This is a genomic window from Posidoniimonas corsicana (assembly GCF_007859765.1).
Classification (GTDB): Bacteria; Planctomycetota; Planctomycetia; order Pirellulales; family Lacipirellulaceae; genus Posidoniimonas; species Posidoniimonas corsicana.
The window spans coordinates 4,001,343-4,058,453 of record NZ_SIHJ01000001.1 but is presented as its reverse complement, the minus strand read 5'-3'; the positions used below and the strand labels follow the sequence as shown (position 1 = coordinate 4,058,453).

Sequence of the window (57,111 nt, the reverse complement as noted above, 5' to 3'; positions counted from 1 at the left end):
GCTGCTTCTGGTATGACGACCTTCCCGTGCCCTGGACCCGCTTGCTGCCAAGCGACCCGAGCCTGCTGGGGAGGGCGTGCGGGTACGCCGGTGGGCCCGCACCGGTTGCCGCCCAGTAACGCGGTTTACTGCCCGCGGGCGGCGGGCGCTACCAGCGTCGCGATGAGCGCTCGGTGATCCGACGCGACCGCTTCGTTCAGCACTTCAAAGCGTTCCACCCGCCAGCCGCTTGCCTTGGGCAGCAGCACGTAATCGATCTGCTTGGTCGGTTCGTCGACGGGGAACGTGAGGGCAGGGGAGTCGTTCGCAGAACGCCAGTGCTTCTTGAGCTCATCCAAGGTCGGGCTATCGGGCGTCGCGTTGAGGTCGCCGACCAGCAGCGTCAGTTCGTCGCCTCCGCCGGTCAGCATCCGGTTGGTCATCCTGGCCGATTCGACGCGCTCCTTACTGCCCGGGCGGTAGTCGAAGTGCGTGGCGAGCAGCCGGACCTGTGGGAATCCCTTGGGAGTCTGGGGCCAGACCTCCAGCACGCCGCGCTGCTCGCCGTCGTAGTGGCTGGGCAGTTTGTGGTTCTCGTGCCGCGCCACCGGCCACCGCGACAGCACCGCGTTGCCGTACCGACCGCCCTGGTACGGGATGTTGTCGCCGAAGATGGCGTGCATACCGGTGAGGCGGGCGAGCGTCTTCGGCTGGTCGACACGGTCGGTCCGCGCGGCGCCTGCGTCGACCTCCTGCAGCGCGACCAGGTCGGGCGACGCGGCACGGATCACTGCGGCGATCCGCTCCAAGTCCAACCGGCCATCGACGCCCACGCCGTGGTGGATGTTGAAGCTCATCACCCGCAGCGTCGGCCCGTCTGCCGAGGCGGTTGTCGCCCAGGCCAACAGGCACAGCCACCAGGGAAGCACAGGGAGGAGTCGATAAGCCATCATCGGCAGCGCGGCAGGCGGGAAAGCGGGGTGGAAGCGGGAGTATAGTCGCGCCGCCGGGCGGCGGCAAAGTTCGCCGTCGGCGGTCGATGGCGGCCGCGGGCCTGGTGCGGGCACCCGACGCTGCAGGGTGACTGTGCGCTCCAAGCGCACTGCGGAAACAGGGTTTGCGCAAAGTTGGCGCCACGCGTGCGCGACGCTTTCGTTGCCCGGCGCCCGGGTTTTGAATAGCCTCAAAGAGTCGCTCCTGCTGCTACTCCCTCCCTCCCCGAGCGGCCTGTCTCGGAAGCCGCATGCCCCTGCCCGTGTCAAAATACGTAAGCCGCGTCGCCCTACTGAGCCTTGCGGCCACCCTCTTGTCGCCTCTGCCCCAGGCACACGCCCAGCAGCGCTCGCTGGGGCTGGATGTCTCGTCGTGGCAGACGGAGATCTCGGCCAACTCGTGGAGCGAGATCCACAACACCAACAACCGCGACTTCGTCTTCATCCGTTCGAGCCGCGGCGGGACCACCGGCTTCTACAACCAGAACGACCCCGGCAACAACCTGAACCGCAACACGCAGTCGCAGCGGTACGACGACCCCTACTTTGTGCAGAACATCACCCGCGCTACCAACGCCGGGCTGCTGGCAGGGCCGTACCACTTCGCCCGGCCGGACATCATAGAGAGCACGCAGAACTCGGGCGGCGTCGCGAACACGGGCGTGGATGAGGCGGACCACTTCATCGAGATGGCCGGCGCGTGGATGCGGCCGGGCTACCTGCTGCCCGTGTTCGACCTCGAGGCGGGGCAGGCGCAGCACACCCGCGACGAGCTGGCGCAGTTCTCGATCGACTTCTCCGATCGGGTCTACGAGGTGATGGGGGTCCGCCCGGTTATCTACACCAACGGCAACTACGCCAACTACCTGCAGGGCGCCTCGCCGGCCCTGCAGGACGAGGTGGTCGCGGCCTACCCCGTTCTGTGGGCCGCGCGGTGGCCCAACCAGGACAACCCCGACGCCATCCCGGTGCAGACCGGTCACCCGGCCGACACCTACGGCCCGATCTACGGACCGTGGGACGACGCGCCCAACCCGGAGCACCCGTGGGGCTTCTGGCAGTACGCCAGCACCGGCCGGTTGAGCGGGTACAACAACGGCAACAGCAACCTCGACCTGAACGTGGCTCAGGGCGGTATCGAGTTCCTGAAGGACCAGCTCGTGCCCGCGCTGTGGACCGGCGGCGAGACCGGCGAGTGGACCACGCTCGATAACTGGAACAGCGGCCAGGCGCCGATCGCCCCGGTGCAAGGGCGACGCCAGGACCCGCGCGTCGGTCCGCTGACGCTCCCCGCCGTGCGGCTGCCAGCGGGCGACGACACCGTCGTCATCGACCGCGACGCCGGCGACCTGACGGTGACCCACTCGTCGGGCGCCCACAGCATCCGCAAGCTGGTCGTCCAGCAGACGCTCGACATCACCGGCGGGTCGCTTGCCGTGAACCACACACCGTCGAGCGACTCGCCCGGCCCCAGCGTCGCGGTTACCGGGGCGTTGTCGGTGACCGGCGGGGCGTTAGGCGCTCACACCATCGCCGTCGATGCGGGCCAGCAGCTCACGCTAGCCGGCGAGCTGGCGTTCACCTCGCTGCAGCTCGCCGGCGCACGAAGAACGCCCGGGGAGCTCTCGATCGTGGGCGACATCGTGATCGGCCCGCACGGCAGCCAGGAGGCCGTGATCCAGACCGCCGGTGACGAGACCGCCGACGGCCGGATCGACCTGGGCGGGCAGGACTACCTGTGGGACGTCGCGGACGGGGCGGCCGCCACGGACGTACGGGTGCTGGTCGAGATGATCAACGGCTCGTTCGCCAAGTCCGGGCTGGGCACGCTTGCGCTGGGGCAGGCCACCGCCTACGCCGGCGACCTCGATGTGCAGCAAGGCGAGTTGTTACTCGACGGACTGCGGCTCAACGACGCGGCCAATGTGGCGCTGGCGAGTGGCGCCCTGTTGACGCTTGACTGGACCGGGACGCCCGACGCCATCGGCATGCTGACGCTGGACGGCGCCTCGATGCCCGCGGGCGTGTACGGCGGCGTGGGCTCCGGCGCCCAGTTCGAAACCCCGCTGCTGGCCGGCAGCGGTATGCTTGAGGTCACGGCCGTTCAGCTCGTCGGCGACTACAACGCGGACGGCGTCGTCGACGCGGCCGACTACGCTGTCTGGCGCGACAACCTGGGGTCAGAGTTCATACTTCCCAACCGCGACCCGGCCAGCACCGGCGCCGTCAGCCAACAGGACTACGTCGCCTGGCGCAACAACTTCGGCGCAACTTCGGCGAGCGCGTCGTCGTCGGCGGCCCCAGAGCCTGCCGCCCTGACCGGGCTGGCAGTCATGGCGGCGGGTATCACCATCGCCCGCCGTCGGGCTAGTCGGCCGGCGGCTTTTTGACGCCCATCGCCGCCAGGCGGGAGTTGAGCGTCGTGGGGCGGACGCCCAGCAGCTCCGCGGCGCCGCCCGGCCCGTAGACCTTGCCCCGCGTGGCGGCGAGCGCGCGTTGCAGGTTCTGCTTCTCCATCTCCCGGAACTGCTGATCCGTGAGCACCTCCGGCGCCGCGGCTACGGGCGGGCTGGCGTTGGCGCCACTGGGCTCACCCAGGCTCACCCGCAGCGGGCCCCCCTGGCACAGGATCACCGCCCGCTCGATGACGTGCTGCAGCTCGCGGATGTTGCCCGGCCAGTCGTACTGAGCAAGCTGCCGCGCCAACGCCTTGGTCAAACGCGGCGCGGCGACCCCGATCCTGCGCGCCGAGGCCGCCAGGAAGTGTTCCGCGAGCAGCGGGATGTCCTCGCGCCGATCCCGCAGCGGCGGTAGTTCGATGGGAAACACGCTCAGCCGGTAGAAGAGGTCCTCACGGAACCGGCCGCGTCGCGACTCGTCGCGCAGGTCGCGGTTGGTGGCCGCGATCACGCGGACGTCCACGCGGCGGGTCTGCTCCTCACCCACCCGCTCGATCTCCCCCTCCTGCAGCACGCGGAGCAGCTTGCTCTGCAGGTCGATCGGGACCTCGCCCACCTCGTCCAGGAAAAGCGTGCCGCCGTCGGCCAGCTCGAACCGCCCCACCCGGTCGCGCAGCGCGCCGGTGAACGCCCCCTTGGCGTGGCCGAAGAACTCGCTCTCGAACAGCTCGCGCGGCACCGCCGCGCAGTTCACCTTGATCAACGGCCGCCCCGCCCGGGCGCTGTGCCGGTGCAGCTCACGCGCGACCAGCTCCTTGCCGGCGCCGCTCTCGCCGAGGATCAGCACGGTCGAGTCGGTCTTGGCCACCAGCTCGATCTGCCGGCCCACGTTGCGCAGCGCCGGGCTGGTCCCCAGCATCTCGCCGAAGCCCTGCTCGACCGTGACCTCCTGCTGCAGGTACTCGTTCTCCTCCTCGAGACGCCGCCTGAGCAGCTGCAGCTCGTCCCACGCGTGCGAGTGCGCGATGGACGCGGCGGCGTGGTCCGCTATCATCCTCATCCAGTCCAGGCACTCGTCGCTGATCCGCACGCGGCTGAACACCCCGAGCACGCCCAGCACCATCCCGTGGTGGCTCAGCGGCTGGCCCGCGAAGCCGATGACCCCCTCGGAACGAACCCACTCTGGATCAGCGATCCAGTCGGGCATGTCGGCCAGGTCCGGCGCCTCGATCGGGTCGCCGGTCATAGCGATCCGACCGACCTTCCGCACGCCGACCGGGAACCTGCGAAAGCGGCCGTCCAGCCGGCTCAGGTCCCGGTCCGGATCAACAACGGAGCGGCCGCTGCTCGCTGCTAGGTGCAGGCAACGGGAACGGTCGGGGCATTCTTCTCGGAACAGACAGGCGTCGCAGATGTCGCCCGGCCTGAGCAGCCAGACACGCACCAACGCCACGGTGTCGGAGTCGCCGATCCGGGTGACCAGCAGGTCGAGCAGCGACGGCAGGTCCCGCTGCTGGGCCAGATCGAGCAGCAGCCGCTTCGGATCCTCGAAGACGGGCGTGTGGGCAGGCATGGCGTCCATGCCACGAGTTTAACGAACTTCCGTTGGCGTCCAGCGAGATATCGTTAAAAAACGAAATGTCGTTGATTGTACTGTTGGGCTATTGCGGCTGTAAGTGGTTTCATTTAAACGGCTTAAGGGAATGTTCGGCGACTGGCACGGTTGGTGCAAAGGGGTGCGTCGAGCGAGCGGCTGGCTCGCCGAACCCCTCACTCCTGCACAAGGATCCCACCATGCCCCGCATCTCCACCGTCGCCTTGGACGCCGCCAACCCTCAGCAGACCAAGCTGTTCGCGGCGGTCAAAAACAAGCTCGGCCGCGTGCCCAACCTGCTGCTCAGCCTGGGCAAGTCGCCCGCGGCGTTGAAGGGCTACCTCGACTTCTCCGACGCGTTGGCGTCGGGTGAGGCGCTGACTGCAGAGCAGCGCGAGATCGTCGCGCTGGCCGTGGCCGAGGCCAACGGCTGCGAGTACTGCCTGGCGGCCCACTCGGCGATCGGCAAGTCGGTCGGCCTGTCGGCCGACGCGATCGCCGCCGCCCGCCGGGCCGGAGGAGACGACCCCGCCAACCGCGCTGTCGCGCGTTTCGCTCAGGCGATCGTCCAGACCCGCGGCCGCGTTGACGACGCGTCGCTCGACGCGTTCCGCGCCGCCGGCTTCGACGACGCGGCCGTGGCCGAGGTGGTGGCGCACGTCTCGCTCAACGTGCTGACCAACTACTTCAACAACCTGGCCCACACCGAGGTCGACTTCCCCGCCGCCGAGCCGCTGGACGGCCACGCGTCGGACGGCGCCGCGTGCTCCACCGGCTGCAGCGTCGCCTAGCTGGTCCCTGCCCGGGTCGCCAGCGCCGGCGACCCGGGCTACTTTTTCACCGCCAATTGAGAGCAGAGATGCCGACCTCAACAGCCAGCCCGCAAGTGGGCAAGATCGTCCCGCCGTTCACCCAGCAAACCGCCCTGGCCAAAGTCCGCGCGGCCGAAGACGCGTGGAACTCCCGCGACCCAGAACGCGTCGCGCTGGCCTACAGCGAGGACTCCACCTGGCGCAACCGCGACCAGTTCGTGCAGGGCCGCGCCCAGATCCGCGAGTTCCTCGCCGGCAAGTGGCGGAAGGAACTCGACTACCGGCTGATGAAGGACCTGTGGGCGTTCGAGGCGAACCGGATCGCGGTGCGATTCCAGTACGAGTACCACGACCGCCGGGGCGACTGGTGGCGGGCCTACGGCAACGAGCTGTGGGAGTTCGACGCCGACGGCCTGATGCGCCGCCGCGAGGCGAGCATCAACGACCTGCCGATCACCGAGGAGGAAAGGAAGTTCCGCTGGCCGCTAGGGGCGCCACGGCCCGCCGAGCCGGCGATGGTGCTGTGCGTCAGGTGACGCAGGCTGTTAACCAATCGCTATACGGGAACAGATTGGGCCAAGTCGGGTTGTAGAGGCCTACAGCAGGTGCTTTGAATGAGTTCAATGCCACCCGTCATATAGAGAGCGGTCTGCTGCGACCTTCAGTGAAGCTCTACGGCTTCCACAAAGGAGCATACGAAGCTAAGGTTCTTCACAGCGCAAGAACAAGCCCGTGTCCCCAATGGGGGCACGGGCTTATTGGCTTTGTATGAGCTAATTAGCGGCGTCGGATCGTGGCCAGGCCCACAACTCCGCTGAGTCCGGCCCAGACGATTACGCTGACCGGCTCTGGAACGTCACCCTGCCCGCCGCCAGGAACTACAGGTGGGGGGCGAAACTCCAGCTTGTCGCTACCTGCTCCGTCGTAGTTGGCATCACCGTCCACCTGCTGGAACCTCGTAGCGGCTTGCAGTAGGTATTCCGAATCTAGCGGGTCGAAGAAGGCCGCCTTGAAGTCGGCGGCCATCGATGTAGCGTCGCCCCCAGTGAAGCTAAAGCTCACCGTGTCACTTCCCCCTTCTGGCATCGCCGCGTTCGCGTTGCCGCCGTTGTAATTGGAGTTGTCTGCCGCGGCCAAGTCGAGGGTGCTGAATGGTTGTGCGTCAGCGTTCTCTATTAGAGTGTCGAGGTAGGTCCCTCCGGCGAATGATCCATCAACATAGCTGTACGCCGACACAATATCGAAGCCGAACCCAGTCAGCATGCTAGTGGTCGCTCCCGACCCAAATGGAGTTAGCGTTCCGGTCGTGTTGGTGATGAAGAGGTTCAGTAGGGTGGTGTTAGCGTCAACGAAGACGAACTCAAAGCCCACCGAGGCCGATGCGCCGGTAGCCGGAGTGTTTGAAGAAACCGAGGTTGAATCAAAATTGAGCGTAAACTCAACCGCTCCCTGCCCGACGCTAGCAAAGCTAGTCATGCAAATGACGATCGCACTCAGCCCGACGACGAAAGCTCTAAGTTGCACGTTCATGCCGTCCCTCAATTCATTCTTTAAGCGTCACCAACATGCGACTCCAGTCGGCACCCTGGAATTGGATGCCCGGCGGAGGGATGTGCGACTGCGGACGGCATCATATCGTGCGGCTGGCCGTTGTGTCAATCAAATGCATAGCATTTTCGCCGTCCAAGTCGGACTCAATCGATACAGCCAACCCCCCAAATGGGTGCGTGAAGCCCGCAGAACCCCCGATCTTCCTTGACGCTGCGACCAAAAAAGTCGACGCTCACCCCTCAAATTGACGTACGCTTTCCATTGGGCAGCCTCCGGTGGGAACGTCGATTCCCACACCTTTTCATCGCTCGTTGACCCCCCGTTTAGCGGGGCAGCGGGCAGGTCGGAACTGAGGAGAGAGTCATGCCGCTGCCAAGCAGTCCCAGCTACCGCTCTGCGCGGGCGCTGCGTCCGTCGTTCGAGCCCCTCGAGAACCGCCTGGTTCTGTTCGCCGCCACCGGCTACGAGTGGGCGGACCCCAGCGTCTCGTTCAGCTATATCCCTGAGGGGGCAACCGCTGAAGGCTACACGAACACGCTGTTCAGCAAGCTGGACGGCATCGCGCCGACCGAGGTCTGGCAGCGCGAGTTCGCTCGGGCGCTGCAGACGTGGGCCAATGTTTCGAACCTGAACTTCCACGAGGTGGCCGATAACGGCGACCCGAGCGGCAGCTCGGGCGTGGTGCAGGACAACGGGCGGTTCGGCGACATCCGCCTGGGCGCCCACGCCCTCGACGGCCCGCTGGCCTACGCCTACTACCCGGTCAGCTACAACGACCTGGGCGGCGACATTTTTATCGACCCCAAGTTCAACTACCAGGTTGGCTCCGGGTACGACCTCTACTCCGTGCTGCTCCACGAGGCGGGCCACTCCATCGGCCTGGGGCACTCCGGCGGATCGGTGATGAACTCCTCCTACCAGGGAATCCTCACCGGTCTGACGGCCGACGACATCGCCGGCGTGCAGTCGATCTACGGCGCCCGCAGCGAGGACGCGTTTGATGCCGCCGCTAGCAACAACTCGCGCCAATCGGCTTCGGCGTTGCAGCTCGGCGCGGACGGCTCGCTGTCGGTCGACGCGGACCTGACCTCTATGGCGGACGTGGACTTCTACCAGATCGTCGCGCCCGACGGGGGGGATGGGACCCTCAGCGTGTCGGTCGACGCCAGCGGGTTGAGCCTGCTCGCCCCGCGCGTAAACGTGTACGACGCCAGCGGCGCGCTAGTCGGATCGGCAGACGTGGGCGGCGCCTACGGCACGACCGCCGAACTGGTGATTACTGGCGTGGCGGCGGGCGATGTGTACTACGTGATGGCAGACGGCGCGACGACCGACGAGTTCGGGATGGGCGCCTACCATCTGGCGGTCGACTTCGGCGGAGGCGGTAGCGGCGGAGGCGGTGGGGGCGACCCCACCCCCGATCCCGACCCCACGCCAGACCCGCCCTCGGCGCCATCGGCGGACCGCTACGAGGCGAACGACTCGCTCGCCCAGGCGACCAGCCTCGGCCGCTTCAACAGCAAGACCATCACCGACGCCACGCTGCACTCGACCTCGGACGTCGACTTCTACAGCTTCACCGCCCGCAAGGGTGGCACGTTCCAAGTCACGGCCCAGATGGACAGCGGCGCCGACGTCACCCTCAAGGTGTACGACGCGTCCGGTTCGGTGGTGGCGACTTCGACCAGCGGATCGGTGAGCGTTGACCTTGCGTCCGGCGTAGCGGCGTACGCCAGCGTCGAGAGCCCCAGCGGCGTCCAGGACCAGTACGACTTGGTCTTCGAGAAGATCGGCGGTGGCGGCGGGGGCGGGGGAGGCAAGGGTGGTCCCAAGGGCGGTAAAGGAGGCCCGCTGAAGCCCGACATGTACTTTGCTGACGAGGCATCGCGCGACCTGGTCGAGAAGATTCACCAGCACCACGAGGAAGACGGCCCGGCCGAGCAGATCACCGCCATCGCCGACGCGGCCCTAACGACAGCCACCCAGCAAGGCCCCCACCGCGCGCCGGTGCAAGTGGCCGCCACGCCAGCGCGGGCAAGCCGAGTCGACGCCGCCCTGATGCAACTCCTCGATTCCATCGGCGAGAGATCCTCCGCCGACCCGTGGTTCGACGCGGACGAGGAATTCGGCGTGGAGCCCGATGAGAGCGGGCCTAGCACGGATGAAGCGGAGTTTGAATCCGCGTCCGCGCATCGCTCGGTGCGGTCTGACGCGGCAGTCGGACGCGCGTAGTTGCGTCGCCGACCTGGGGGCGCGCCCGCTTTGCTTGACCGACATTCCGGTCGCCTTTCGGCGAGGACGGTGGGCGCAAAGAAAACGGGCTCGCAAAACGCAAGCCCGTTGAGACAGAGTCGGGGCGACACGATTCGAACGTGCGACCTACTGCTCCCAAAGCAGTCGCGCTACCAGGCTGCGCCACGCCCCGTGGCTGGGGCCGGTGGGCCCTCGCCAGACTCGACATCCTAACCCGGCCGGCGGTTCGCGGCAACGGACCGGCTAGCCGGCGGCCACGAACCCGCCGTCCTGATAGCCGTCGTGCGGCTGCTCGAAACCAGGCTGGATCGCGGCCGGCTCGCCGCCCGCCGGCTGCTCGATCGGCTGCTGGGCGGACTGGCCGGTGAGGTGCTGGCGAAGCCGCTCGAACTCGTCGGCGTCCTTGAACTGGATGGTGATCTTGCCCTTGCCCTTCGCGTTGCGCGAAAGCGAGACCTTCGTCCCCAACGCGGTCTGCAGCTCCTGTTCGAGCGAGGCGAGCTGGTCGTTGCGGGCGGCGCCCGGCTTGCGGCTGACGCCGTCCTCGCCGACGACGCGGAGCTGCTCGTCGTCGCCGCGGTTGGCCTCCTGGATGGCCTGCTCGGTCGCGCGGACCGACAGCCCGTCGCGCTTGATCCGCTTGGCCATGTCGATCTGCTGGTCGAACTCGCCCAGCGGCAGCAGCGCCCGGGCGTGGCCCTGGGTGAGCTCGCCGGCGGTGATCATCTGCTTGACCTGCTCGGGCAGCTCCAGCAGGCGGATCAGGTTGGCGATGGTCGAGCGGTCGATGTGGATCCGCTTGGCCAACTCGTCCTGCGTGCAGTTGTAGTCCTGCAGGTACTTGTGGAAGCTGGCGGCTTTTTCGAGCGGGCCGAGGTCCTTCCGCTGCACGTTTTCGACGATGGCGATCTCCGCCATCTGCTGGTCGGTGACCTCTTTGAGCTGCACCGGCACCCGCTGCCAGCTAGCGGCCTGGGCCGCCCGCAGTCGGCGCTCGCCGGCGATCAGCTCGAAGCGGTCCTCGACGCGGCGCACCACCAGCGGCTGCAGCACGCCGTGCTCGCGGATGCTGTCCGCCAGGTCGGCGATCTCGACCTCGTCGAAGTGCTTGCGCGGCTGGTGCGGGTTGGGCTTGATCACGCCCAGCTCCAGCCACAGCTGGCCGGACTCGTCGCGGTTCATGATGGCCGGGTCCTCGCCCTCGGGCGCGGCGGCGACCGGCGCGGGCGGTTCGGCCGGCGATGGCTGTCCGGATGGCTGCTCGTCGAGCGAGCGTCCCAGCAAGGCTTCCAGTCCCCGACCCAAACGGCGTTGTTGATTAGACACGTCCTAGCACCTCCTGGCATAGCTCTATGTAGGCCCTCGCTCCGCGGGAGCGGGGGGCGTAGTCCATAATGCATTGGCCGTGGCTGGGCGCCTCGGCCAGGGCGACATCGCGGGGCGCCACGGTGTGGAACACGATGTCGCCGAAAAAGTCGCGGACCTCACGCTCAACCTCGCCGGTGAGGTCTAGCGAGTCGTCGTACTTGGTCAGCAAGATCCCGCCGAACTGTAATCGGCTATTCGTTCTCTGCATCACCCGTTTGATGAGATCAATCATTTGAGTCAGCCCCTCCATCGCAAAGTACTCACATTCCAATGGCATGATCACCTCGTCCGCCATGGCGAGGGCAGTCTGGGTGAGAGCGCCGAGCGAAGGGGGGCAATCTACGAGCACCGCGTCGTACACGCTGAGGCTGGCGGTCAGGTGGTCGGCGACCAGCCGGGACTGGCTGTCGTCGGCGTTAGCCAGCGCGTCGGCGTCCTGGAAGCTGCGACTGCCGGGCAGCACCTCGAGGTCGGGGATCTCGGTCGGCGCGACCGAGTCGGCGATGGGCGTTTTCTCGACCAGCGGGTGCCGCGGCGAGGGCGTGCGGCCCAGCGCGCTGGTGGCGTTGCACTGGGGGTCGAGGTCGACCAGCAGCGTGCGGAGCCCGGCCTTGGCGCAGCCGGCCGCCAGGTTGACGGCGGTGGTCGTCTTGCCGACGCCGCCCTTCTGGTTTGCGATGCAGTGGACGCGGCCCATCTCGGTTGGTGGCTGGTGGTTGGTGGTTGGAAGAAGCGGAAGCTTCATCAAGCCCACCCCGCCAGGGGTGGGGCCGCGTTTGGTTCCGGTCTCAACCCCGGCGGCGCGGGCCGATCGGGGGAAGCAGCTGCCGCCGGTTCGTATCGCGCGGCGGGGGATTGTAGAATCGGGGGGCCGGCGGCGGAACGGCAATCGTTCCGGGGTTTTCGGCGTACAGGCGGTGGTGATAGCAATGGATGAACCAGAACCGGCCCCCGCCGAGGCGTCCGACGAGATTGTCGCCCGGTTGGCCCACGTTCGCGCGGAGCGGCCTGAGGGAGACATGGCGCAAAGTTCGCCGACACCGTTTCATCACCCTGAGTGGAACTCGGTGTGGATCGGGGTCGCCGTAGCGGCCAGCGTCTATCCTGGTATTGCCATATTGGTATCGATGGGGATTGGCGCTGCGGTATCAGTCGTTCATGCCGAGCTACCCGCGTCAAGCGAGTTGCTCGAAATGATTCTGGTCGCGGGCACAGTCACCATTGTGGGCGGCGCCAGCGCGGCATGCCTGGCTGCCATCATCTGTGTTCCAGCGATGTTCTTGGTTTGGGGCGCAATCCGTCTGTTGCGTGTCGGGGCGACTTGGACAACAGTCGGAGCGATCTCTGGCGGAGCGGTTGGTTTTGCCGGTTGGCTTCCGGTCAGCTACCACACCTGCCAATTAGTGCTATTGGAGTTAGTGGACGGGACTTGGGCGGATTGGCTCCCACGGCGAATACTTCTTATCCTGCTCGGCCCAGTTCTGGCGACCCTCATCGGGCAGGTCGGCGGCGCTTACGGCGGCTTGGTGCTGCAGCGGGCAGGGTTCAGCTTCTGCCCTCGGGATTTAAATGAACGTCCCGGGCGGGTCTCATTCAGCATCGGCCAGCTGTTCAGCCTTACGCTGGTCCTAAGCCTCGCGCTCACGGCGCTGCGCATGGTGGGGCTGCTGAACGCCGCCATGCTGTTGGCCCTGGCGTGTTGGCTCGGGCTGCAGGTCGCGCTGCGCCGCCCGGCGATCTGGATCGCGGAGCGGGTGATGCGCTTCCTCCGCCGGCCGAAGCCCCGCGGGTACCTGATCGCTTCGGGCAAGCCGGCCGAAAGCGAAGGTGCCGTGCGATGACGTCGGATCAGGAACGCCCCGCTGGCGAGGCCGGAAGCCATGGCGGGCCAGCACCGACGCCAGAGCCCGGTGGGCTGCGTCCAGCGAACCCACCCGACGAGCCGTGGCCGGCGATAGGCGTCGGCATCGCAGTGTCGGCCGGACTGTATCCGTGCGTGGCGTTGGTCCCCGCGATAGGCGTTGCTTCACTTGGGATGCTGATCACCGGCGATGCGCCGGGGTCGCTCGCCCTTCTCGAGCGGCTGGCGGCATCCATCGCGATGACGGTTGTTGTGGGGATGATCCTCATCTTTGTGACGGCCGTGGTTTGTGTTCCCGTGCTATTCGTCATCTGGTCCATGGTCCGGTTGCTGGGCCTGCATTTGACCTGGCCGGCCGCGGGCGCGTTCGGCGGCAGCGCGGTGGCCTTCGCGTACTTCGCTCCGATCTGCTACCTCGGCCTGCAGGATCTGCACTGGCAGCTAGGCGGGATGGTTCAGCCCGTCGAGTTCGTCATGCTGGTTGTCGTCGTGGCGATTGGTCCTCTGCTGGCGGTCTTTGTCGGGCAGGTCGGCGGCGCCTACGGCGGAGTTGGGATCGAGCAGCAGCGCGAGTCCCTCGGGCTGCCGGGCGCCGTGCAGTATGAGGGCCGAATGGCGTTCAGCATCCGGCAGCTGCTGGGGCTGACGGTCGTGGTCAGCCTGCTGCTGGCCGCGCTGCGTCTGGCGGGGCTGCTGAACTCAGCGACGTTCTTCCTCGTCGGTTGCTGGCTGGTGTGGCACGTTGTCTCGCGGCGTTTGGCCATCGCGCTCGCGCGGCGGCTGCGGAGAAACCGGCCGGGCCGTGGGCTGCTCACAATGCCGGCAACGCCCACCAGCGGGGCCCCTGAACCGCCGGTGGCGGGAGGATCCTAGACCGCCATGGGCAGGCTTGCCAAACGATTCATCCGCCCGATTCCGCTCCCGCAGGCCCCGCCTGCCTTAGAGGATGAAGGTGAGCCAGGACCACCCGGCATGCCGGCGCGGCTGGCGTTCTACGCGGACACGCGGCAGGGGCCGTGGACCTACCTAGCCTGCTACCTCGCGCTGGGCGGTGGCGTCTACACAATCCTAGCGGGCGGGTCGGCAGTCGTTTGGCGGACGACCTTGCACGCATGGAACGGTTCTGAGTGGCAGTGGTTGATCGAGCAGGTGTTGATGCAGACCGCCGCGCTGGCGTTTGGCGCCATCCTGGCGGCGGTGGGCGTGGGCCTAGTCTCTCTGGTGGTCCTGTTCTGCCTGTGGAGCGTCGTCCGGTTCTCGCGGTGGCGGATCAACTGGGAGATCCTCGGCTGCTTCGCCGGGGCGTTGGTCGCGCTCGTGCTCAACCTGCCAACTGAGTGGATCGTGTTTCGCGACAGCGACCCCGCTACGATTGCTTGGGCCCTCTGTGGCGGGCTGCTGCTGGCTACCTTCTGTCTGCAGGTGGCGGGCGCCTACGCGGGGATTTCTAACCAGCGCGATGCCGACCGTAGGTTGCAACGCCGGGCGTCGGCGGGGACGGGGTTGTCGTTCTCGGTCGGGCAGCTGCTCGTGCTGACGGCGGTGGTGAGCGTGCCGCTGGGGCTATTGCGGGCAGTCGGGCTGCTGAGCGGCGGCCTGCTCGCGCTGATGGGCGTGTGGGTGGTGTGGCAGGCAATCAGCCAGTACCCGGCGCGAGGGATCGCCCGGTGGCGGCACAACGTGCGGGCCAAGCACTTTCACGATACGCTAGACCGGATGGCGGCCGCGCGTCGGGACGCCGCCGCAGCGCCGGCCGAGTGACGCCCGCGCCGCTTGCCTGTTTCACGTGAAACCAGCAACCGTCAGATGAGCTACGAGCAGCCCCGTCCCTCGATTCGACGCCTTGCGCTGCTGGAGCGGCGGCCGCGCCGGCTGCAGGACGTGAACTGGCGGGAGATCCACTCGGCGATCGCGTTCGCGGGCGCCGCGTACGTGCCGGTCGCCGTGGCGGCCCGGCTGTGGGGCGGGCGGTTCGGGCGGACGCCGCTGGGCTGGCTCGACCCGCAGACCGCGTGGGGCGAGGCGCTGGCCGTGGTTGGCCTGGCGGGGCTGGGCTACTTCTGGTTCCTGATCGTCGGCGCGCTGGTGCTGGCCGCCGTGGCGGCGGTGTTCGCGCTGTCCGGCACGCCGGTGCGGCAGGACTGGCTGGCCGGGTTCATCGCCGGCGGCGCCGCGGTGACCGGCGTGCTGCCGATCTGCGGCGGGGTCGTGGCTGAGCCGGCAGACTTCTTCTGGGGGCCGGTGGCCGCGGTGATGATCATCCAGCCGGCGGCCACGTACGTCGCGACCCGCGAGCTGAAGAGCTACGTCCGGGGCGCGTTCTGGTCCGCCGACTCGCAGATCATCGCCTCGCGGCGGTCGATGAACCTGCAGATCAGCCTGGCGGCCATGTTCGGCGTCACGGCGGTGGCCAGCTTCGTGATGGGGCTGCTGCGGCTCAGCGGGCTGCTCGACGTGCCCGCGGCACGGCTGTTGCTAGGCGGGCTGTTGGCGGAGGTGCTGCTGCTCCCGCTGAGCGTGTGGGCTTCGCACAGGCTGCTGGAGCGGCGGTTCCCGATGCCGGCGGCGAGGGCCGAGCGCAGCGTGGAGGAGGAACCGGCCTCGCCGTTCGACTGAGCCACCGCCCTTGGGGCGACACTTAGGCGTGCTGCTTCCGCAGGGGAGGCTGGGGGCTGGCAGCCGGAAGGCTAGACTCAAGCGGCGAGGTGCCAGCGCAGCGTGGCCCGACTACCGCTTGCCTGTTTCACGTGAAACACCCAGCACGCGCGCACGGAGTTTCCTGCGTGAGCGTTTCACGTGAAACAGTCGCCCGGCGGGGCGCCCGGCTATTCCAGCGGGTTGAACACCAGGCCGCTGAGCACCTTGGGGTAGAAGTAGGTGCTCTTGGCGGGCATCCGTTCGCCGTGGTTGCTGATCAGGCGGATGTGCTCCAGGGTGGCAGGCATGACGATGGCCGCCAGGTTGAAGGCCCCGCCGGTGCCGACCTGGCCGGTCAGGTCGCGGCCGGTGTCGTCGCCCTTGGAGAGGCCGTCGATGACCTCCTCGATGGAGCGGACGTACTTGGGCGCGGCCGAGCTGGGGGCGTCCAGCAGGTTCTCGACGATCAGCCGGTGCAGCAGGCTGACGCCCAGCCCCTGCCAGTCGGCGCTATGCTCCGACGCGATCTGGGCCATCCGCTCACGGCCCTTCTCGGTCACGCGGACCATGGTCCACTGCTGGTCCTTGGCGGTGTAGAGGGCCAGCGTGCCCTGCTCCTGCTCGGCGTCGATCATGCCCCAGACGGCCGCCGCCTCCTCGGGGCCGCTGCCGCCGAATTCGTGGTCGAACGAGTCGCCCAGCTTCTCGACGAGCTCCACGGAGTCCATCTCGGGCATGTTGCGGAACAGGCGGTGGGTCGGCAGCACGAGCATGCCGGGGTCGCTCATCGACACGCACATCATCAGCACGTAGTTGGCCGGGTGGTCGTCCGGCAGGGCCGCGCCGCCGTTCTCCGCGGCGTAGGCCTGGGCGACCTCGTCGCGGTAGTTGCAGGCGGTCTCGTAGCGGTGGTGGCCGTCGGCGATGTAGGTCGGCTTGCCGCCCATCACACCCTGCAGTTGGGAGATGACCGCCACGTCCGTGACCGGCCAGATCCGGTTGACCACGCCCAGGTGGTCGGTCGCCTCGAGCGGGGTGGCCGTGGCGATCGCGCCCTCCAGGATCTGCTGGGCCGCGTTCTCCTCATCGGGGAACAGGCCGAAGATCTGGCTCATGTTGGTCTTGCAGGCCTTCCACAGCTTGAGCCGGTCGGCCTTGGCGCCGCCGTGGGTCTCCTCGTGGGGGTGGATGTCCCCCTCGCCGAACCGCTCCAGCCGCACACGGCACATGAAGCCCCGGCGGGTGTACTCGATGCCCCCCTCCTCGTACGTCTGGTGGTAGACGTACACGGCCGGGTCGCCCTCAGTGAACAGCACCTGGTCCCGCTGCCAGTCCTTCAGCAGCTTGGCCGCCCGCGTGTAGCGGTTGTTGGCGTCGTCGTCGGTGTCCTCGTCCTTGTTCAGGATCAGCCGCACGCAGTTGTTGGGGTGCTTGTCGTACAGCTCCTGCTGCAGCTCGGGGCCGATGACGTCGTACGGCGGGGCGACCACGTTCGATAGGCCGCCTACGTGGCCAAGGTCATAGCGGACGCCGCGGAAGGCTTCGATCTGGGGCATGGTGTCGGGGCGGGAAGGAGGGAACGCGTGAGGGGGTACCGAGCAAGCAGGGCAGTTTAATGCACGCCCCCAGCCGCTGGAACCCGGCCGCCGGGTGGGCGCCGGGCCGCCGAGGCCCGGCGCCACGTGGCGCCGGGCGGGGCGCCCGCACTACACTGAGGGGAGTCCCTTCTCCTCGGCCCGAGAGCGCCCTTCCGCATGTTCACGCTGGCTGTCGCTGCTGCGTCCTTCTTCGCGTTTATTGCCGCCTATCACACCTACGGCCGCTGGATCGGGCAGAGGGTGTTCCGCCTGGACGCCAAGGCGGTGGCGCCCAGCCATGCGCTGCGGGACGACGTCGATTTTGTCCCTACCCGCCGGGGCGTGATCTTCGGCCACCACTTCACCAGCATCGCGGGGACCGGGCCGATCGTGGGGCCGGCGATCGCCGTGTTCTGGGGCTGGCTGCCGGCGCTGCTGTGGGTGGTGCTGGGGTCGATCTTCGTCGGCGCCGTGCACGACTTTGGCTCGCTGGTGCTGAGCCTCCGCAACCGGGGCCAGACGATTGGCGAGGTCGCCGGCCGGCTGATCTCGCCGCGTGCGAAGCTGCTGTTCCTCTTAGTGTTGTTCTTCGCGCTGATGGTCGTGCTGGCGATCTTCGGGCTGGTGATCGCGCTGATCTTCGACTACTACCCCGAGTCGGTGCTGAGCGTCTGGACCGCGATGCCGCTGGCGGTGGTGGTTGGCCTGTTGGTGTACCGGCGGGGCGTGGGGCTGCTGTGGCCGTCGATCGCCGCGCTGGCGATCCTTTACGGCACGGTGGCGATTGGCGCCTACGCGCCCGAGCTGGGGCTCAGCTTCAAGCTGCCGGCCGTTGAGGCCCTGGGAGCCTACGGCAAGCCAGTGATCATCTGGACGGCGTTGCTGCTGGCCTACTGCTTCCTGGCGAGTGTGCTCCCGGTGTGGCTGCTGCTGCAGCCGCGGGACTATATCAACAGCCACCAGCTCATGGTGGCGTTGGTGCTGCTGGTCGGCGGGTTGGCGGCCGCGGGCCTGACCGGCAAGGCGAGCCTGTCGGCCGCGCCGATGGTCGCCACCGAGATCCCCGACGACGCGCCGCCCATCTTCCCTTTCTTGTTCATCACCATCGCGTGCGGGGCGTGCAGCGGCTTCCACTGCCTGGTCGCGAGTGGGACCACCAGCAAGCAGATCGACACCGAGCCCGACGCGCGGATGGTAGGCTACGGCGGCATGCTGCTGGAGGGGGCGCTGGCCGTGGTGGTGATCCTGGCCTGCTGCGCCGGGCTCGGTATGGGCGTCACGACGCCCGAGGGGGAAACCCTCACCGGCGCCGCGGCCTGGCGTCACAGCTACGATGCGCGGATCACGCCGGTGCTCGACGAGCAGGGTGAGCCGGTCGTTCAGAACGGGAAGGCGCTCACAAAGGGGGGCTGGGGCAACCACAAGCTGCGGCAGATGGTGGGCGGGTTCGTGGAAGGCGGCGCCAATTTCGTCAGCACACTGGGAGTCCCCAAGCGGATGAGCGTGGCGATCATCGCCGTGCTGGTGGCCTGCTTCGCCGCCACCACGCTGGACACCGCCACACGGCTGCAGCGATACGTGATCCAGGAGTTGGGGCAGACGCTGTACGTGGCGCCGCTGACCAACAAGTACGTCGCGACCGGCGTTGCGGTGGTGACCGGCGGCGCGGTCGCGCTGACCGACGGCGGCGCCGGACCGGGCTCTGGGGGGCTGATCCTGTGGCCGTTGTTCGGCGCCACCAACCAGCTGCTCGCGGGCCTGGCGCTGCTGGTGATTGTGTTCTACCTGCTGCGGCGGGGCCTGCCGGTGTGGTTCGCGGCCGCGCCGATGATGCTGATGCTCGTGGTCCCGGGCCTGGCGATGGTGGAGAACATCACCACCGACTTCTACCCGAACGGCAAGCGGCTGCTGCTCGGCTTCGGCGTGGTGATCCTCTTGCTGCAGGCGTGGATGGTGGTCGAGGCGCTGCTGGTGCTGCCCCGCGCGCGGGGCGTGCTGGAGGACGCCGCGGCGGACGCCCCCCGCGTTGCGGGCGGTTAGGCCGCGCCCTCCTCGGGCGGCTTGCTGGCGTGCTGCTGGGCGTCGCGTCGGGGGTCGGCCGCGGCGCCGACGACCTGGATCGCCTTGCGTCCCTTGAACGCGCCGGCCGTGGCCTCGAACTTCCGGCGGCCCTCGACCAGCACGCTGAGCGGCTCGCGCACGTCCTTCTCGGTGGCGATGATGTCCCCCACCCGCAGCCCGATAAAGTCGGCCGTGCTGATGTTGGTGTCCGCCAGCTCGACGACCACCTCCACCGCGGCCGACTGCACCTGCAGCCCCAGGTTGTTGATCGCCTCGGGCGTGGCGGGCTTGCTGGAGTAGGTCACCCAGCTGTTGGCGCTGAGCTCCTGACCGATCCGCTCGATCGAGTTGAACGGGATGCACAGGTTGACCATGCCGCGGATCTCGCCGAGCGTTAGCTCGAAGCTGATCAGCACCACCACCTCGTTCGGCGGGACGATCTGCACCAGCTGCGGGTTGCTCTCTACGCGCTCGACGCTCAGGTCCAGCTCGATCACGTTCTCCCACGCCTGCTTCATCTCGTTGAGGAACAGGCTGGTGATGCGTCCCACCAGCAGCAGCTCGATCTCGGTGAGCGGGCGCCGGGCGGGGGGCGAGGAGTCGCTGCCGCCGCCCAGCAGGCGGTCGATGATCGGGAACAGCAGCGACGGGTTGATGTCCAGGATCAGCTGCCCCTCGAGCGGCGCGGCGTTGATCAGGTTGAAGCAGGTCGGGTTCTCCAGGCTGAAGATGAACTCGCTGTACGTCAGCTGGTCGACGCTCGTGAGCTTCACCTCGACGATGGTCCGCAGCAACGCCGAGAGCGCGGCGCCGTAGTTGCGCCCGAAGCCCTCGTGCATCGTCTGCAGCGCCCGCATCTGGTCCTTGCCGACGCGTTCCGGGCGCTTGAAGTCGTAGGGGGTGACCTTCTCGCGGGCGCGCTGGGGCGACGCCGGCATGCCGGCGAACGACGGCGCGGCCTTGGGCGCGGTGAGCGTCGGCGCGGGCGCGGCGGGGTCGCCGTCCAGCGAGTTGAGCAGGTTTTCAACTTCCGCTTGGCTGAGCACGTCGCCCATTGTCGCGTCCTTGCGAGAACGAGTTCGTCCTGTCCGTCACGCCGGCCGCGGCCGACGCGTTACTTCCTTGTCTGCCCCTGGCCGTGCACGATGTACTTGTAGCTGGTCAGCTCGTCCACGCCGCAGGGGCCGCGGGCGTGAAACTTGTCGGTGCTGATGCCGATCTCGGCGCCCAGTCCGAACTCGCCGCCGTCGTTGAACCGGGTGCTGGCGTTGATCACCACCGCCGCGCTGTCGATCCGCTCGGCGAACTCCTCGGACGCCGCCAGGTCGGTCGTGACAATCGCTTCGGTGTGGCCGGAGCTGTACTTGTTGATGTGCTCGATCGCCTCGTCCAGCGAGCCGACCACCACGGCCGAGATGGTGGGGCCCAGAAACTCGGCGCCGAAGTCCTCGTCGGTCGCGGGCACGGCCGAGGGGGCGAGCTCGCACACCTTGGGGCAGCCGCGGACCTCGATCTCCTGCTGGTTGAGCGCCACCACCAGGCGGGGGACCGCCTCGGCGGCGATGTCGGCGTGGACCACCAGCGACTCGGCGGCGTTGCACACGCCCAGCCGGTGGCACTTGCTGTTCACCACGATCGCCTCGGCCGCGTCCAGGTCGGCGGCCGCGTCGACGTACACGTGGCAGTTGCCGTCGAAGTGCTTGATGACCGGCATGGTCGCCTCGGCCACGACGCGGCGGATCAGCCCCTCGCCGCCGCGCGGGATGGCCACGTCGATCAGCTCGGACTGCTTGAGGAAGTGCCCCACCGCCGCGCGGTCGGTGGTCGAGACCAGCTGCACCGCGTCCCGCGGCAGGCCGGCCGCCTCGGCGGCGTCGGAGATGATCTCGACGATCGCGCGGCTGGAGTGCTGGGCCTCCTTGCCGCCGCGGAGGATCACCGCGTTGCCGCCCTTCACGCAGATGGCGGCCGCGTCGGCCGTCACGTTCGGACGCGACTCGTAGATGAAGAACACCACGCCCAGCGGCACGCAGACCTTGTCGATACGCAGCCCGTTGGGGCGGACGGTCGAGTCGAGCACCCGTCCGACCGGGTCGGGCAGGGCGGCGACTTCTTCCAGGCCGACCGCGATCGACTCGATCCGGTCGGGCGTCAGCCGCAGCCGGTCGACCTGCGCATCGGTCAGCCCGTAGTCGGGCGCGGCGTCCAGGTCCTGCTGGTTGGCCTGATTCAACGCCGCCGCGTTTTCGCGCAGCAGCCGCGCGGAGGACCGCAGCCAGTCGATCTTCTGCTGGCCGGAAACGGTTGTGAGCTTGGCCGAGGCCGCCTTGGCCCGCGCCGCAACGTCGCGGCAGTAGGTCCCCAGGTCGGCGGTTTGTGTCTGATCGGAAGGCATAACTAAGCAGTTTGGTCTTGGGTCTGGCGCAGCGCGCCGGGTCGAGTATGGCAGGCTCAGCGATTAGGAGCAACGCTGACCGCCAACGCCTGTAAGTTAATGCTAGCTAACGAGTTAGCTGCGACGAAGGGTCGCCCAAACCGCCGCACGCGGCGAATGCTAGCACCGCCTCGCGGACCGGGCGGACGTCGTGCACGCGGATCACCTGGATCCCTTGGCGGGCGAGGGCCAACGCCGAGCCGACCGTGGCCGCCGTGCGGTCGGCCTCCTTATCCCCCAGTATGTGGGCCAGGAAGCCCTTACGCGAGTGCCCCACCAACAGGGGACAACCGAGCTGGTGGAACTGTTCGGCCGCGGCCATCAGGCGGAGGTTGTGCTGGTGCGTCTTGCCGAAGCCGATGCCCGGGTCCAGGCAGACCCGTTCTTGCTCGATCCCAGCGTCGAGCAGACTGTCCCGCCGCTGGCGGAGGTAGTCGAGGATCTCCGTGACGACGTCGTCGTACCGCGGATCGTCCTGCATGGTCTGCGGCGTGCCTCGCATGTGCATCGCGCACACCCCGGCGCCGGTCGCCCGGGCGACCTCCAGCATCCGCGAGTCCCCCTCGAGCCCGGTGACGTCGTTGATGATCTCGGCGCCGGCGGCCACGGCGGCCTCGGCGACCGCGGCTTTGCTGGTGTCGATCGAGAGCGGCACGCTGGTCTCCCTGGCCAGCCGCTCCACGACCGGCAGCACGCGGTCGAGCTCTTCCCCTGCGTCTACGACTTCCGCGTAGGGCCGCGTGCTCTCGCCGCCGATGTCGAGGATCGCCGCGCCGGCCGCGGCCAGCTCCAACGCGTGCTCGACCGCGGAGTCCGTCTCCTCGAACCGCCCGCCGTCAGAGAAGCTGTCCGGCGTGACGTTAACGATCCCCATCAGCAGCGGCAGGCCGCTGAGGTCGAGCGTTGTGGAGCGGAGCCGCCAGGAGGAGGCGCGGTCGGGCAGGGCGGATGGTGGCATGCAGGTATTCTACCCGGTCGGGGCACTGGTGTGGCGGACCCGTGTGCTGCCCGCCGCCAAGCGCCTCGGCGGGCTGAGGCCGCGATGCGCGACCGGGTGTCAGGCGATCGTCTGATACTCGCGGTAGCCGACGAACGGGATGCGGATCAGCTTTGCAAGCCGGTGGGCGGCTTCTTCCATACCGGTGCTGGTTCGGTCGCGCGTCGTCATGCCAGCGACGTAGTACCGCCGGCCGCCGCGGCAGACGTACAGCGCCTCCCAGAACTGAAACTCCGGGATTCCGGAAGTCCGTGCTGCGCGGCTTGTGTACACTGCGAGGACATCTCCATCGGCCACGTTCCACCGCAGCGGCCACCAGCACTTCCGCCCGAGCAGCAGGAAGTCGGTGACCAAGCGTCGGTCGTCGACGAGCACGGATCGGCGGGTCGAGACGGTCAGCAGCAAGAACGCAACCGCCGCGAGCGCCAGCGTGATCGGCAGCCACAGGGCAACCGGTTCGGGATCAACGACGTTCAGTGCGGGGCAGCCGAACAGGGGCGACAAGAAGAACCCTGCCGCCACGATCCGCCATCGATGCATCCATTGTGCGTAGCGGCCACCGGCAGCCTTGATTTCGACGTCCGCGTCCGGCCGCTCCTCGAGTCGCAGCCGGTACTCCCCTTGTTGCTTGACCTCCGACGCGATCAGCGTCGCGACGCCAACCGGCAGCAAGAAGGAGGTCCAGACAAACCCGCTCGATTTGTTCATTGCCAACGGCACGCAGCACACGGCCGTGAAAGCCGTCAGCTTGAGCAGGTAGGACGTGGTGAACTGTGGCATGAAGCCAGAGTTGCTCACCAACGCTCTTCCATCAACCCCACGATCTGCTCGGCCAACCGCTGGATGGCGAGCTGCTGCTGCGAGGCCACGGTCTGGCCGGCGGCCGGCATCAGCGGGGTGCTCTGCTGCACGTCGATCAGGCCGCCGGGCAGCGGCATCGACTGAGCGGGCACGATCGGCAGCCGCCGGCGGTTGATCCACGACACATCGGCGTACAGCAGGTTGTCCATCAGCCGCGCCTGGTCCAGGCCGTCCTCGGCCACGACGCGGCGCACGTCATTGTGCAGGCGCACGGTCAGCACGCTGTCGGCCGACGGGTCGCCGACCACCTTGAACGGCGTCTTGAGCTCGATCTCTTTGGCGATGGCCTCGGTCAGCCGCTCGCCCAGGTCGCGTCGGAAGCTCTGCGACTCGATCATCGGCACGTACACGGTGTGCACGTCCGGCGCGTAGAGCGAGCCGGAACCGGCCTGGTAGTTCGCGCACCCGGCCGTTGCGAGCAGCAGGAGCGAGAGGCGCCACCAACCGGTGGGCGAGGCGAGTTGTCGGCGGTGCGACGTCATCAACGGTGGCCGGTGTGTTGACTGTTGCCGAGGGCCTACGGCCGTCGGATGCCCCAGGTTCGTGTGTCGCGGATGGATCGCTTCAACCGCGGGTTCTCTGACGGATCGGGTCCGTCGTCTGCTCGGCGTCGCTAGCGCGTCGTGGAATCGCTCGGCGCCTCGGCGATGCGCGTCTCGGCGTCGCGACGCAGCTCGGGGATCTGGTTGACGATCGACCGCTCCTTGCTCTCCGGGAACCAGTCGACCAGCCACTCGAGGGGCCGGTCGGGGTGCGACGGCTCGCCGCCGATCTCGGCCAGCCGCTCGCGGGCCTGCTGGGCGACCGGCGAAGATCCGTACTTCTGCGAGATCCGCGCGTAGTACTGGCGGGCGGCGCCGTAGTGCGAGGTCTTGTCGTAGTACTCGGCCATGCGAAGGTCGCGCTCTTCGGTCGCCTTGGCGACCTCCGCCTGCGCGTTCCGCAGCCGTTCCTTTTCTTCGTCCGTCAGGCGGCCGGCAAACTGGGTGCGGATCTGCTTCAGCAGCGCCTTGGCCTCTTCGAGCACGGTGCCGTCGTAGTCGGCGCCCTGGTACTTGCGCAGCTTGGCCTGCAGGCCCAGGATGTGCGCGTTGAACTGGTGCTCGCTACGCGGGTATTCCTTCCGCAGCAGCGAGTAGTGGTAGTCGGCGTCGCCGTAGCGGTTCTGGCGGAAGTAGATGCTGGCGGTCGCCATGATGGCGTCGTCCGCCCAGGGGCCGGTGGGGTCGTTCAGCCGGATGTTGTCGTACGTGTTGACCGCCTGACCGATGGTGTCGAACGTGGGCCGCGTGCCGTCCAGCAGGTTGGGCCGCAGCCGCGACGTCTGCTTGTAGTCGAAGTAGTGCCGCTCCCAGTACTGCGCGATGACCCACTGGCGTCCGACCAGCGTGTCGAGGTGGCGCGTGTTGGGGTGCTTGCTGACGAGGTCGTTGAAGGTGTCGCGGGCGTCGACGTACTTGTTCTGCCAGAAGTAGCTCTCGCCCAGCAGGAACAGCGCCTCGGCCTCGATCTGCGAGCCCGGCAACGCGTTGGCGGCGGCCTCGAACTGGTCCTCCGCCTTGGCGTACTCCTCCTGCTGGAACAACGCCTTGCCCGCGTCGAGAGCCTGCTGGGCGGCCTGCGCACTGGGGCCCTGGCCGACCGCCTTCTTGATGTTGTTGATGCCGATCTTCGGGTCGAGGGCCGGCAGCAGGCCGGCGGGCTTGTCGTCCTCGACCAGCTTGTCGATCACCTCGTCGGCCGGCGCGTCCATCGGTCGGCCCTTGGCGTCGAAGTAGCCCTCGTAGCCGGGCACCTGGAACCCCTTGCCGGGGGTCATGATGGCCTTCTTCTTGTTGCGCTTCCACCAGTCCTCGGTGCCGGGGCCGGCCGCCTGGGCGGGCGCATCATCGCCGCCGCCGAGGAACGGCCAGTCGATCGCCCGCGCAGAAGGGGACGCGACGCTCAGGCACGCCAGCAGGACCGCGGCGCCGAACGCCAGGGGACGCGACAGGTGGGGGCGTTTGCTCATGACTTTCCTTGGTGAAACGCAGGCCGGTGCAGGCCGCCGGACGCCTTCCGGGGGCGGGGAGCCTAGGAATTACCGCCGCAGGCCGTCAATAGCGGCTCCAATGCCTGTCCGAGAGGGGCCGCGAGCCGGGGCGATTCCTGCCTAACCCGAACAAACTGCCCAGTCCCATCGTTGCAACAGGGGGGCTATACTTTGCTTGACCCGGAGGCGGCGTCACCGGGACGAACCCCCACCGCATCATCGCGCCGCGGCCTTGCCCGCGGCGTCCAGCCACCGAGAAACTGCCACCGATGATCCGATCCCTGATCCTCTGCGCGACGCTAGCTGCTAGCGTTGCTGTCGGCCCCTTCGCCGCAATCCTGTCCGCCGAAGAGCTGTGCGTCTGCCGGTACTGCCAGGGCCTTCGGCGGGCCGCAGCCGAGCCGGGCCAGGTCACCGGCGAGCGCAAGTACGCTCCGGACCGCGTAGTGGACGTGCTGAATATCAAGATCGACGTCACCCCCGACTACGACGACCACACCCTGGTCGGCGAGACCACTCTCACGTTCCAGCCGATCAGCCGCCCGGTCGAGGAGGTCACGCTCGACGCGGTTGACCTGCGGATCGAGAGCGTCGAAGGATCGCAGGAGATCAAGGAGTGGGACAACGACGGCCGCCAGCTTACGATCCTGTTCGCCGAGCCCCTGAAGGTAGGACGCGAGGCCGAGGTGACGGTGAAGTACTCCGCCCAGCCGGAGAAGGGCCTGTACTTCCGCACCAAGAAAGACGGCTACGAAGACGGCGACATGCACCTGTGGACCCAGGGCGAGCCGCACGAGGCCCGGCACTGGTTCCCCAACTTCGACTACCCCAACGAGCGCTCGACCAGCGAGGTGATCTGCCGCGTGCCCGAGGAGCTGACCGTGCTGTCCAACGGGAGCGTGGTGTCGAGCGAGGTCGACCCGCAGACCGGCCTCAAGGCGGTGCACTGGAAGCAGGACAAAACCCACCCCAGCTACCTGATCTGCCTGGTGGCCGGGCGGCTGGTGAAGTTCGAGGACAAGGCCGGTGATATCCCGCTCGGCTTCTACACGCAGCCCTCGCTTGAGGAGCACGCCAAGAACTCGTTCGCCGACACGGCCCAGATCATGGCGTTCTACCAGGACGAGATCGGCGTGCCCTACCCGTGGGACAAGTACGACCAGGTCACTTGCAAGGACTTCATCGCCGGCGGCATGGAGAACACCACCCTCACGGTCCTGACCGACAACACGGTCTTTTCGACCGAGACCGAAAACATCAAGTCGAGCCGCAACCTCGACGCGCACGAGCTGGCCCACCAGTGGTTCGGCGACTACGTGACCTGCGAGGACTGGGCCAACCTGTGGCTCAACGAGGGCTTCGCCACCTACTACACCCACCTGTACGACGGGCACAAGCTGGGCCGCGACCACATGCTGTACGGCCTGTACCGCGACGCCCAGGGCCGCGTGCTGACGCAAGAGAAGGACACCCGGCCCATCGTCTACCGCGACTACGAGGCCGCCTGGGACCAGTTCGACTTCCGCGCCTACCCCAAGGGGAGCTGGGTGCTGCACATGCTCCGCAGCCAGCTGGGCGAGGACGTGTACCGCCAGGCGATTAAGACCTACCTGGAGAAGAACGCGCTGTCGAGCGTCAGCACGCCCGACCTGATCGCCGCGCTGGAAGACGCGTCTGGCCGGTCGCTCGACCGGTTCTTCGACCAGTACGTGTTCCACGGCGGGTTCCCCAAGCTGGACATCAGCTACAAGTGGCTGCCGAAGGAGGGCATGGCCCGCGTGACCGTCAAGCAGACGCAGGACGTCAACGACGACGTGCTGCTGTTCCAGATCCCGACCAAGCTCCGCTTCACCGTTGACGGCAAGCCGGTCGACCACGACATCGTCATCAACGGCAAGCAGCACGACTTCTACGTGCCCCTGCCCGGCAAGCCGAGCCTGGTGCGGTTCGACCCGGATTACACGGTGCTGGCCAAGGTCGAGTTCAGCAAGCCACAGGAGATGCTGGAGGAGCAGCTCAAGAACCACGACGACGTGATTGGCCGGCTGATCGCGGTGGAGGAGCTCGGCAAGAAGAAGGACAAGAAGTCCCTCGAGGCGCTGAAGCAGGCTCTGGGTTCCGACCCGTTCTACGGCGTCCGCCTCGCGGCCGCCAAGGAGCTGGGCGACCGCCAGACCGACGAGGCGTTCGACGCGCTGATCGCGTCCACCGGCCAGGACGACGCCCGCGTCCGCCAGGCGGTGGTCCGCGCGATCGGCGACTACTACCGCCCGGCCGCGCAGGAGCGACTGCAGGAGGTTGTCGCCAGCGAGAAGAACCCCGAGATCGTCGCCGCTGCCGTGCGTGGCCTGTCCGCCTACAGCACGCCCGAGGCGTACGACGCCCTCCGCCAGGCGATGACCTCCAAGAACTTCCGCAACGCGCCCGCGGTGGCCGCCATCGACGCCGCGGCCAAGACCGCCGACCCCGCCCTGACGCCCGCGGTGATGCGCGTGCTCAACGCCCGGCGGCACGAGCTCGACAGCCGCGGCATGGCCGAGGGGCTGCAGTCGCTCGGCTCGCTCGCCAAGGAGACCGAGCACGCCGACGCCGCCCGCGAGCTGATCCTCAACTACCTGAACGACCCGTCCAGCCGGGTCCAGTCGGCGGCCGCCACGGCGCTCGGCAGCCTCGGCGACCGCCGCGCGGTGGCGGCGCTGCGGACGCTCAGCGAACGCGACGACCGCCTGGGCCGCGCCGCCAAGCAGGCGATCGAGAAGATCGAGGCCGACGCCCCCACGGCGCCCGCCGAGGTCAAGGAGCTGCGCAAGCTGGTCCGCGAGCTGCAGAAGCAGCAGGACAAGCTGGAGGAGCAGGTGAAGGAGCTGACCGACAAGGACGACGCGAAAGAAGACGAGAAGCCCAAGGAGTAGCTGCTCCCGCTGCCGGGGGGCCCGGCTTCGAGCCCAAGCTGGGCCGCTGATTTGTCCCCCGAGAGCAGACGGCTTCACAATCTCCTAACGCGCGGCGGCTATGATCGCGGCATGGACCGCCGCACGCCCGTAGCCCAAGCCATCAGCCGCCTGCTGCCCGCCGTGGTCGGCGGGCTGTGGTGCCCGATTGCCAGCGCGCACGACCTGACGCCGGTTGCGCAGTTCGACGCCCCCGAGGCCGTGCAGGCGGTCGCGGTCGACGCCGCGCACTTCTACGCCATCGCCAACTCGCGCATCGGCAGGTACGACAAGCGGACCGGCAAGGCGGCCGGCCAGTGGCGCGCGACCGAGGAGTACCCGCTGCGGCACCTCAACTCGGGCGTGGTGCGGGAGGGGCTGCTGTACTGCGCCCACTCCAACTTCCCGCAGTACCCCGAGACCAGCTCGCTGGAGATCTTCGACGCCCAGACGCTGCAGCACGTCGGGTCGCACAGCTTCGGCATCTACGAGGGGTCGCTCACCTGGGTCGACTGGCACGACGAAGCCTGGTGGGCCGTGTTCGCCCACTATTCCCAGCGCGTCAACGACGACCCGCGGGCCAAGCCGCACACGTACACGTCGCTCGTGAAGTTCGACGACCAGTGGCGGCGCACCGCCGGCTGGGTCTTCCCGGAGGAAGTGCTCGAGCGGTTCACGCCGCACAGCTGCTCGGGCGGCGGGTGGTCGCCCGACGGCAGGCTGTACGTTACCGGTCATGACCGCGGTGAACTGTACGAGCTCAGCCTGCCACGGTGCGGCTCGACGCTCAAGCTGGAGCGGACGCTGTCGCTCGGCGTGACGGGGCAGGGCGTGGCGTGGGACCGATCAACGCCCGGCGTGGTGTACGGCATCAGCCGGCCGACGAAGGAAGTCACCGTGTGGCGGCTCGGCGAGTAGCCTGTGCCTCGGTTGCTACGCGCTGTCCTGCAGCGGCTCTTCCTCCTCGTCTTCTTCTTCCTCCCACTCGCCGTCCTCCTCGTCCCACTCTTCGTCTTCTGCTAGCTCGTCTTCCTCGGAGTCTTCTTCAGCGGCGTCCGACTCGTCTTCCTCTTCGTACTCCCACTCCTCGTCGTCTTCGGCGGTTTCTTCTTCTGCGGCGTCTGCGGCCTGTGGCTGCTCGTCCCACGGGGCGGGCTCGTCGGTCGCCTTGAACGCGGTGGTGGCGGCGGGCGGTGGGTCGGCGGACTCTTCCTCGGTCGTGGCGGTCTGGTCGCGGGCCTCCCAGTCGGCGACCGACATCATCACCTCGCGGGCGTTGGAGCCGTTGTAGGGGCCGACGATGCCGTCCTCGGCCATAAAGTCGATCAGCCGCGCCGCCCGGCCGTAGCCGATGCCCAGGCACCGCTGCAGCAGCGACACGCTGCCGCGGCCCTCGCGGACCACCACGTCGACGGCCGCCTCGTAGAGTTCGTCGCGCTGCTTGAAGCCGCCGGCGGACTGCTCGGCGGCCTCCTCTTCTTCCTTGGTCTTGAGCTGCATCAGCTCGGCGGCGAACTGCTGGTCGTCGGTCCCCACGTAGTCCACCACGCGGGTGATCTCGTCGTCGCTGAGGTAGGTGCCCTGGCCGCGCAGCAGCATGCTGGTGCCGGGCGAGAGGAACAGCATGTCGCCGTTGCCCAGCAGCTTGTCGGCGCCCATCTCGTCCAGCACCACGCGGCTGTCCGTGCGGCTGGCCACCTGGAACGCGATCCGCGCGGGCAGGTTGCTCTTGATCAGGCCGGTGATCACGTCCACGGTCGGCTTCTGGGTGGCCAGGATCAGGTGGATGCCGACCGCCCGGCTCTTCTGCGCCAGGCGGATGATGTGCTGCTCGACGTCTTTGCCGGCGGTCATCATCAGGTCGGCCATCTCGTCGGCCACGATCACGATGAACGGCAGCTGTTTGGGCACCAGGCTGAACTCGGCTTCGGACATGCGGCTGCCGTCCTCGTTGCGGACGCGGTCACGCAGCTCCTCCTCGGTCAGCTGGTTGTACACGCTCACGTGCCGCACGCCGGCGTTGGCCAGCAGGCGGTACCGCTCCTCCATCTTGTCGACCGCCCAGGCGAGGATCGCCTCGGCCTTCTTCATGTCCGTGACCACCGGGTGCATCAGGTGCGGCAGCTTCCGGTAGCCCGACAGCTCGACCATCTTCGGGTCGATCATCAGCATCCGCACCTCGTCCGGCCCCCGGCTCATCAGGATGCTGACGATGATCGAGTTCAAACAGACCGACTTGCCCGTGCCCGTGCGGCCGGCGATCAGCAGGTGCGGCAGCGCCGCCAGGTCGACCGCCATCGGGTTGCCGGCCACGTCCTGGCCGAGGTAGATCGGGATCTTCATCCGCCGCGCGCGGCCGTCGGTCTCCTCGATCACCTGCCGCAGCCGCACCAGCTGGCGGGTCTCGTTGGGCACCTCGATGCCCACGGTGTTCTTGCCCGGGATCGGCGCCACGATCCGCACGCTGGGCACGCGGCAGGCGATGGCCAGGTCGTCCGCCAGGCCGGTGATCTTCGACAGCCGCAGGCCGGCCTCCAGCTCGATCTCGTATTGCGCGATGACCGGGCCGGTCTCGACCTCGACGACCTTCACGTTGAAGCCGAAGTCCTTGAAGGTCTTCTCCAGCACCTTGGCCTTGCGGCGGACCTCGCGCTCGTGCTCCTCGTAGCACACGTCCTCGCTCGGCAGCAGCAGGTCGACCGGCGGCAGCTCGTAGTCGAAGTCGAGGTCGGCGTCCTGGTCGGCCGCGTCGAGCTGGTCGATGATCTCTTCCCGCTCGGTCTTCGGCTTCTTGATCGGAACCTGTGCGGCGGCGGGCGCGGGCTCGGCTTCTTCGGCCGGCGCCTCGGTCGCCGCGGCCGGCTTGCCGGTGAGCCCCTGCGCAAGCTTGGCGGCCAGTCCGCTCAGGCCCTTGGGGGCCGGCGCCGGCTCTTCCTCGGCTTCGTCCTCAACCTCGTACTCCTCTTCTTCCGCGACCTCCTCCTCGGATTCCTCTTCCGCCTCGCCCTTGGCGCCCGGCGTGCGGATGGTCAGGCCGCCTTCTTCCTCGGCCTCATCTTCCTCCTCGTACTCGTCCTCTTCTTCGTACTCGTACTCCTCTTCGCCTTCCTCCTCGGCGGCCTCGTCGGCCGCGGGCGCGTCGAGGTCGGTCAGCTTCCGCTTGGCCTTGAGCCGCGCGGTGGCCGCCTGGCCGACCTTGCGGACGGAGTCGAGCCCCACGCCCGACGCCGCGGTGGCGGTGGCCGCCCAGCGGAACAGCAGGTAGTCGGTCGACAGCAGCAGCCCCGCCAGCAGCACGCTGATCGCCACGATGTACCCGCCCGCCGACGCGAAGTGCCCCTCGAGCCACGTGCGGCCCATCGCGCCCAGGTAGCCGCCGGCGCCGATCACCGGCCCGGGCGACCAGCTCGGCAGCAGCATGGCGGCCAGCGTGGCGAGCCCCAGGAGCGACAACGCCCAGCCGACGCTCCGCGTGACCGGCTGGTCGATCTCCTTACGCAGCAACAGCAGCACAGTCACCGTGGCCAGCGAGCCGACCGCGTAGTACGCGCCCACGCCCATCATCTCGAGCAGGTAGTGGGCGGCGTAGGCGCCGCCCCAGCCGCACGCGTTGCGGGTGGTCTCGACCGGGGGCCAGACCAGCGAGCCGGGCGGGTCGGCCTTGTGGTAGGTGGTCAGCGCCACCGCCAGGAACAGCGTCCCGGCGGCCAGGGCGATGGCCACGACGTCGAGCTGCCGGCTGCGATCGGGCATAGGGCGAACGGTGTCGGGGATTGGGTGCCGGGGCGCCCCCCGCCAGGGGAGCCCCCGAGATGTACTCACCAAGCCTGTCCCGAAATCCGGGGGCTTCCGCTATCGCGGAGCGCCCCCGGCACGCGCAGACCACGGGCGCTATCGAGGAGCATCGGCGGCCACTAGCCCACAAAGTGAGCCTTGGCAAACGGGACGCTAGCACCGGCGCGAAACTCGGCGGCGCCGCAACCGGCGCGGGCGTTACGACCGTCCTAATCGTCGCGTGATCGCGTACTTGGAGAATTGATGGCGTTGCGAGCGCTAAGCAGCCGTGAAGCGGCTTGAGGTGATCGTATAGGGGGGCAGCTATTCGGTCTTCTTTTTGCCATCCCTGGGCTCACGGTACGGCGAGTATTCGAGAGGAATCATCCGCCGAAAGACCTCGTGCGGCTCATCGAGGTTGAAGAACTCTTCGACGCGGTCGGCGGTGAATACCTTGGCTTGTGCCGCTGGATCTCCCGTCAGCACGACAGAGCTGACAGACGGCTCGTCGTCGTCCAGATCCCAGTTGACGTGCCCCGCAAGCTCGCCTCTCTCCACGGCGGCCGCTACATGGCTAGCATTGGGTAAATAGGTGTGTAGTGCGTTCTTGTCGGGACGGATCAGCACGACAAAGTAGCGGCCGACAACCTCGCCACCGTCTCGCGGATTCTTCCGATCCCCGCCCTCTCGTTTCACTTCGTGGTGACCATACAGCTCTCCGTCGATCTCGAAGATGAGTAGTTCGTCGTTCCAGAGCCGAATCTGCTCGCCGTCCCAATTTGGAACTGCTGCAACAACCCGGCCATCGCCGCGATACTTCAGGAGAAACGCCTCATCAGTTTTTCCATATCCCCGCGACTCTCGGGTCGCTCGCGCCATATCCGCGTCGGCTAGCGGACCAAAATCCGTGGTCTGAGCGTCCTTGATATTCTTGAGTTCTTTCTCGCCAACCCATACTCCGTCAAATATGTCGACTAGCCGAACGCCAGCCGCGGTCCGTTCGCCGGCAGGTGGGCCAATCGGCTGTTGAAGAATAACTCCTGAACAACCAATCAGTTGAAGGAGAATTGTGGTCAGAATGACCTCGCAGTAGCGCTCAGCGGAGATTTCCACTTGACTACGCAATCGGTGTTTTTTCCAACTCGCGTGCATATCGACTTTTGTCCTAGAGAGAACCTGTCGCTGGTCGCGTTCGCCGATGCGCCCTGCAAGCGGTCAGTATACTCTGAGCCGTGATCGGCATGGGAATGCTTGTCTGCGCCGCAAGTCCGCACACGCAATCTGCGAATTGCCCACCCGATTCCAGGAATGCACTTGAATCGGACGCGTACGCGAGGTGACCTGTATGGAGAACAGATCTAGCGGGACTGGCTGTGTGGTGGGGCGTAGCCTTCGCGGGACGGTGCGTTGCGCCCCGATGACCCGTAAACGCTGGCCGAGCTTCTTGAGTTTTTGCGGGTTTGGCCGGGTGACAGATACAATCCCTGGTTTTCCGAACCAGGAAGGCTAGCGAGCTAAATCCTTAGGCCGAGCTCCCAACTTCTTCACGGTCGGGCGAACCGTGGGGCCTTTCTGTCGACGTTTCACCCTGCCACAAACACCCGGCTGGGCCACAGCTTGCCCTGCTTCGGCGCCAGCAGAGCGACCAGCGCGCCGTGCTGATTGACGCCGGCGGACTCCGGGGAGTCGAGCGGGCCGTCGATCGGCATGCCGTTGCGCAGCAGCTTCTCGTCCTCGTCGGTCAGCGGGCGGCGCGGGAGCAAGGGGAGGGCGTCGAGCGGCGAGTGCAGGTGCTGGTGAACCGTCTCGATCTCGATCGAGCTGCCGCGCATCGCGTCGGCGATGGAGAACGGGCCGATGGCGGTCCGCACCAGGTCGCTCATGACCGCGCTGGTCCCCAGCGCGGCGGCCAGGTCGCGGCCCAGCGAGCGAATGTACGTGCCGCTGCCGCAGCGGATGGCGAGCTGCAGCTCCGGGTATTCGTACCGGACGATCTCAACGCCGTAGATGTGGACCGGTCGCGCGGCGAGCTCGACCGTCTCGCCGCGGCGGACCCGCTCGTAAGACTTCTTGCCGGCGATCTTCACCGCCGAGTAGCACGGCGGGACTTGCTCGATCCGCCCGGTGAACGCCGGCAAAGCCGCCTCGATCTGGTCGAGCGTGGGGATCGGCGGGTTGTCGAGCGGCGTCGGTTCGATCTCAATGTCGTCGCTCGGGCTGGTGCAGCCGAGTCGGAACGTGCCCACGTACCGCTTCTCCATCTGCTGCACCCGCTCGATCAGCCGCGTGGCCGGGCCGAGGCACAGCACCAGCACGCCGGACGCGATCGGGTCGAGCGTGCCGGCGTGGCCGACCTTGGTCTTGCCGCCCGACTGTCGCAGCAGCCACTGGACACGGTTCACGACATCGCGTGACGTGAGGCCGGGCGGCTTGTTGACGTTGAGCAGGCCGAACATGGGGGAGTGGTGGTTGGTGGGTGGTGGGTGGTTAGTCGCGGGACCGCGCGGATCGGGTAGGCAGCGCCTCCCCCTCCCTCTTGGACGGAGGGGCTAGGGGAGGGTGTTGATGGTCCGTGGGGTCATCGCTTTCCTGTTCGAAGGGGCGCTCCGCGCAACGCAGCGAGCTCGCGGTTACCAGCCACTTCGTCGTCGAAACTGGCCACTTGCCCCCGTAGAATGAGATCTTAAGGCGCGGCATGCAGGGTCAGACAGCCCCATCAACCTGTCGGCAGGCCGTGCGGCAATCCCGTTCTCGCGGAGTTTAAACGCCTGGCCGAGACTTTTGTCCCTATCGGCGCGAACAGATGGACAAAAGTCCGACCGCGTCAGCACGGTCGGGCGTGGAAACGACTGCTATTGCAGTGTGAACCGAAACCGACCGGGGACGCAGGCGCCGACTTTTGTCCCTAAGGATCGATAGCGCCAAATGGGACAAAAGTCGGCGTCGATGATCGGTTGCGGCAGCTGACGGTAGTGGTGTGGTCAACCAGGCAAGGCACGTGAAGAGGCGGACTATTCAATCCCGTTTGGCGACCCGCTTGAGCTGCAGCGGTTCGGCGGTGTTAAACCACTTATCGATGCGGTCCGCAGCGAACTCCTTAGCGAGTTGCTCGCTCGGGCTGTCGATGAAGACGCTGCCGTCGCCCTCTGGGGTCTGGCCGTCGTCGCCCACCGGTTGGCCGTACTCGAACCCGGAGAGCTCGCCGGAGCGGACGGCGTCGCGCAGCCGGTCGATCCTAGCGGCGAACAGCTTGGCGCCGCCAGGCTCGAACCGTAGCAAGAAAGTCAAGTACTTGGGCGGCGACGATGCCACTTGCCCGTCTGCGTTGAGGCTCGCGTCAAAGTGGAGGAATAGTTGGCCATCATTCTCGGTTATGATTAGCGTCTGAGAACGGGTGGAAAACTCCTTAGCGCTCCACTGAGACTCGCCGACACGCAGGGTTCCGTCGCCTGGGTACTCAACTTGCAGGCGTTGTTTGGGCTGCTGCTCCTTATCCAAGACGATCCAGGCGCCTTCTAATTGCTTGTCGAGCGGCTCGCCGTCAGAGGCTCTCTCGGCGGTCGGCTGACCGATCAGATTCTCGAACGTGGCGGCCGTGCAGCCGGCCATACTTGCCAGTAGGGCTCCTGACACCACTAAGATTCGAGCACGCATCGTGTGGTCTGCCTTGGAGTTCGGAGAGATCGGACCGGCTGGCGGACCGGGCCGCCATGCTGGATACTACCGGTTTCTCAAGCCTCAAACTACAGACCTAACGTGGCCGAATCGCCTGTTGAACCCGAAGAAACCCTGGCCGAGGTCCTGGCCCGGTTCGAGTACGAGCTGCCCGAAGAGCAGATTGAGCTGCTCGACGCCTACCGCCGCGAGCTGTGGGCCTGGAACGAGAAGATGAACCTTACCCGGCACACCACGCTGGAGAAGTTTGTCACGCGTGACGTGGGCGACTCGCTGGAGCTGGCCAACCTGCTGGACGAGGGCGAGCGGGTACTGGACGTCGGCTCCGGCGGCGGCGTGCCGGGCGTGATTCTGGCGATCGCCCGACCCGACCTGAAGGTGAGCCTGTGCGAGTCGGTCGCGAAGAAGGCCCAGGCGCTCGATCAGATGGTCACCACACTCGGCCTGAACGTGAAGGTGTACCCCGCGCGGGCGGAGGACCTGCTGGAGGCCACCACGTTCGACACGCTGGTGGCGCGGGCGGTTGCGCCGATGCGGAAGCTGCTGTACTGGCTGGCGCCGCGGTGGGACGCGTTCGACCGGCTGCTGCTGATCAAGGGCCGCAACTGGGTGGCCGAGCGCGGCGAGGCGCGTCACCACGGGCTGCTGAAGCCGCTCGAGCTGCGCAAGGCCGCCGAGTACGTGACCCGCGGCGCCGACGCGGTGAGCGTGATCCTGAAGATCGAGCCCAAGCAGGACGACTAGCGACGCGGCAATTGGCGCAGGTTGTGACGGACACGCGGACCCGCCACCGACGCCGACGCGGCAAACGGGCCCCAACCCATGGCGGGCCCCGGCGGCATGCCCTAGAATTGCGGAGATACGCGGCCCCCTGACGCCGAGCGCCCGCGGCCCGGCGCGCCAATACTCCGTTCGGAACACCAGATTATTCAAGAGGATTCCCCCATGGCGGACACGCCCGAAAACGCTCCGGAAAAAGCAGAAGCCCCCGCCCCCGAGGCGGCGCAGCAGCGGCCGCGCGTCGAGATCAACGACAAAGACGCGCTGTGCACCTACGCCAACTTCTGCCGGGTGACCGGCACGCCCGAGGAGCTGATCCTGGACTTCGGGCTCAACAGCCAGCCGTACGGCGTGCCGACCGAGCCGGTCGAGGTGAAGCAGCGGATCGTCACGAACTACTACACCGCCAAGCGGATGCTGCAGGCGCTGCACCTCTCGGTCCAGCGGCACGAGCAGGCTTTCGGCGTGCTGGAAACCGACGTCCAGAAGCGGGTGGTCGGCAAGCAGAGCTAGCCCCGCCGCGACGCGACGCATTGTCTGAGACGTAAGGTATGCTTGGCTTGTAGCGTAAATTCCGCCAGGCCCGGCCCTCCGTGATGCGTCCGATCTACCTCGACCACAACGCGACCACCCCCCTTGCGCCGCCGGCGCAGGAGGCGATGCTGCCGTTCCTGGCGGACCAGTATGGGCACCCATTTGCCGATCACATGCTGGGCCGCGCCGCGGCGCAGGCGATCGAGGACGCACGCGCCCGCGTGGCCGCTGCGATCGGCGCTGCGGCGGAGGAGGTCTACTTCTGCAGCGGCGCCACCGAGAGCTGCCACGCGGCCCTGGCGATGCGTCCCCGCTGGGCGGTCACCACGGCGGTGGACCACCACGCGGTGCGCGACGCGCCGTGTGGCGAGGACCTGGTGGTGGTGAGCGTGCCGCCGAGCGGTGTGGCGGCGGCCGAGGCGGTCGCCGACGCGGCCGTCGACGGCGAGACCCTGGTCAGCGTCGTGCACGCCAACAACGAGGTCGGGCTGGTGCAGCCGGTGTCCGACGTCGCAGCGCTGCTTGAGGGGCGTGGCGTGCTGCTGCACACGGACGCCTCGCAGTCGTTTGGGAAGATACCGGTCGACGTTGGCGAACTGGGCGTCGACCTGCTGACGCTCACCGCGCACAAGTGCTACGGCCCCAAGGGCGTCGGCGCGCTGTACGTGAGAGCCGGCTGCGGCGTCGGGCCGCCGCGGGCGCGGGGCGGGCTGCTCGGCCCCGGCACACCGGACGTGGCGGCCATCGCCGGCTTCGGCGCCGCCGCCGAGCTGGCGGCGCGGTGCGTCACCGAATCGGCCGCGCGGATGGCCGGCATGACCCAGCGGCTGGTCGACGAGCTGCGCTCGGGCGTCGGTGAGGAGTTGGTGGTCTGGGGGGAGGGCTTCGAGCGGCTGCCGAACACGGTCGCGGTCGCGTTGCCCGGCGTCTCGGCCGAATCACTCCTGGCCGCGTGCCCCGAACTGTGTGCGACGCCGCTGGCCAGCGGCGCGGGCGGGGGCGTCAGCCTCTGCCCCACCCTGCGGGCGATGGGCGCCGAGCCCGACCGGGCGCAGGGGAGCGTGCGGCTGTCGGTGGGCTGGCACACCGAGCCGGAAGACGTGACGCGGGCCGCCGGGCTGCTGGTGGACGCGTGGGAACGGCTCACAAGCTAGAATAGGGCCGGAGCCAGACCGCCGATGTCATCAATCCAATCCTTCGACTTCAAGCCGGGCGCACGGATCGGCAACCGGTACGAGGTGCTCAGCCGCCTGGGCGTCGGCTGGGAGGGCGAGGTCTACAAGCTCCGCGAGATCGACACCAACATCGAACGCGCGGGCAAGTTCTTCTTCCCCCACCGCAACCGCCGCCGCAAGGCGTCGCGGGTGTACGCCCAGAAGCTGCACAAGCTGCGGGCGTTCCCGATCCTGATCCAGTACCACGCCAGCGACATCATCGAGATCGAGGGGCACGGCGTCGTGTTCCTGGTGTCCGAGTTCGTCGAGGGCGAGCTGCTGGAGGACTTCCTCAAACGCCAACGCGGCGGGCGGATCGGCGTGTTCCAGGGGCTGCACCTGCTGCACGCGTTGGCCGCCGGCATGGAGGGCATCCACGCCGCCCGCGAGTACCACGGCGACCTGCACATGGGGAACATCATCGTGCGGCGGTTCGGGATCTCGTTCGACCTTAAGCTGCTCGACATGTACCACTACGGCCCCGCCACCTCGGCCGACATCCAGGACGACGTCGTCGACCTGGTGCGGATCTTCTACGACGCCATCGGCGGCGCCCCGCGGTACGCGAAACAGCCGCTGGAGGTCAAAGAGATCTGCCGGGGCCTGAAGAGATCGCTTATCCTCAAGCAGTACCGCACGGCGGGCCAGTTGCGGCAGTACCTGGAGACCATGCAGTGGTCCTGACCAAGGCGAAGCGATCGGGCTGCTGGAAGCCCCTCCCCGAGGAGGGCGAAGGGGCGTCCGCGCTGTGGACGCGCTGCGACGAGCCGACCCAGTCTAACTGGCGCACGCCGGCCGGACGCGTGACCGCGTACTCCGCCCGCAGCCCCGGCAAGGAGACCCCCAACGAGGACGCGCTGGCGGTGTTCCAGACCGGCGACGGCAGCCTGGTGCTGGCGGTCGCGGACGGGATGGGGGGCCAGGCCGCCGGCGAGACCGCCGCCCGGCTCTCGCTCGACGCGCTCGCCGGCGCGCTCGCCGACGCCGAGCCGGACCCCGAGCGGCTCCGCTCGGCGATCATCGACGGCATCGAGGAGGCCAACCGCGCCGTGCTGGCCCTGGCCAACGGCGCCGGCGCCACGCTGGCGGTGGCGCTGGTGAGCGAGCCCTTCGTGCGCTCGTTCCACGTCGGCGACGCCAGCTTCCTGCTGATGGGTCAGCGCGGCCGCGTCAAGTTCGAGTCGATCGCCCACTCGCCGGTCGGCTACGCCGAGGCGGCCGGGCTGATCAACCCGGAGGATGCGCTGCAGCACGAGGAGCGGCACATCGTGTCGAACTGCGTGGGCGACGAGAAGATGCGGATCGAGATTGGCCCCGTGCTGACCATGGCGCAGTTCGACACGCTGCTGATCGCCACCGACGGGCTCGTCGACAACGTGCTGCCGGGCGAGCTGGTGGCGGGCCTCCGTTCGGGGCCGCTGGACCGCTGCGCGGCGGCGGTCGCGGAGCTGGCGCGCGAGCGGATGCAGCACGAGACGCCCGGCCTGCCGAGCAAGCCCGACGACCTGACTTTCCTGGCCTACCGCCGCGGCTAGTTGCGCAGCACGATCACCGGGCAGTGGGCCGCGCGGACCACGCGCTCCGCCACGGACCCCAGCAGCAGCCGCCGCAGCCCGCTGCGGCCGTGCGACGGCATCATGATCATGTCGATCTCGTGGGCCTCGGCGTAGTCGACGATCTCTTCGGCCGGCGCGCCGAACGCCACCGCGAAGTGCACCGCCTGCGCCCGCGGGTCCTTGATGTGCACCCGGAACGACTCCTCGATGCGCTCGGAGCGGGCCTCCTCGGTGATGCTCTCCCACACGATGGCGGGGTCCGCCACCGGGTAGCTGGACATCGGCGGCGCCACGTGCAGCACGCTCAGGTCCGACGGGTCGGCGACCATGTCCAGCGCATCGAGCACCGCCTGGTCCGCCTGCGCGGAGAAGTCCGTGGGCACGAGGATCCTCTTCTCTCTCTTGAACGAAATCACTTGGGGGCTCCTTTCGCACGGCCCCGGCTGTCGGCGGCGGGGGCGCCCGCCCACACAGCAAGGAGGTCCAGGGGGCTGACCACGCCGACCGGGCGTCCCCGGTCGTCGATCACAATTAAGCGGTGGATCCGCTCGGCGCACATCTCTCGGCTCGCGTCGCGGAGCGACGCCGACCGGTCGATGGTCTGCACGTACGGCGACATGTGCATGCCCACCGTGTCGTGGCAGACCTGTTCGATCCGGTAGGGGCTGGTGGGGGTGTCGCGGACCAGCACCTCGGTGACGGGGCAGCGGTCGCCCTGCTCGCCGGTGGCCTGCTCCACAAAGTCCATCGCGCTCAGCACGCCGACAACGCGGCCGGCGTCGTCCACGACCGGCGCGCCCGTCACGTCCGAACCGCGGAGCGCCCGGGCGGCGGTTTTCATCGCGGCCGACTCGTCGAGTGTGACCACCAGTCGCGACATGACGTCGGCCACCGACAGGGTGTCTACGTCTTGTAGTGCGCTCTTCATCGCCGTGCCCTCCCGTGGCTGGGCCGCGTCGTGCTGACGCCGTCGCAGCAGACCACGTCCACCCGGTTGTCCACGCGGCAGCCGGCCGGCAGGGCGCCGACCGCGTTCTGCAGCACGGACTTCAGGTAGAACGAAGGCACGCGTCCGGCCAGCACCAGCCGCCCGTGCTCAAAAGACACATGGACCGTGTCCAGGTGGTGGGCGAAATGCTCGTTCGACGCCAGGCGGTCCAGCGCAAGCCGCACGACATCGTCGGCGGTGCGAGCGGGTGAGGGGGTGGGGGCGATCGACTTGCTCGTGCCAATCATGACAAGGCCCTCCTGAATTCGTCCCGGTGGCCAGAGGGGGCGTGTGCTTGCCGGGCGTCCTGTATTATTCGCCTGAGCCCCGGTCGCGGCGAGCCTTGGCCGCGTGCAATTCTGGAATGCAAACGTCGCGCCGTGGCGGGGCGGCACGGTTGTGGCCGGAATCTTAAGAGCAACGCCGCGCATGCGCCGATCTGACGCACCCGGCGCGCCGATGCGTCACACACAAGGCCCTGACTTGCCCGCCCGCGGCTGGTAAAACCTGTGGCAGGCCATCCCCCCTCAGCAAGCAATCACGATGCCGCCAGATTCCGTCGCCAAGCACCAAGAGATCCAGGACTACGTGGGCTGGAACGCCGAGGACGCCCGGCGGATCCACATCGCCGCCGACCTGATCCTCGCCGGCGCCGAGCAGGTGGTCGACGACTTCTACTCGGAGATCAAACGCCACGACGCGGCCCGCGGCGTCATCACCGGCGGTGAAGAGCAGATCGACCGCCTGAAGTCGACGCTCCGCCAGTGGCTGCGGCTGCTGGTCACCGGGCCGTACGACCGCGATTACCTGGTCGCACGCCTGAACGTGGGGCGGCGGCACGTCACGATCGGGCTCGACCAAGTGTACGCCAACGCCGCGCTGGCGCGGATGCGGTGGCGGCTGACCCGGCTGCTGGGAGCGACCTGGAACCTGGATCCAAAGGAGCTGGCGCCCACGCTCGAGGCGCTGCACAAGCGGCTCGACCTGGACTCCATCATCATCCAGGACGCGTACCAGGCAGAGTACCTCGCCCAGCAGCAGTCACTCAGCAAGGAAAACCTGCAGCTCCGCACCGCGCTGGACCGCAGCCAGCCCGCCTGGGAGATCGTCGGCGAGAGCACGGCGATGAAGTCCGTCTACCGGCTGATCGAGCGGGCCGGCCCAACCGACAAGCCGATCCTGATCCAGGGGGAGAGCGGCACGGGCAAGGAACTGGTCGCCCGCGCGCTGCACCGCGCCAGCCTGGCGGCGGACAAGCCGCTGGTGGCGGTTAACTGTGCTGCGTTGCCAGAAACCCTGCTGGAGAGCGAGCTGTTCGGCCACGAGAAGGGCGCCTTCACCGGCGCGGTGGTCAGCAAGCCGGGCCTCTTCGAGGTGGCCGATGGCGGCACCCTGTTTATCGACGAGATTGGGGAGCTCGAGGGCGGGCTGCAAGCAAAACTGCTGCGGGTGCTGGAGGACGGGATGCTACGCCGGGTCGGGTCGATCCGCGAGCAGCAGGTCAACGTGCGGATCATCGCCGCCACCAACCGCGACCTGGCGAAGGAGGTTGAGCAGGGCCGCTTCCGCGAGGACCTGTACTACCGGATCAACGTGCTGCGGATCCATCTGCCGCCATTGCGTGAGCGGTTCGGCGACATCCCACTGCTGGTCGAGCACTTCGCCGAGGACGGGTGGACCTGGGACCAGCGGCTGCTGCAGGTGCTGGAAGGCTACGGCTGGCCAGGGAACGTGCGGCAGCTAGCCAATGCACTCGACCGGGCTATGATCCTCTCGGACGACGACTGCTTGCAGGTGGAGAACCTGCCGCCAGAGATCGTCCGTTCCAGCCAGCAGTCGGCGGTCTCCCCCGGCGGGGGGGATGGCGACCTCGACTCGGTGAACCGTCGGCACGTGTGCGAAACCCTGGCGCGCTGCGATAACAACAAAACGCGCACCGCCCGCGCGCTCGGCGTCAGCCGCCGCACGCTCTACCGCCTGCTCGAGAAGTACGGCATCGACCCGCAATGACCCTGTTTCGCAGGGCCGATTCGCGACTAGCCGATCGTGTTGTCTGGTAATCGGCAGCTCTGGCACGTTGGTTGCATCGGTTTGGGCGTCACCACGCCCCCGTCAATCTCCGGAGCATCGTCATGTCCGAAGAGAAGTACACAGAGCCGGCGCGTCCCACGTTGCAGGACGAGCACGAAGAGCTGATGTCGCTGCTGCGGAGCCTCAAACGCCGGCTGCAGGGACCGCCGTGGCAGGACCCGATGGTGGTCTCGCTGCTGGATTCGTTGCGCGAGCACCTGGACACCCACTTCACGTACGAGGAGTCGGAGGACGGCTTCGACCACCTCGCCCGCCGCGCCCCCTGGGTGTCGGACCGGGTGGTCGCCCTGGTGGCCGATCACCGGCGGCTGATGTCCACCGCCTGCGACCTGGCTTCGCAGGCACGGGCGGCCGAGCGCACCGCGCCGGCTTGGGCGGAGCTGCAGGCGGGCTACGGTCGACTGTTCGACGACCTCGTTGCGCACGAGGGCAAGGAGCACGATCTTTTTCAAGAGGTCTACACGCAGGACATCGGCGACAAGGACTAGCGGGGGCCGGCCGTAAATGGGCGGCGGGCGCATCCCTTTCGCCGCGGCGGGAGGTTATAATCGGTGCGTCACGTTAAGCCGACGCGGACCGCACCCTCCGGAGGAGGCCGTTCCGCGCGGCGGCATTCAGGATGCACAGCCATGCCCGTCGCGATGCAGCTCTCGCGGATTATCATCAGCGAGATTAACGACCAGCAAGTTATCTACCTCAGGGAGATCGACGGCGAGCGCACCTTCCCCATCTTGATCGGCATCTTCGAGGCGACCAGCATCGACCGCCACGTGCGTGGCGTGGAGACCCCCCGCCCGCTGACGCACGACCTGCTGGTGCAGACGATCGAGTCGCTGGGCGGCGAGCTGCAGGACGTGGTGATCAACGAGCTCCGCGAGCACACCTACTACGCGAAGCTGCGGGTGCGGCAGGCGGGCGAGCTGATCGAGATCGACTCCCGCCCGTCCGACGCGATCGCGGTCGCGGTGACCTGCGAGCCGCAGCTGCCGATCTATGTCTCTGAAGACGTGCTGAACGACGTCATGCGGGAGCAGATGTAGCCCGACGACCCCCGCTGAGGCGGAGCCGGAAGGTGGCGAACGCTTGAACCGATCCCTGCTGCACGCGTCGCTGTTGCTCTTCGCTTGGAACGTGCTTGGCGGGCAAGCCTGCGTGGCCCAGTTCGACTACGAGGCCGAGCCGGTCCGCTACTCCAAGACCGCGCCGACCGACGCGGTAGCGCAGCTCAAGAGCGCGATTGACGACGGCGTGGTCAGTCTGGAGTGGGACCAGCGCCAGGGCTGGCTGCCGGCGCTGCTCGACTACCTGTCTGTGCCCGCCGACTCGCAGACGCTGGTGTTCTCGAAGACCAGCATGCAGCGGCGGATGATATCGCCGGGTCGCCCCAGGGCGCTTTACTTCAGCGACGATGTTTACGTCGGCTGGATCCCCGATGCGCCGCTGCTGGAGGTCTCGGCGGTCGATCCGACCCTCGGCGCCGTTTTCTACACGGTCGATCAGACCGACCGCTCGCGCCCGGTAATCAACCGCGACAGCGGCCAGTGCCTGGCTTGCCACGCCACCCGCCAGACCGAGGGCGTGCCGGGGTACCTGCTGCGGTCGGTGTTCCCGGCGGATACCGGAGAGCCCCGCCTCGACTTCGGGAGCGAGGTCACCACGCCCGCCACGCCGCACGCACGCCGCTACGGCGGCTGGTACGTGACGTCGGTACTCGACCCGCTCAAGCACCGCGGCAACCTGATGGTGGTTGACGACGAGCTCACCCCGATGCTCTCCCAACGGACCGACTCCCTGCAGGGCGTGGTGAACACGCGGGCGTACCCGGCGCCGGGCAGCGACATCGTCGCGCTGCTGGTCATGGAGCACCAGGCGCATTTGCACAACCTGATCGCCCGCGCCTCGCACGAGACGCGCCAGGCCCTTCACTACGACGCCGCGTTGAACGCGGCGCTCCAGCGGCCGGAGGGGCACGTCTCGGACAGCGCGCGACGCCGGATCGCCGCCGCCGCAGACAGGCTGGTCCGCGGATTGCTGATGGTTGACGAGCCAGCACTGCCGGCGGCCGTCCGCGGTGCGGGCGGCTTCGCCGAGCGGTTCGCCCAAGGAGGGCCGTGCGACGACTCGGGCCGGTCGCTGCGGCAGCTCGACCTGAAACGCCGGCTGTTCCGCTACCCGTGCAGCCACCTAATCTACAGCGACGCGTTCGACGCGCTCCCGCTGGCGGCAGCGGCGGAGGTGCAGGCACGGCTCTCGGCTGCGTTGGCGGACGATCCTGCGGCGGGGTTCGAGGGGATACCGCTGGGCGATCGGCGCGCCGTCCGACAGATCCTGAACGCGACCAAGCCGGGGCTGCTGACCGAGCGACGTTGATCGCCACGCGGGCATTTGCTAATAGCGGCGTAGCCGCGTGCCACGCGGCGTCCCCCGCACCGCACCCCGCCCGATCATGAAGGCCCTCCCCCCAATCGCCACCGCGTGCATGCTGGCGTTGCTGTCGGGCGCCGCAGCAGCTCAGGAGTGGGCGTCGGCGGGCGTGTCGAAGATGACCGCGGCCTACGACCCCGCGGCCGGAGCGGTGGTGCTGGACGAGCCCTCGCAGCCGCGGATGGTCGACTACCACGTCACGCCAGCGGCGGTGTACCAGCCGCCAGGGCGGGCGTACGCCATCGACGACCGATTCGGATCGCCGGTCGCGGCCGCGCCGCCGGCGTCGACCGCCATCGTCGCCCCGCCCGGCGCCGGTTATGGGGCGGCCGCCCCCTACGCCGCCCCGTACTCGGGCGCGCTGCCGCCCGGGGCGTCGGTCCCCTCGTACAACGCCTGCCCGCCGGCCAGCCCGCACGCGTGCGCCCCGGTCTACGGGCAGCCGGCGCCGGTGATGGCCCCGTCCGCCAGCCTGTTCCCGGCGCGTCCGGCCCACGCGGAGATCGAGGGCCGCATGGGCGACCCGGCGGAGGTGCTGCAGGGCAACCTGATGCTCCCGTTCTGGCAGCAGCAGAACTCGTTCTGGTTCCTCGACCTCCGCGGTCAGTACGACGACGAGCGGGCCGGCGAGGGCAACTTTGGCTTCGCCCGCCGGCAGCTGCTGGACAACGGCCTGATCTCAACCTTCTACGGCTTCTACGACATCCGGCACTCCGCCTACAACAACAACTTCCAGCAGGGCATGGTCGGCTACGAGCTGATGAGCCTCGAGTGGGAGTACCGGGTCAACGGCTACCTGCCGTTTACCGGCACGCAGACCACCGGCCAGAACATCGCGTCGCTGGACTCCGCGAACAACATCGTGGTGCAGCAGGGGCTGGAGCGGGCGTACTACGGCATGGACGCCGAGTACGGGCTGCTGTTCTCCCCGGTTGGGTCGGACAACGAGTACCGAGGCTACATCGGCGGCTACTGGTTCGACACCAACGAGGCCGGCTTCGAGACCATCGCGGGACCGCGCGCCCGGCTGGAGGGCCGCTGCTACGACCTCCCCTACCTGGGCGCCGGGTCCAGGTTCACCTATGGGATCAGCTACCAGTGGGACAAGGTCCGCGAGTCGCAGTGGATCGCGTCGGCCAACCTGAGGATCCCGTTTGGGCGCGGCGCCCGGGCGGCGACGAAACTCTCGCCGATCGAACGCCGGATGCTCTCCGCCATCCGCCGGACCGAGTCGATCGTGACCGGCGGCGCGTTCGGCGCGGCCGAGCAGGCGGTGATCAGCTCGACCGGCGCGGTCGCGTCCAACGTGACCGTGGTCAACTCCGGAGCGTCCGCCGTGGCGGACGTAGCCGCGGGCGGCGACATCGTCGTGGTGACCGACAACATCAACATCGCGGCGACCGGGCCGATCGCGCTCAATCCGAACCAGTTCATCGGCGGCCAGTTCGACGTCGAAGGCCTGAACTCCGGCGCCCAGGCGACCTTTGGGCGGCGGTACACCGTCAGCGGCGACGCCGCCAACAACGTGATCCAGCTGGCGGACAACTCCACGGTAACCGGGCTCACCATCTCTGGCGGCGCCAACGGAATCGGCGGCAACAACGTGACCGGATTCAGGATTACCAACAACGCCATCAGCGGTGCGGCAAACGCCGGCGTAAACCTCGAGAACCTCAGCGGCGGCGACATTATCGACAACACTTTCACCGGCGGCGGCGTGACCGCCTCGGGGCTCGTGGCGAACACGCTGCTCGGCACGAGCGAGGTGAGCGGAAACTCGTTCAGCGGCTTCACCAACGACGGCGCCCGCGTGTCGGTGTTCAACGGCGGCCGGTTCAGCGGCAACACGGCGAGTGGCAACGGCGCCGACGGCATCCAGCTCACGACCGTGCTGGGCGGAGACATCACCGGCAACGGGAGCAGCAACAACGGCGGGGACGGCTTCGAGGTGAGCGACCTCTCCGGCGGCGTGTTCTCAGCCAACACCGCGAGCGGCAACGGCGACGACGGGATCGACTTCCTCAGCTCCGTGACCGGGGGGAGCATCACCGGCAACACGGCCACCGGCAACTCCGACCAGGGGTTTGCCTTCGCGGCCATCTCGGCGGGCGCGATCAGCCAGAATTCCGCGAGCGGCAACTCGGTCGACGGCTTCCAGGTCGCCTCGCTGACGGGCGGGGACTTCCAATTCAACACGTCCAACGCCAACACCGACGACGGCTTTCAAATCGGCAGCTTCACCGGCGGCACGTTCAGCAACAACTCCGCCAACAACAACACCGACGCCGGTTATGACGTCACGGGCGCCGGCGGCGCGGCCGCCGATAACACGGGCAGCGGCAACGGCAGCAACAACGTGTTCCCGTAGCGAAGTCGCCGCGGGCTACTCCGCCTCGTGCCGCACGGCGCCGTCGACGATCGTGAACCGCACGCTCGCCTCACCAAGGGACTCAGCGTCCGCCAGCGGGTTTTTATCGAGCACAACGATGTCGGCCAACTTGCCCGGCTCGAGCGTGCCCAGGCGTTGTTCATCGAACATCGCGTAGGCCGCGTCGGCTGTGTAGGCGCGGAGGGCCTCCTCGACCGTGATCCGCTGGGCCGGGTACCAGCCGTCGGGGTTCTTGCCGTCGAGCGTCCGCCGGCGCACGGCGGCGTCGAGCCCCGCGATCACGTCGGCCGGCGCAACGAACCAATCGCTGCCGAAGGCGAGCCGGGCGCCGGTGTCCAGCAGCGACCGGAAGGCGTAGGTGGTGCGGCACCGCTCCTTGCCGATCAGCGGCTCGGCCCAGCGGCCGTCGTCAACCGCGTGGTAGGGCTGCATACTGGCGATCACCGCCAGCTCACCGAACCTAGGGAGGTCGGCGGGGTGGATATGTTGAGAGTGCTCGATGCGGAACCGACGGTCGCGCGGCCCGTTCTCGCGGGCGACCTGCTCGAAGTTGTCGAGCTGCACGCGGATCGCGCGGTCGCCGATCGCGTGGACCGCGACCTGCAGGCCCGCCTGGTCGGCGCCGCGGGTCCAGGCCAGCAGGTCCTCGGGGCGGTTGACCAACAGGCCGCGGTCGCTCGGCTTGTCGTCGAACGGCTCGAGCATCGCCGCGGTGTGCGACCCCAGCGAGCCGTCGACAAAACCCTTCAGACCGTTCGCCCTCAGCCAGTCGTCGCCGGCGCCGTGCTCGGCGATGTCGTCCCGCAGCAGCTCCCACCGGCCCAGCGGCGTGTAGGCGCGCACACGGATCCGCAGCCTGCCGCTCGCCCGCGCGGCGCGCAACGCCTGGAGCTGCCGCATCGACCCCATGTGACAGACCGAGGTCACTCCGCGCGCCAGCAGGTAGTCGGTGGCCGCGTCGAGGTGCCCCAGCATCGTCTGCGCGGACGGATCCGGGAGCACCTTGCCGATCAGGCCCATCGCGTTGTCGCGCAGCAGGCCGGTGACGCGGCCGGACGGGTCGTGCTCGATGGCGCCGCCGTCGGGCGCCAGTGTGGCGTCGTCGATGCCCGCCATCCGCAACGCCTTCGAGCTGGCGAGCCCCATGTGCCCGTCCAGGCGATTGATCCACACGGGGTGGTCGCCGGCGGCCTCGTCGATCCAGTCCCGCGTGGGGAGCTCGCCGCCCCACAGGGTGTGGTCCCAGTCGCCGCCGATGATCCACTCGCCCGGGGCGAGCGTGGCGGCGTGCTCGGCGATCCGGCTGGCGAATATCTCTCGCGAGTCCGCGTCGCGGAGCTGCACGCCGCTGAGGTTTCGCCCCCCGTCGAACAGGTGGATGTGCGAATCGATCCCGCCGGGCATCACCAGCCCGCCCCCGGCGTCGATCACCCGGGCGCCATCCGATCGGAGCGCTTCGACTTCTGACCGCCGGCCGACGGCTAGGATCGTGGACTCTTTGACGGCGACCGCCTCGGCGAGCGGCTGCTCTGGGTTGCCCGTCCACACGGCGCCACCGACGATGATCAGCGTCGCCTGCGGCGCCTCGGCGGCTTGCAGGCAGAGCGAAGCGATGGAGAGCGAAACGAAAGCAACGGCGCCAAGAGGTCTGCGCATGCCGGACCTGGGGTGAGTCGTGAAGCGGACGCCTGAACGGCCCCGTCGGCAGGGCCGAGTCTGTGATACACCACCCCGGGTGGACGGGGCAACCAACTTGCGCAAACCGGTCCGCAATGCGCAGCGGGAGGTTGCTGGCGCCCGAAGCCGGCCGGCGCGGGCGGCATTCGGTCGTGTCGGCTTCTTCCCGGGCGGCGCGCAGACACTATGATGAGTTCCGTCGGCGCCTCACGCACAGCGGCGCCGCCGCCCTCCCCAATGGTCTCCCCGCGGCGTCCCCTCCCTCCCTTACGAGCAGCCGATGAAGCCGCCCCGCTTGGCGCCGTTCCTGCTATGGCTGCTACTGTTCTATTCTGTCTGGTTTGCGATCGCGGCGCCGCGGTGGCAGACCGTGACCTCCCACTGGCCGATCGCGCTGGCGATGGCGCTCGGCTCCTACGTGGCGGGGTCGACGCCAATGGGGGGCGGCACTGTCGGGTTCCCGGTGCTCGTGCTGCTGTTCCACATGCCGGGTTCGTTGGGCCGCGACTTCGGGCTCGCGGTGCAATCGGTAGGGATGGTCTCGGCGTCGATCTACCTGTTGTCCGCCGGCCGGCCCGTGCACTGGGGCCTGCTGCGTCCGGCTTTGCTGGGCGCGCTGATTGGCACGCCGCTCGGCGCCGCCTGGGTCGCCCCGTTCGTGCCCGACCTGTGGGTTAAGCTCACGTTCGCCGTGGTGTGGTGCAGCTTCGGCCTGATGCACCTGGTCAAGCTGCGCGAGCTGGTCGCGATGCACGGCGTCAGCGACCGCTGGCGCGCCTGGGAGCCGGCCATCGGCCTCGCGGTGGGCTTGCTGGGGGGCGTGGTGGCGTCGGTCACCGGTGTGGGGATCGACATGCTGATCTACGCGACGCTGGTGCTGCTGTTCCGGTGCGACCTGAAGATCGCCATCCCCACCTCGGTGGTGCTGATGGCGTTCACCAGCGTCGTTGGGATCTCCACGAACGTGCTGCTCGCTCGGCTAAACCCATCGTTCTACCGGGTCGACCCCGAGGTGTTCGCCAACTGGCTGGCGGCCGCGCCGGTTGTCGCCCTGGGCGCGCCGTTCGGGGCGGTGATTGTGAACCTGATCTCCCGCACGCCGACGCTTGTCGTGGTGTCGCTGCTGTGCATCGGACAGTTCCTATGGACCGTGGTCAGCGAGCAGGTCAGCGGCCCGACACTCGCCGTGTCGCTGGCCGGGGTGGCGTCGCTCAATCTGGTGTTCCACACCCTGTACCGGTGGGGAGGCGGGCGCAACGCCATCGAACTCCCCCTAGAAGGCCCCGAAGCGGCGCTCGAGGGCGCCGAGTAGATGGGCCGGCACGCAGGCAGGCCGCAAACGCAACAGCCCGCCGCGGCGGCGCCGGGCGGGCTGTTGATTGAGCGATTGAGCAACCGTCTTGGCCGCGTTTTCCGCTAGCCACGGGCCGGGCGGCGGCGAAGTGCGACCATCCCGACGCTGCCGGCGACCAGACTGCCGAACAAGAACGCGGTCGGTTCGGGCACCGCGGCCATGCCGGTGAAGCTGGCCAGCACGCCGCCGATGCGGAAGTCGTTCAGGGGGTCGCCCGGCGGATTGGCCGGCCCTGCAATCGCGAAGAAGCTGGTGGGCGACTCCGCGGAAATGTCGACGATGTTCCCGCCGGTCGTCGAAGTGAAGAAGTTGTTGGCGGTAGTGACCAGAAACGGGTCGGTGCTCAAGACGCCAGTGTCGTTCGGGCCGAACCGGTTGAAGTCGACGGCGGTGAACCCGTCGAAGGACACCGTGCCGCCGCTGACGTTCGACACCGACATGCCGAAGAACAGTCGCTGGCCGTTGGAAACCTTGTTCGAGCCGCCGCCCCAGATCCCTAGCCCGGCCGGGGTCTGGTTGATTAACCCGGTCCCCAGCACCACCAGCGTGGCGTCGAACGAGACCCCGTCGGCGTTAAGGCCGGTCTGCGTCTTGGTGTAAGCGAAGCCGGTGATCGTACCACCCGACGACGTAGAGAAAGGCACCAGGTCCGCCCGAGCGCTTGGCGCTCCAATCAGGCAAGCAGTGGCTAGTACGGCCAGGAATCGGGTCGTGCGCATTCTTCGCTTCTCGGCAGGCTTATCAGGGTGGGTAGCGACCAGCAGTGCCGCCCTCGACCGGGCGAGAACTGCGGCGGCGAACCGTCAGTATAGGCAGAATGCGAAGGAGGGGCAAAGGTTTTGTGCGGGATTCACGCGGCGCCCCTGCCGAGTGACTTCGCACTCCTATCATTGCCGCCAGCAGAACCGGGCCGCGACGCGAGCCGGGTGGATTTCCCGCCAAGAGTGGGGGGCGGACGCTACTTCACCACGTCCTCGAAGGCGGCAGCGAGGGCCGCTAGGCCGGCATCGCCCTGCTCGCGTGCGACGACTACGTTGACCCGCACCTCGCTGGTCGAGATCAGCTCCACGTTGATGCCGGCCGCGCTCAGGGCCCGGAACATGCGAGTGCTCACCCCGGTGTGGCTGCGGATCCCCACGCCGTTAACCGACAGGATGGCTACCGACGCCAGCGACGTGACGTCGCCGCCCAGGCGGTCGGCGATTGCTTCGACCACCTTCCGAGCACGGTCTGCGTCCTTGGCGGGCACGGTGAAGCTGAGCGTGGTTTTGCCGTCGCCGCCGACGCCCTGCACGATCATGTCGACGATGATCGACTCCGCCGCCACGCCCTCAAAGATGTCGGCCGAGATGCCGGGCTGGTCGGGCACGTTGGCCATGGTGATCAGGGCCTGGCTCTCGTCGAGCTCGCAGCCTTGCACGGTGAGGTCCTCCATCGCCTGCAGTCCGCTGACCACGGCGGCCAGGTCGGCTGCCTGCGCGACCTCCTGAGACGCCTCGAATGGCGCGACCTTGGCCGGCGGCCGGTCCAGCTCGAACTCGGCGTGCACGGCCCGTAGCGCCTCGAGGCCCTGTTCGCGTTTCACCAGGCAGCTCACCTTGATCTCGCTGGTGGTGATCGCCTGGATGTTGATGTCCGACTCGGCGAGCGCCCGGAACATGCGGTCGGCGACGCCGGCCTGGGTCGCCATGCCGAGGCCCACGACCGACACCTTGCAGACGGTGTCGTCGTGCGAGATGGGCCCCGCGCCCAACTCGCTGGACGCGTCGCGGGCAGCGGCCAGGGCGCGGCTAAGGTCGCCCTGGATCACCGTGAACGAGATGCTCGCCTTGCCCTCGCTGCCTGGCGTCTGCAGGATCATGTCGACCGTGATGTTCAGGTCGGCCAGTCGGCGGAAGATGCTGAGGCTGGCGCCCGGCTCGTCTGGCACGCCCTCGATGGTGATGCGGGCCTCTTCCTTGGTCAGCGCACAGCCGCTTACGGGGCGGTCCTCGGATTCCGCGATCGGGCCGATCACGGTGCCGGGAGCGTCGGTGAAAACGCCCGAGTTGCGGACGTGGATCGGCACGTGAAACTTCTTGCCGAACTCGATCGAGCGGCTGTGCATCACACCGGCGCCCAGGCTGGCCAGCTCCAGCATCTCGTCGTGGCTGACGTGGCTCATCTTGCGCGCGCTGGCGACCAGCCGCGGGTCGGTCGTAAACACGCCGTCCACGTCGGTGTAGATCTCGCACATCTCGGCGCCGAGCACCGCGGCGAGCGCCACGGCCGAGGTGTCGCTGCCGCCGCGGCCCAGCGTGGTGATATTGAGGTCCTGATCCACGCCCTGGAAGCCGGCCGCGATGACGATGTTGCCCTCGTCCAGCAGCGTCCGCATCCGGCTGGTGTCGATCGACTGGATCCGCGCCCGCGTGTGCGAGCTGTCGGTCCGCACGCCGATCTGCCCGCCCGTCAGGCTGACCGCCTTGCCGCCCAGGTCGTGGATGGCCATCGCCACCAGCGCCACGGAGACCTGCTCGCCGGTCGACAGCAGCATGTCCATCTCGCGGGGCGAGGGGTCTTCGCACACCTGCCCGGCCAGGTCGACCAGGATGTCCGTGTTCTTGCCCATGGCGCTGACCACCATGACCACCTGGTTGCCCTGCTGCTGGGCGCGGAGCGCGCGGCGGGCCGCGGCGCGGATCTTCTCGGCGTCGGCCACGCTGGTGCCGCCAAACTTCTGAACGATTAGGGACATGGCTTTTGAATGGGAGCCGCCGAGTTGCTCGAGCGACTAGCGGTTTGGGTAAGAGTAGCCATGGGCGCCAGCCCATGGACTGAGGTCTTGGAAGGTATGTTATTCGTCCCGGGGCTGGCGCCCTGGGCTAGGCGGACGGTCGTGCTATTGAATGAACCACCGCATCGCGTCCCAGCCCTGGTCGAACCGCAGCTCACTGGCCGCCGCGTTGGCGTCGCCGTACGCGGAGCACGCGTCGGGGGCGATGCCGGCGCCGGCCATCGTGACCGGCACGTTGCCGTGGGTGTGCTTCTTGGTGCTGAGGAAGGTGGGGTGGTCGGGGCTGATCATCACCCGCCATTCGCCGTGCGACTTGAGCGCTTCGAGCAGCGGGCCGACGATGTGCTGATCGATCTGCTCGATCGCCTTGACCTTCTCGTCGGTCCGGCCCTCGTGGCTGGCCTCGTCGGGCGCCTCGACGTGGACGCAGACGATGTCGTACTTGTCGAGCACGTCGATGGCCGCGCGGCCCTTGGCGGCGTAGTCGGTGTCCAGGTAGCCGGTCGCGCCCTCCACCTCGATGCGGTCCCAGCCGACCAGCGCGGCGATGCCCCGCAGCAGGTCGACCGCGGTGATCATCGCCCCCTTAGGACCGAACTTCTGAGCGAACGGTTCGAGCGTCGGCGCTCCGCCCTGGCCCCACAGCCAGACGTTGGTCGCCGCGCCCTTGCCCTCGGCCGCCCGCTGCTTGTTCACGGGGTGATCGGCGAACAGCTCGCAGGTGGCGTCCATCAGCTCGACCAGCACGTCCGCGCCCGGCCCGCGGGGGTGGGCGTTGGCCACCGGCAGGTCGGTCCAGTCGTGCGGCGCTTCGCTGCGGGTCGAACCGTCAAACGGCGCGGCCAGCTTGTCGCCCCGCCAGATCAGGAGATTCCGGTAGCTGACTCCGGGCACGAACTCCAGAGCCCCGTTCCACTTCGGGTCGCTCGCGACCTGCTCCTGCACGGTCTTGAGTAGCGCCGTCGACTCCTCTGTCGTGATATGGTCGGCCGTGAAGTCCTTCATCACCCGCTCGCCGTCGACCTGGTCGATCGTGACCAGGTTGCAGCGGACGGCCCAGTCGCCCTCGCCGAGCGCGATGCCCTGGGCGGCGGCCTCCATCGGCGCGCGGCCGGTGAAGTGCTCGAACGGGTCGTAGCCCAGCAGGCTCAGGTTGCCGATCTCCGACCCGGCCGGCAACTGATCGGGCGTGTGGCAAGCGCTGGCGATCACTCCCTGGGCGACGACCGCGTCCATGTGCGGCGTAGCGGCCGCCTCGAGCGGCGTGCGGCCGCCGAGCGACCCTTGCGGCTGGTCCGCTGCGCCGTCAGGGATGATGACAAGGTATTTCATGCGATTTCGGATTGGTGATTTCGGAATGCGGATTGTGTGCAATCAACTAGTGCCAGTCGTGGCCGCACCACAGGCATTGTTTTGCTTGTGGAGTGCGCACCACACGATTGCATGCCGCGCATAGGTTGATCTCATTTTCTGTTGCATGCTCTGCCAGAACCCGCAGGGCAACTGATATTCTGAAACCGTCGGATCCTTGCTCCAAGAGAGCATGGGCATCCGGGCTCTCCGTCGCGAGTCTACTTTCAAGCATTCTGGCAGGCTTCCCGCCCCCGTGCTCTGCTTTAAGACGGGCTTGTCGCAACTTCTCGGCGACTCTCTCGTCGAACGTAAGCAGGTGGAAGTAATTGCCAAAAACGTACTGACAAAGCGCCTCATCGTCATCGTATTGCGGATTGTGTGAGTCGCTGGCCATCTGATCATTCCGCAATCCGAAATCCGCACTTCGCAATCGTCAGTCCCGCACCCACATCTTGACCGGCTCGCCGCGGCAGGCGTCGAGGGCGGCGATGGTGGCGCAGGCGCGGTCGGTGGCGGCCTCGCTGGCGCGGTGGGTCATGATCACCAGCGGCACGGCGGTGTCGCCCTCCAGGGGCTCCTTCTGCAGGATCGAGGCGATCGAGATCCCCTCGGCGCCGAACGCGTTGGTCACCTTGGCCAGCACGCCCGGGTGGTCCTCCACCATCGCCCGCACGTAGCGTTTGCCGGTCGAGGTGGCGAAGTCGGCCTGGTCGACTCCCTTCACGGCGTCGGACCACAGGCCGAGCGTGTGGAACGTGAGCGCGGTGCGGCCGACGGCCGTGTCGATCAGGTCGGCCACTACGGCCGACGCGGTCGGCATCTGGCCGGCGCCCTGGCCGTGGTAAAACAGCGGGCCGACGGCGTCGCCCTTGACCAGCACCGCGTTGAACGGGCCGCCGACCTCGCCCAGCGGGCTGCCGGCGCGGACCAGCGCGGGGTTCACCTCGCAGTCCAGGCCGTGCTCCTTCAGGTCGGCGATCGCCAGCAGCTTGATCTTGTAGCCCATCTCCTCCGCGTAGCTCACGTCCAGCAGGTCGACCGTGTCGATACCCGAGCGGGGGATCTCCTGCCACTTGAGCCGCGCGCCGAAGGCGAGCTGGGACAGGATCGCCAGCTTCTGCGCCGCGTCGGTGCCGTCGACGTCCATTGACGGGTCGGCCTCGGCGTAGCCCAGCCGCTGCGCCTCGGCGACCACGTCGGAGTACGACGCGCCCTCGGTGTGCATCTTGTCGAGGATGAAGTTGCTGGTGCCGTTGAGGATGCCGTGCAGCGAGGTGACCTGGTTGGCGGTCAGGCACTGACTGAGGTTGGCGATGATCGGGATCCCGCCCGCCACCGACGCCTCGAACGCGATCGAGCGGCCCAGCTCGCGGGCCCGGTCAAACAGTTCCGGGCCGTGTTCTGCTAGCAACGCCTTGTTCGCCGTGACGACGTCCTTGCCCGCTTCGAGCAGCTTGATCATCACCGTGCGGGCCGGTTCGATCCCGCCCATCAGCTGGGCCACCACCTTGATTTCCGGGTGGTTGATGACCTCGTCCATGTCATCGGTCAGCACGCCCGCGGGCAGGTCGCAGTCGCGGGGCTTTTTGAGGTCCCGCACGGCGGCCTTCTCGAGCCACAGCACGCGGCCGGCGTGCCGGGCGGTGCGGTCGCCGTGGTCCAGCAGGATCTTCGCGACGCCGCTGCCGACGGTTCCCAGGCCGATGATGCCAACTTTGGTCTTTTCCACGGTGATTTCGCTCGGCTGTCGGAAAGAATTAGCCACGGATGAACACGGGTGAACGCAGATTGGTCCTAGGACCGGCCAGTCGGTGCGCATCCGTGTTCATCGGTGGCCAAAAACAGACCCGCCATGGTAGTTAGCCGATCGACCGAAGGTCAATGGTCGGAGCGGTTTGCGCTAATGGCCCGCGGCGGTAGAATCGCCCGTTCCGCACGCTCGCGGAGGGGGCCGCTCTCTGGCCGCAATCCAAAATCCCGAATCCGCAATCCGCCATACGACATGCCCCGCTACAACCCTGCGACGATTGAGCCCAAGTGGCAAGCCTACTGGGACAAGGAAAAGACGTTTGCCGCGCCGCAGCTGCCCGAGGGGGATGGCGGCAAGCTCTACGCGCTCGATATGTTCCCCTACCCGTCGGGCGACGGGCTGCACGTGGGGCACCCGGAGGGGTACACCGCCACGGAC

General features: G+C 67.9%; 49 protein-coding genes and 1 tRNA gene (2 of these 50 running past the window's edge). 24 read left to right on the top strand and 26 right to left on the bottom strand.

The window, feature by feature from the left end:
- Window positions 1-119: the end of a hypothetical protein gene (locus tag KOR34_RS15630; protein WP_146565560.1), read on the top strand. It extends 2,332 nt beyond the left edge of the window; only the last 119 of its 2,451 coding nucleotides appear in the window; the start codon falls outside the window, past its left edge; it ends in the stop codon at window positions 117-119.
- Between the two features lie 6 nt (window positions 120-125).
- Here KOR34_RS15630 and KOR34_RS15625 read toward each other — a convergent pair whose 3' ends face one another.
- Window positions 126-929, bottom strand: coding sequence for an endonuclease/exonuclease/phosphatase family protein (locus tag KOR34_RS15625; protein WP_146565558.1), 804 nt, complete (start codon window positions 927-929; stop codon window positions 126-128).
- 293 nt (window positions 930-1,222) lie between these two features.
- Between KOR34_RS15625 and KOR34_RS15620 the strand changes: the two genes are divergently transcribed.
- Complete coding sequence (locus KOR34_RS15620) at window positions 1,223-3,361, top strand: glycoside hydrolase family 25 protein (protein ID WP_146565556.1); 2,139 nt, start codon at window positions 1,223-1,225, stop codon at window positions 3,359-3,361.
- On the opposite strand, the gene KOR34_RS15615 is transcribed toward KOR34_RS15620, so the two are convergent.
- Window positions 3,339-4,943, bottom strand: a complete 1,605-nt coding sequence (locus KOR34_RS15615) for a sigma-54-dependent Fis family transcriptional regulator (RefSeq protein WP_146565554.1) — start codon at window positions 4,941-4,943, stop codon at window positions 3,339-3,341. The two genes, KOR34_RS15620 and KOR34_RS15615, sit on opposite strands and share 23 nt — an antisense overlap.
- Window positions 4,944-5,164: 221 nt before the next feature.
- Between KOR34_RS15615 and KOR34_RS15610 the strand changes: the two genes are divergently transcribed.
- Window positions 5,165-5,755, top strand: a complete 591-nt coding sequence (locus KOR34_RS15610; protein WP_146565552.1) for a carboxymuconolactone decarboxylase family protein — start codon at window positions 5,165-5,167, stop codon at window positions 5,753-5,755.
- Window positions 5,756-5,823: 68 nt separating this feature from the next.
- Window positions 5,824-6,312, top strand: coding sequence for a nuclear transport factor 2 family protein (locus KOR34_RS15605; RefSeq protein ID WP_146565550.1), 489 nt, complete (start codon window positions 5,824-5,826; stop codon window positions 6,310-6,312).
- Window positions 6,313-6,553: 241 nt separating this feature from the next.
- On the opposite strand, the gene KOR34_RS15600 is transcribed toward KOR34_RS15605, so the two are convergent.
- Window positions 6,554-7,306, bottom strand: a complete 753-nt coding sequence (locus KOR34_RS15600) for a hypothetical protein (protein WP_146565548.1) — start codon at window positions 7,304-7,306, stop codon at window positions 6,554-6,556.
- Window positions 7,307-7,690: 384 nt separating this feature from the next.
- On the opposite strand from KOR34_RS15600, the gene KOR34_RS15595 reads away from it, so the two are divergent.
- On the top strand, window positions 7,691-9,559 hold the full coding sequence (locus KOR34_RS15595; protein ID WP_146565546.1) for a matrixin family metalloprotease: 1,869 nt from the start codon (window positions 7,691-7,693) through the stop codon (window positions 9,557-9,559).
- A 119-nt stretch (window positions 9,560-9,678) separates the two neighbouring features.
- Here KOR34_RS15595 and KOR34_RS15590 read toward each other — a convergent pair.
- From KOR34_RS15590 to KOR34_RS15580, 3 genes are all read right to left on the bottom strand, one after another.
- A tRNA-Pro gene (locus KOR34_RS15590) sits at window positions 9,679-9,752 on the bottom strand.
- 71 nt (window positions 9,753-9,823) lie between these two features.
- On the bottom strand, window positions 9,824-10,885 hold the full coding sequence (locus tag KOR34_RS15585; RefSeq protein ID WP_228714629.1) for a ParB/RepB/Spo0J family partition protein: 1,062 nt from the start codon (window positions 10,883-10,885) through the stop codon (window positions 9,824-9,826).
- Window positions 10,886-10,898: 13 nt separating this feature from the next.
- On the bottom strand, window positions 10,899-11,693 hold the full coding sequence (locus tag KOR34_RS15580) for a ParA family protein (RefSeq protein WP_315852856.1): 795 nt from the start codon (window positions 11,691-11,693) through the stop codon (window positions 10,899-10,901).
- Window positions 11,694-11,877: 184 nt separating this feature from the next.
- On the opposite strand from KOR34_RS15580, the gene KOR34_RS15575 reads away from it, so the two are divergent.
- The 4 genes from KOR34_RS15575 (at window position 11,878) to KOR34_RS15560 (ending at window position 15,425) form a co-directional block, all read left to right on the top strand.
- On the top strand, window positions 11,878-12,789 hold the full coding sequence (locus tag KOR34_RS15575) for a hypothetical protein (protein WP_146565542.1): 912 nt from the start codon (window positions 11,878-11,880) through the stop codon (window positions 12,787-12,789).
- Window positions 12,786-13,682 (top strand): hypothetical protein, encoded by an 897-nt coding sequence (locus tag KOR34_RS15570; RefSeq protein WP_146565540.1) that lies wholly within the window; start codon window positions 12,786-12,788, stop codon window positions 13,680-13,682. The genes KOR34_RS15575 and KOR34_RS15570 overlap by 4 nt, the downstream gene beginning before the upstream one ends.
- Before the next feature lie 99 nt (window positions 13,683-13,781).
- Entirely contained in the window at window positions 13,782-14,570 is a 789-nt protein-coding gene (locus KOR34_RS15565) for a hypothetical protein (protein WP_146565538.1), read from the top strand.
- Window positions 14,571-14,615: 45 nt separating this feature from the next.
- Window positions 14,616-15,425 (top strand): hypothetical protein, encoded by an 810-nt coding sequence (locus tag KOR34_RS15560; RefSeq protein ID WP_146565536.1) that lies wholly within the window; start codon window positions 14,616-14,618, stop codon window positions 15,423-15,425.
- Between the two features lie 209 nt (window positions 15,426-15,634).
- On the opposite strand, the gene KOR34_RS15555 is transcribed toward KOR34_RS15560, so the two are convergent.
- Complete coding sequence (locus KOR34_RS15555; RefSeq protein WP_146565534.1) at window positions 15,635-17,002, bottom strand: DUF1015 domain-containing protein; 1,368 nt, start codon at window positions 17,000-17,002, stop codon at window positions 15,635-15,637.
- Between the two features lie 198 nt (window positions 17,003-17,200).
- Here KOR34_RS15555 and KOR34_RS15550 point away from each other — a divergent pair, with 198 nt between their 5' ends.
- Complete coding sequence (locus KOR34_RS15550) at window positions 17,201-19,063, top strand: carbon starvation CstA family protein (RefSeq protein ID WP_146565532.1); 1,863 nt, start codon at window positions 17,201-17,203, stop codon at window positions 19,061-19,063.
- Here KOR34_RS15550 and fliM read toward each other — a convergent pair.
- From fliM to KOR34_RS15520, 6 genes are all read right to left on the bottom strand, one after another.
- Window positions 19,060-20,139, bottom strand: coding sequence for a flagellar motor switch protein FliM (fliM, locus tag KOR34_RS15545; protein ID WP_146565530.1), 1,080 nt, complete (start codon window positions 20,137-20,139; stop codon window positions 19,060-19,062). The two genes, KOR34_RS15550 and fliM, sit on opposite strands and share 4 nt — an antisense overlap.
- Before the next feature lie 59 nt (window positions 20,140-20,198).
- On the bottom strand, window positions 20,199-21,479 hold the full coding sequence (locus KOR34_RS15540; RefSeq protein WP_146565529.1) for a glutamate-5-semialdehyde dehydrogenase: 1,281 nt from the start codon (window positions 21,477-21,479) through the stop codon (window positions 20,199-20,201).
- 106 nt (window positions 21,480-21,585) lie between these two features.
- Window positions 21,586-22,476, bottom strand: a complete 891-nt coding sequence (gene folP, locus KOR34_RS15535; RefSeq protein ID WP_228714628.1) for a dihydropteroate synthase — start codon at window positions 22,474-22,476, stop codon at window positions 21,586-21,588.
- Window positions 22,477-22,575: 99 nt separating this feature from the next.
- Window positions 22,576-23,313 (bottom strand): hypothetical protein, encoded by a 738-nt coding sequence (locus KOR34_RS15530; protein WP_146565527.1) that lies wholly within the window; start codon window positions 23,311-23,313, stop codon window positions 22,576-22,578.
- Entirely contained in the window at window positions 23,310-23,858 is a 549-nt protein-coding gene (gene lptE / locus KOR34_RS15525) for an LPS assembly lipoprotein LptE (RefSeq protein WP_146565525.1), read from the bottom strand. The genes KOR34_RS15530 and lptE overlap by 4 nt, the downstream gene beginning before the upstream one ends.
- 131 nt (window positions 23,859-23,989) lie before the next feature.
- Window positions 23,990-25,387: a tetratricopeptide repeat protein gene (locus tag KOR34_RS15520; RefSeq protein WP_146565523.1), complete on the bottom strand. Its 1,398-nt coding sequence runs from the start codon at window positions 25,385-25,387 to the stop codon at window positions 23,990-23,992.
- A 290-nt stretch (window positions 25,388-25,677) separates the two neighbouring features.
- Here KOR34_RS15520 and KOR34_RS15515 point away from each other — a divergent pair, with 290 nt between their 5' ends.
- Together KOR34_RS15515 and KOR34_RS15510 are read left to right on the top strand one after the other, a co-directional pair.
- Window positions 25,678-28,320, top strand: a complete 2,643-nt coding sequence (locus tag KOR34_RS15515; protein ID WP_146565521.1) for a M1 family aminopeptidase — start codon at window positions 25,678-25,680, stop codon at window positions 28,318-28,320.
- 111 nt (window positions 28,321-28,431) lie between these two features.
- Window positions 28,432-29,256 carry a hypothetical protein gene (locus KOR34_RS15510; protein WP_146565519.1) on the top strand — a complete coding sequence of 275 codons (825 nt, stop codon included), beginning with the start codon at window positions 28,432-28,434 and terminating at the stop codon, window positions 29,254-29,256.
- A 15-nt stretch (window positions 29,257-29,271) separates the two neighbouring features.
- Here the strand turns inward: KOR34_RS15510 and KOR34_RS15505 are convergent, their stop codons facing one another.
- From KOR34_RS15505 to KOR34_RS15490, 4 genes are all read right to left on the bottom strand, one after another.
- Window positions 29,272-32,091, bottom strand: coding sequence for a DNA translocase FtsK (locus tag KOR34_RS15505; RefSeq protein WP_146565516.1), 2,820 nt, complete (start codon window positions 32,089-32,091; stop codon window positions 29,272-29,274).
- A gap of 345 nt (window positions 32,092-32,436) precedes the next feature.
- A complete protein-coding gene (locus KOR34_RS15500; RefSeq protein WP_228714627.1) occupies window positions 32,437-33,237 on the bottom strand; it encodes a hypothetical protein in 801 nt (266 codons plus the stop codon).
- A gap of 458 nt (window positions 33,238-33,695) precedes the next feature.
- Window positions 33,696-34,568, bottom strand: coding sequence for a tRNA pseudouridine(55) synthase TruB (truB, locus tag KOR34_RS15495; protein WP_146565512.1), 873 nt, complete (start codon window positions 34,566-34,568; stop codon window positions 33,696-33,698).
- Between the two features lie 559 nt (window positions 34,569-35,127).
- A complete protein-coding gene (locus tag KOR34_RS15490; RefSeq protein WP_146565510.1) occupies window positions 35,128-35,766 on the bottom strand; it encodes a hypothetical protein in 639 nt (212 codons plus the stop codon).
- A 102-nt stretch (window positions 35,767-35,868) separates the two neighbouring features.
- Between KOR34_RS15490 and rsmG the strand changes: the two genes are divergently transcribed.
- The 5 genes from rsmG to KOR34_RS15465 all read left to right on the top strand — a co-directional run bounded on the left by rsmG (window position 35,869) and on the right by KOR34_RS15465 (window position 39,850).
- Window positions 35,869-36,531, top strand: coding sequence for a 16S rRNA (guanine(527)-N(7))-methyltransferase RsmG (gene rsmG, locus KOR34_RS15485; RefSeq protein ID WP_228714626.1), 663 nt, complete (start codon window positions 35,869-35,871; stop codon window positions 36,529-36,531).
- 201 nt (window positions 36,532-36,732) lie between these two features.
- Window positions 36,733-37,080, top strand: a complete 348-nt coding sequence (locus KOR34_RS15480; RefSeq protein WP_146565508.1) for a DUF3467 domain-containing protein — start codon at window positions 36,733-36,735, stop codon at window positions 37,078-37,080.
- Window positions 37,081-37,163: 83 nt separating this feature from the next.
- Complete coding sequence (locus KOR34_RS15475) at window positions 37,164-38,255, top strand: cysteine desulfurase family protein (RefSeq protein WP_146565506.1); 1,092 nt, start codon at window positions 37,164-37,166, stop codon at window positions 38,253-38,255.
- A gap of 24 nt (window positions 38,256-38,279) precedes the next feature.
- Complete coding sequence (locus KOR34_RS15470; RefSeq protein ID WP_146565504.1) at window positions 38,280-38,999, top strand: protein kinase domain-containing protein; 720 nt, start codon at window positions 38,280-38,282, stop codon at window positions 38,997-38,999.
- Window positions 38,990-39,850, top strand: coding sequence for a PP2C family protein-serine/threonine phosphatase (locus tag KOR34_RS15465; protein WP_197531440.1), 861 nt, complete (start codon window positions 38,990-38,992; stop codon window positions 39,848-39,850). The genes KOR34_RS15470 and KOR34_RS15465 overlap by 10 nt, the downstream gene beginning before the upstream one ends.
- Here the strand turns inward: KOR34_RS15465 and KOR34_RS15460 are convergent.
- From KOR34_RS15460 to KOR34_RS15450, 3 genes are read right to left on the bottom strand one after another with little or no spacing between them, the layout of a single operon-like run.
- Window positions 39,847-40,254 (bottom strand): universal stress protein, encoded by a 408-nt coding sequence (locus tag KOR34_RS15460; protein ID WP_197531439.1) that lies wholly within the window; start codon window positions 40,252-40,254, stop codon window positions 39,847-39,849. The genes KOR34_RS15465 and KOR34_RS15460 overlap by 4 nt on opposite strands.
- A gap of 29 nt (window positions 40,255-40,283) precedes the next feature.
- Window positions 40,284-40,799 carry a CBS domain-containing protein gene (locus KOR34_RS15455; protein ID WP_146565499.1) on the bottom strand — a complete coding sequence of 172 codons (516 nt, stop codon included), beginning with the start codon at window positions 40,797-40,799 and terminating at the stop codon, window positions 40,284-40,286.
- The gene (locus tag KOR34_RS15450) at window positions 40,796-41,107 is read right to left on the bottom strand and encodes a BON domain-containing protein (protein ID WP_146565497.1); all 312 of its coding nucleotides are present in this window, start codon (window positions 41,105-41,107) and stop codon (window positions 40,796-40,798) included. Before KOR34_RS15450 ends, KOR34_RS15455 begins: the two co-directional genes overlap by 4 nt.
- 295 nt (window positions 41,108-41,402) lie before the next feature.
- Here KOR34_RS15450 and KOR34_RS15445 point away from each other — a divergent pair, with 295 nt between their 5' ends.
- The 5 genes from KOR34_RS15445 to KOR34_RS15425 all read left to right on the top strand — a co-directional run bounded on the left by KOR34_RS15445 (window position 41,403) and on the right by KOR34_RS15425 (window position 47,742).
- Entirely contained in the window at window positions 41,403-42,869 is a 1,467-nt protein-coding gene (locus KOR34_RS15445) for a sigma 54-interacting transcriptional regulator (RefSeq protein WP_146565495.1), read from the top strand.
- A 122-nt stretch (window positions 42,870-42,991) separates the two neighbouring features.
- The gene (locus KOR34_RS15440) at window positions 42,992-43,438 is read left to right on the top strand and encodes a hemerythrin domain-containing protein (protein WP_146565493.1); all 447 of its coding nucleotides are present in this window, start codon (window positions 42,992-42,994) and stop codon (window positions 43,436-43,438) included.
- Between the two features lie 141 nt (window positions 43,439-43,579).
- Window positions 43,580-43,990, top strand: coding sequence for a bifunctional nuclease family protein (locus KOR34_RS15435; RefSeq protein ID WP_146565491.1), 411 nt, complete (start codon window positions 43,580-43,582; stop codon window positions 43,988-43,990).
- A 43-nt stretch (window positions 43,991-44,033) separates the two neighbouring features.
- Window positions 44,034-45,320 carry a hypothetical protein gene (locus tag KOR34_RS15430; RefSeq protein WP_146565489.1) on the top strand — a complete coding sequence of 429 codons (1,287 nt, stop codon included), beginning with the start codon at window positions 44,034-44,036 and terminating at the stop codon, window positions 45,318-45,320.
- A 76-nt stretch (window positions 45,321-45,396) separates the two neighbouring features.
- The gene (locus tag KOR34_RS15425; protein WP_146565487.1) at window positions 45,397-47,742 is read left to right on the top strand and encodes a right-handed parallel beta-helix repeat-containing protein; all 2,346 of its coding nucleotides are present in this window, start codon (window positions 45,397-45,399) and stop codon (window positions 47,740-47,742) included.
- A gap of 15 nt (window positions 47,743-47,757) precedes the next feature.
- Here KOR34_RS15425 and KOR34_RS15420 read toward each other — a convergent pair whose 3' ends face one another.
- On the bottom strand, window positions 47,758-49,419 hold the full coding sequence (locus tag KOR34_RS15420; protein ID WP_146565485.1) for an amidohydrolase: 1,662 nt from the start codon (window positions 49,417-49,419) through the stop codon (window positions 47,758-47,760).
- Between the two features lie 301 nt (window positions 49,420-49,720).
- On the opposite strand from KOR34_RS15420, the gene KOR34_RS15415 reads away from it, so the two are divergent.
- Window positions 49,721-50,752 (top strand): sulfite exporter TauE/SafE family protein, encoded by a 1,032-nt coding sequence (locus KOR34_RS15415; RefSeq protein ID WP_146565483.1) that lies wholly within the window; start codon window positions 49,721-49,723, stop codon window positions 50,750-50,752.
- A gap of 104 nt (window positions 50,753-50,856) precedes the next feature.
- On the opposite strand, the gene KOR34_RS15410 is transcribed toward KOR34_RS15415, so the two are convergent.
- From KOR34_RS15410 to KOR34_RS15390, 5 genes are all read right to left on the bottom strand, one after another.
- Window positions 50,857-51,438 carry a hypothetical protein gene (locus KOR34_RS15410; protein ID WP_146565480.1) on the bottom strand — a complete coding sequence of 194 codons (582 nt, stop codon included), beginning with the start codon at window positions 51,436-51,438 and terminating at the stop codon, window positions 50,857-50,859.
- Between the two features lie 314 nt (window positions 51,439-51,752).
- Window positions 51,753-53,531, bottom strand: a complete 1,779-nt coding sequence (locus KOR34_RS15405; protein WP_146565478.1) for an aspartate kinase — start codon at window positions 53,529-53,531, stop codon at window positions 51,753-51,755.
- A 144-nt stretch (window positions 53,532-53,675) separates the two neighbouring features.
- A complete protein-coding gene (locus KOR34_RS15400) occupies window positions 53,676-54,902 on the bottom strand; it encodes a cofactor-independent phosphoglycerate mutase (protein ID WP_146565476.1) in 1,227 nt (408 codons plus the stop codon).
- Between the two features lie 46 nt (window positions 54,903-54,948).
- Complete coding sequence (locus KOR34_RS15395) at window positions 54,949-55,317, bottom strand: hypothetical protein (RefSeq protein ID WP_146565474.1); 369 nt, start codon at window positions 55,315-55,317, stop codon at window positions 54,949-54,951.
- A gap of 39 nt (window positions 55,318-55,356) precedes the next feature.
- Window positions 55,357-56,652, bottom strand: coding sequence for a homoserine dehydrogenase (locus KOR34_RS15390; RefSeq protein ID WP_228714625.1), 1,296 nt, complete (start codon window positions 56,650-56,652; stop codon window positions 55,357-55,359).
- Between the two features lie 273 nt (window positions 56,653-56,925).
- Here KOR34_RS15390 and leuS point away from each other — a divergent pair, with 273 nt between their 5' ends.
- Window positions 56,926-57,111: the 5' end (the start) of a leucine--tRNA ligase gene (gene leuS, locus KOR34_RS15385; protein WP_146565470.1), read on the top strand. The gene runs 2,448 nt beyond the window's last position; the window shows 186 of its 2,634 coding nt (coding positions 1-186); the start codon lies at window positions 56,926-56,928; its stop codon lies beyond the right edge, outside the window.

Coding starts and splice junctions, on each gene's coding strand:
- KOR34_RS15625 (WP_146565558.1), bottom strand. CDS start 929: ATGGCTTATCGACTCCTCCCTGTGCTTCCCTGGTGGCTGTGCCTGTTG.
- KOR34_RS15620 (WP_146565556.1), top strand. CDS start 1,223: ATGCCCCTGCCCGTGTCAAAATACGTAAGCCGCGTCGCCCTACTGAGC.
- KOR34_RS15615 (WP_146565554.1), bottom strand. CDS start 4,943: ATGCCTGCCCACACGCCCGTCTTCGAGGATCCGAAGCGGCTGCTGCTC.
- KOR34_RS15610 (WP_146565552.1), top strand. CDS start 5,165: ATGCCCCGCATCTCCACCGTCGCCTTGGACGCCGCCAACCCTCAGCAG.
- KOR34_RS15605 (WP_146565550.1), top strand. CDS start 5,824: ATGCCGACCTCAACAGCCAGCCCGCAAGTGGGCAAGATCGTCCCGCCG.
- KOR34_RS15600 (WP_146565548.1), bottom strand. CDS start 7,306: ATGAACGTGCAACTTAGAGCTTTCGTCGTCGGGCTGAGTGCGATCGTC.
- KOR34_RS15595 (WP_146565546.1), top strand. CDS start 7,691: ATGCCGCTGCCAAGCAGTCCCAGCTACCGCTCTGCGCGGGCGCTGCGT.
- KOR34_RS15580 (WP_315852856.1), bottom strand. CDS start 11,693: ATGAAGCTTCCGCTTCTTCCAACCACCAACCACCAGCCACCAACCGAG.
- KOR34_RS15575 (WP_146565542.1), top strand. CDS start 11,878: ATGGATGAACCAGAACCGGCCCCCGCCGAGGCGTCCGACGAGATTGTC.
- KOR34_RS15570 (WP_146565540.1), top strand. CDS start 12,786: ATGACGTCGGATCAGGAACGCCCCGCTGGCGAGGCCGGAAGCCATGGC.
- KOR34_RS15565 (WP_146565538.1), top strand. CDS start 13,782: ATGCCGGCGCGGCTGGCGTTCTACGCGGACACGCGGCAGGGGCCGTGG.
- KOR34_RS15560 (WP_146565536.1), top strand. CDS start 14,616: ATGAGCTACGAGCAGCCCCGTCCCTCGATTCGACGCCTTGCGCTGCTG.
- KOR34_RS15555 (WP_146565534.1), bottom strand. CDS start 17,002: ATGCCCCAGATCGAAGCCTTCCGCGGCGTCCGCTATGACCTTGGCCAC.
- KOR34_RS15550 (WP_146565532.1), top strand. CDS start 17,201: ATGTTCACGCTGGCTGTCGCTGCTGCGTCCTTCTTCGCGTTTATTGCC.
- fliM (WP_146565530.1), bottom strand. CDS start 20,139: ATGGGCGACGTGCTCAGCCAAGCGGAAGTTGAAAACCTGCTCAACTCG.
- KOR34_RS15540 (WP_146565529.1), bottom strand. CDS start 21,479: ATGCCTTCCGATCAGACACAAACCGCCGACCTGGGGACCTACTGCCGC.
- folP (WP_228714628.1), bottom strand. CDS start 22,476: ATGCCACCATCCGCCCTGCCCGACCGCGCCTCCTCCTGGCGGCTCCGC.
- lptE (WP_146565525.1), bottom strand. CDS start 23,858: ATGACGTCGCACCGCCGACAACTCGCCTCGCCCACCGGTTGGTGGCGC.
- KOR34_RS15520 (WP_146565523.1), bottom strand. CDS start 25,387: ATGAGCAAACGCCCCCACCTGTCGCGTCCCCTGGCGTTCGGCGCCGCG.
- KOR34_RS15515 (WP_146565521.1), top strand. CDS start 25,678: ATGATCCGATCCCTGATCCTCTGCGCGACGCTAGCTGCTAGCGTTGCT.
- KOR34_RS15510 (WP_146565519.1), top strand. CDS start 28,432: ATGGACCGCCGCACGCCCGTAGCCCAAGCCATCAGCCGCCTGCTGCCC.
- KOR34_RS15505 (WP_146565516.1), bottom strand. CDS start 32,091: ATGCCCGATCGCAGCCGGCAGCTCGACGTCGTGGCCATCGCCCTGGCC.
- truB (WP_146565512.1), bottom strand. CDS start 34,568: ATGTTCGGCCTGCTCAACGTCAACAAGCCGCCCGGCCTCACGTCACGC.
- KOR34_RS15490 (WP_146565510.1), bottom strand. CDS start 35,766: ATGCGTGCTCGAATCTTAGTGGTGTCAGGAGCCCTACTGGCAAGTATG.
- KOR34_RS15480 (WP_146565508.1), top strand. CDS start 36,733: ATGGCGGACACGCCCGAAAACGCTCCGGAAAAAGCAGAAGCCCCCGCC.
- KOR34_RS15475 (WP_146565506.1), top strand. CDS start 37,164: ATGCGTCCGATCTACCTCGACCACAACGCGACCACCCCCCTTGCGCCG.
- KOR34_RS15470 (WP_146565504.1), top strand. CDS start 38,280: ATGTCATCAATCCAATCCTTCGACTTCAAGCCGGGCGCACGGATCGGC.
- KOR34_RS15455 (WP_146565499.1), bottom strand. CDS start 40,799: ATGAAGAGCGCACTACAAGACGTAGACACCCTGTCGGTGGCCGACGTC.
- KOR34_RS15450 (WP_146565497.1), bottom strand. CDS start 41,107: ATGATTGGCACGAGCAAGTCGATCGCCCCCACCCCCTCACCCGCTCGC.
- KOR34_RS15445 (WP_146565495.1), top strand. CDS start 41,403: ATGCCGCCAGATTCCGTCGCCAAGCACCAAGAGATCCAGGACTACGTG.
- KOR34_RS15440 (WP_146565493.1), top strand. CDS start 42,992: ATGTCCGAAGAGAAGTACACAGAGCCGGCGCGTCCCACGTTGCAGGAC.
- KOR34_RS15435 (WP_146565491.1), top strand. CDS start 43,580: ATGCCCGTCGCGATGCAGCTCTCGCGGATTATCATCAGCGAGATTAAC.
- KOR34_RS15425 (WP_146565487.1), top strand. CDS start 45,397: ATGAAGGCCCTCCCCCCAATCGCCACCGCGTGCATGCTGGCGTTGCTG.
- KOR34_RS15420 (WP_146565485.1), bottom strand. CDS start 49,419: ATGCGCAGACCTCTTGGCGCCGTTGCTTTCGTTTCGCTCTCCATCGCT.
- KOR34_RS15415 (WP_146565483.1), top strand. CDS start 49,721: ATGAAGCCGCCCCGCTTGGCGCCGTTCCTGCTATGGCTGCTACTGTTC.
- KOR34_RS15405 (WP_146565478.1), bottom strand. CDS start 53,531: ATGTCCCTAATCGTTCAGAAGTTTGGCGGCACCAGCGTGGCCGACGCC.
- KOR34_RS15400 (WP_146565476.1), bottom strand. CDS start 54,902: ATGAAATACCTTGTCATCATCCCTGACGGCGCAGCGGACCAGCCGCAA.
- KOR34_RS15395 (WP_146565474.1), bottom strand. CDS start 55,317: ATGGCCAGCGACTCACACAATCCGCAATACGATGACGATGAGGCGCTT.